This window comes from Actinomycetota bacterium (assembly GCA_040905475.1).
GTDB lineage: Bacteria > Actinomycetota > AC-67 > AC-67 > AC-67 > DATFGK01.
In genome coordinates this window covers 1-55029 of record JBBDRM010000155.1, presented here as the reverse complement: position 1 = coordinate 55029, position 55029 = coordinate 1, and the positions used below count along the sequence as shown (strand labels likewise).

62 protein-coding genes (1 of these 62 only partly in view) are annotated in these 55029 nt (G+C 67.8%); 27 read left to right on the top strand and 35 right to left on the bottom strand.

Annotation, left to right across the window (positions count from 1 at the left end; translation table 11 throughout):
• The 11 genes from WEB06_19185 to WEB06_19135 all read right to left on the bottom strand — a co-directional run.
• Positions 1-363, bottom strand: the start of a protein-coding gene (locus tag WEB06_19185; protein MEX2557742.1) for a Ni/Fe hydrogenase subunit alpha. Its footprint begins 936 nt before the window's first position; 363 of the gene's 1299 nt are visible here — the first part of the coding sequence; it begins with the start codon at positions 361-363; the stop codon falls past the left edge of the window.
• Entirely contained in the window at positions 347-1126 is a 780-nt protein-coding gene (locus tag WEB06_19180) for an oxidoreductase (GenBank protein ID MEX2557741.1), read from the bottom strand. Before WEB06_19180 ends, WEB06_19185 begins: the two co-directional genes overlap by 17 nt.
• Positions 1126-1992, bottom strand: coding sequence for an FAD/NAD(P)-binding protein (locus tag WEB06_19175; protein MEX2557740.1), 867 nt, complete (start codon positions 1990-1992; stop codon positions 1126-1128). Before WEB06_19175 ends, WEB06_19180 begins: the two co-directional genes overlap by 1 nt.
• A complete protein-coding gene (locus WEB06_19170) occupies positions 1875-2387 on the bottom strand; it encodes a cyclic nucleotide-binding domain-containing protein (protein ID MEX2557739.1) in 513 nt (170 codons plus the stop codon). Before WEB06_19170 ends, WEB06_19175 begins: the two co-directional genes overlap by 118 nt.
• Complete coding sequence (locus tag WEB06_19165) at positions 2374-3507, bottom strand: 4Fe-4S dicluster domain-containing protein (protein MEX2557738.1); 1134 nt, start codon at positions 3505-3507, stop codon at positions 2374-2376. The genes WEB06_19170 and WEB06_19165 overlap by 14 nt, the downstream gene beginning before the upstream one ends.
• 195 nt (positions 3508-3702) lie before the next feature.
• Positions 3703-4020 (bottom strand): hypothetical protein, encoded by a 318-nt coding sequence (locus WEB06_19160; protein MEX2557737.1) that lies wholly within the window; start codon positions 4018-4020, stop codon positions 3703-3705.
• On the bottom strand, positions 4017-5390 hold the full coding sequence (locus WEB06_19155; protein ID MEX2557736.1) for a choice-of-anchor P family protein: 1374 nt from the start codon (positions 5388-5390) through the stop codon (positions 4017-4019). Before WEB06_19155 ends, WEB06_19160 begins: the two co-directional genes overlap by 4 nt.
• Entirely contained in the window at positions 5387-6133 is a 747-nt protein-coding gene (locus tag WEB06_19150; GenBank protein MEX2557735.1) for an ABC transporter ATP-binding protein, read from the bottom strand. The genes WEB06_19155 and WEB06_19150 overlap by 4 nt, the downstream gene beginning before the upstream one ends.
• Positions 6126-7982, bottom strand: coding sequence for a branched-chain amino acid ABC transporter ATP-binding protein/permease (locus WEB06_19145; protein ID MEX2557734.1), 1857 nt, complete (start codon positions 7980-7982; stop codon positions 6126-6128). Before WEB06_19145 ends, WEB06_19150 begins: the two co-directional genes overlap by 8 nt.
• A complete protein-coding gene (locus WEB06_19140; protein MEX2557733.1) occupies positions 7966-8820 on the bottom strand; it encodes a branched-chain amino acid ABC transporter permease in 855 nt (284 codons plus the stop codon). Before WEB06_19140 ends, WEB06_19145 begins: the two co-directional genes overlap by 17 nt.
• Positions 8821-8829: 9 nt before the next feature.
• Complete coding sequence (locus WEB06_19135) at positions 8830-10203, bottom strand: ABC transporter substrate-binding protein (GenBank protein MEX2557732.1); 1374 nt, start codon at positions 10201-10203, stop codon at positions 8830-8832.
• Between the two features lie 275 nt (positions 10204-10478).
• Here WEB06_19135 and WEB06_19130 point away from each other — a divergent pair, with 275 nt between their 5' ends.
• Both WEB06_19130 and WEB06_19125 read left to right on the top strand, forming a co-directional pair.
• Positions 10479-11660, top strand: a complete 1182-nt coding sequence (locus WEB06_19130) for a hypothetical protein (GenBank protein MEX2557731.1) — start codon at positions 10479-10481, stop codon at positions 11658-11660.
• A gap of 83 nt (positions 11661-11743) precedes the next feature.
• The gene (locus WEB06_19125; protein MEX2557730.1) at positions 11744-12103 is read left to right on the top strand and encodes a hypothetical protein; all 360 of its coding nucleotides are present in this window, start codon (positions 11744-11746) and stop codon (positions 12101-12103) included.
• A gap of 54 nt (positions 12104-12157) precedes the next feature.
• On the opposite strand, the gene WEB06_19120 is transcribed toward WEB06_19125, so the two are convergent.
• On the bottom strand, positions 12158-12601 hold the full coding sequence (locus WEB06_19120) for a universal stress protein (GenBank protein ID MEX2557729.1): 444 nt from the start codon (positions 12599-12601) through the stop codon (positions 12158-12160).
• A 135-nt stretch (positions 12602-12736) separates the two neighbouring features.
• Positions 12737-13426, bottom strand: coding sequence for a GNAT family N-acetyltransferase (locus tag WEB06_19115; GenBank protein MEX2557728.1), 690 nt, complete (start codon positions 13424-13426; stop codon positions 12737-12739).
• Between the two features lie 173 nt (positions 13427-13599).
• Between WEB06_19115 and WEB06_19110 the strand changes: the two genes are divergently transcribed.
• The gene (locus WEB06_19110) at positions 13600-14085 is read left to right on the top strand and encodes a hypothetical protein (protein ID MEX2557727.1); all 486 of its coding nucleotides are present in this window, start codon (positions 13600-13602) and stop codon (positions 14083-14085) included.
• A 16-nt stretch (positions 14086-14101) separates the two neighbouring features.
• Here WEB06_19110 and WEB06_19105 read toward each other — a convergent pair whose 3' ends face one another.
• Both WEB06_19105 and WEB06_19100 read right to left on the bottom strand, forming a co-directional pair.
• Positions 14102-14473 (bottom strand): cupin domain-containing protein, encoded by a 372-nt coding sequence (locus tag WEB06_19105; protein MEX2557726.1) that lies wholly within the window; start codon positions 14471-14473, stop codon positions 14102-14104.
• Between the two features lie 67 nt (positions 14474-14540).
• Positions 14541-16355, bottom strand: a complete 1815-nt coding sequence (locus WEB06_19100) for a long-chain fatty acid--CoA ligase (protein ID MEX2557725.1) — start codon at positions 16353-16355, stop codon at positions 14541-14543.
• 204 nt (positions 16356-16559) lie between these two features.
• Here WEB06_19100 and WEB06_19095 point away from each other — a divergent pair, with 204 nt between their 5' ends.
• Positions 16560-17048, top strand: coding sequence for a YbaK/EbsC family protein (locus tag WEB06_19095; protein ID MEX2557724.1), 489 nt, complete (start codon positions 16560-16562; stop codon positions 17046-17048).
• 34 nt (positions 17049-17082) lie between these two features.
• Positions 17083-17436: a VOC family protein gene (locus WEB06_19090; protein MEX2557723.1), complete on the top strand. Its 354-nt coding sequence runs from the start codon at positions 17083-17085 to the stop codon at positions 17434-17436.
• A 42-nt stretch (positions 17437-17478) separates the two neighbouring features.
• Here the strand turns inward: WEB06_19090 and WEB06_19085 are convergent, their stop codons facing one another.
• Genes WEB06_19085 through acsA form a run of 4 tightly spaced genes read right to left on the bottom strand, consistent with a single transcriptional unit; the run spans position 17479 to position 22418 of the window.
• Positions 17479-18645, bottom strand: coding sequence for a dihydrolipoamide acetyltransferase family protein (locus WEB06_19085; GenBank protein ID MEX2557722.1), 1167 nt, complete (start codon positions 18643-18645; stop codon positions 17479-17481).
• Positions 18638-19615: an alpha-ketoacid dehydrogenase subunit beta gene (locus tag WEB06_19080; GenBank protein ID MEX2557721.1), complete on the bottom strand. Its 978-nt coding sequence runs from the start codon at positions 19613-19615 to the stop codon at positions 18638-18640. Before WEB06_19080 ends, WEB06_19085 begins: the two co-directional genes overlap by 8 nt.
• Positions 19616-19638: 23 nt before the next feature.
• Positions 19639-20634: a pyruvate dehydrogenase (acetyl-transferring) E1 component subunit alpha gene (gene pdhA, locus WEB06_19075; GenBank protein MEX2557720.1), complete on the bottom strand. Its 996-nt coding sequence runs from the start codon at positions 20632-20634 to the stop codon at positions 19639-19641.
• Positions 20634-22418 (bottom strand): acetate--CoA ligase, encoded by a 1785-nt coding sequence (gene acsA, locus WEB06_19070; protein MEX2557719.1) that lies wholly within the window; start codon positions 22416-22418, stop codon positions 20634-20636. The genes pdhA and acsA overlap by 1 nt, the downstream gene beginning before the upstream one ends.
• Before the next feature lie 231 nt (positions 22419-22649).
• On the opposite strand from acsA, the gene WEB06_19065 reads away from it, so the two are divergent.
• Entirely contained in the window at positions 22650-24389 is a 1740-nt protein-coding gene (locus WEB06_19065; GenBank protein MEX2557718.1) for an NAD-dependent malic enzyme, read from the top strand.
• 80 nt (positions 24390-24469) lie between these two features.
• Here the strand turns inward: WEB06_19065 and WEB06_19060 are convergent, their stop codons facing one another.
• Positions 24470-24796: a DUF4193 family protein gene (locus WEB06_19060; GenBank protein MEX2557717.1), complete on the bottom strand. Its 327-nt coding sequence runs from the start codon at positions 24794-24796 to the stop codon at positions 24470-24472.
• Positions 24797-25070: 274 nt separating this feature from the next.
• Here WEB06_19060 and WEB06_19055 point away from each other — a divergent pair, with 274 nt between their 5' ends.
• Both WEB06_19055 and WEB06_19050 read left to right on the top strand, forming a co-directional pair.
• On the top strand, positions 25071-25532 hold the full coding sequence (locus tag WEB06_19055) for a hypothetical protein (GenBank protein MEX2557716.1): 462 nt from the start codon (positions 25071-25073) through the stop codon (positions 25530-25532).
• Between the two features lie 91 nt (positions 25533-25623).
• Positions 25624-26397, top strand: coding sequence for a DUF3152 domain-containing protein (locus WEB06_19050; protein ID MEX2557715.1), 774 nt, complete (start codon positions 25624-25626; stop codon positions 26395-26397).
• Here WEB06_19050 and WEB06_19045 read toward each other — a convergent pair.
• Entirely contained in the window at positions 26381-26644 is a 264-nt protein-coding gene (locus WEB06_19045) for a hypothetical protein (GenBank protein ID MEX2557714.1), read from the bottom strand. The two genes, WEB06_19050 and WEB06_19045, sit on opposite strands and share 17 nt — an antisense overlap.
• A gap of 103 nt (positions 26645-26747) precedes the next feature.
• Entirely contained in the window at positions 26748-27023 is a 276-nt protein-coding gene (locus WEB06_19040; protein MEX2557713.1) for a DUF6457 domain-containing protein, read from the bottom strand.
• Positions 27024-27248: 225 nt separating this feature from the next.
• On the opposite strand from WEB06_19040, the gene WEB06_19035 reads away from it, so the two are divergent.
• From WEB06_19035 to WEB06_19020, 4 genes are all read left to right on the top strand, one after another.
• A complete protein-coding gene (locus WEB06_19035; protein MEX2557712.1) occupies positions 27249-27593 on the top strand; it encodes a heavy-metal-associated domain-containing protein in 345 nt (114 codons plus the stop codon).
• 276 nt (positions 27594-27869) lie between these two features.
• Entirely contained in the window at positions 27870-28109 is a 240-nt protein-coding gene (locus WEB06_19030; GenBank protein ID MEX2557711.1) for a hypothetical protein, read from the top strand.
• Positions 28110-28223: 114 nt separating this feature from the next.
• Positions 28224-29522, top strand: a complete 1299-nt coding sequence (locus WEB06_19025; protein ID MEX2557710.1) for an acyl-CoA dehydrogenase family protein — start codon at positions 28224-28226, stop codon at positions 29520-29522.
• Complete coding sequence (locus WEB06_19020) at positions 29516-30310, top strand: acetoacetate decarboxylase family protein (GenBank protein MEX2557709.1); 795 nt, start codon at positions 29516-29518, stop codon at positions 30308-30310. The genes WEB06_19025 and WEB06_19020 overlap by 7 nt, the downstream gene beginning before the upstream one ends.
• Positions 30311-30346: 36 nt before the next feature.
• On the opposite strand, the gene WEB06_19015 is transcribed toward WEB06_19020, so the two are convergent.
• The 6 genes from WEB06_19015 to WEB06_18990 all read right to left on the bottom strand — a co-directional run bounded on the left by WEB06_19015 (position 30347) and on the right by WEB06_18990 (position 34506).
• A complete protein-coding gene (locus WEB06_19015; protein MEX2557708.1) occupies positions 30347-30616 on the bottom strand; it encodes a hypothetical protein in 270 nt (89 codons plus the stop codon).
• 180 nt (positions 30617-30796) lie between these two features.
• Positions 30797-31096, bottom strand: a complete 300-nt coding sequence (locus tag WEB06_19010) for a PxKF domain-containing protein (protein MEX2557707.1) — start codon at positions 31094-31096, stop codon at positions 30797-30799.
• Positions 30999-31604: a hypothetical protein gene (locus tag WEB06_19005; protein ID MEX2557706.1), complete on the bottom strand. Its 606-nt coding sequence runs from the start codon at positions 31602-31604 to the stop codon at positions 30999-31001. Before WEB06_19005 ends, WEB06_19010 begins: the two co-directional genes overlap by 98 nt.
• Positions 31605-31691: 87 nt before the next feature.
• Complete coding sequence (locus WEB06_19000) at positions 31692-32627, bottom strand: LLM class F420-dependent oxidoreductase (GenBank protein MEX2557705.1); 936 nt, start codon at positions 32625-32627, stop codon at positions 31692-31694.
• Positions 32628-32629: 2 nt separating this feature from the next.
• Positions 32630-33643 (bottom strand): alpha/beta fold hydrolase, encoded by a 1014-nt coding sequence (locus WEB06_18995; GenBank protein ID MEX2557704.1) that lies wholly within the window; start codon positions 33641-33643, stop codon positions 32630-32632.
• Positions 33640-34506, bottom strand: a complete 867-nt coding sequence (locus WEB06_18990) for a lysophospholipid acyltransferase family protein (GenBank protein ID MEX2557703.1) — start codon at positions 34504-34506, stop codon at positions 33640-33642. The genes WEB06_18995 and WEB06_18990 overlap by 4 nt, the downstream gene beginning before the upstream one ends.
• 425 nt (positions 34507-34931) lie before the next feature.
• Between WEB06_18990 and WEB06_18985 the strand changes: the two genes are divergently transcribed.
• The 3 genes from WEB06_18985 (at position 34932) to WEB06_18975 (ending at position 36355) form a co-directional block, all read left to right on the top strand.
• Entirely contained in the window at positions 34932-35276 is a 345-nt protein-coding gene (locus WEB06_18985) for a hypothetical protein (GenBank protein MEX2557702.1), read from the top strand.
• A 150-nt stretch (positions 35277-35426) separates the two neighbouring features.
• Complete coding sequence (locus WEB06_18980; protein MEX2557701.1) at positions 35427-35888, top strand: hypothetical protein; 462 nt, start codon at positions 35427-35429, stop codon at positions 35886-35888.
• Positions 35889-35929: 41 nt separating this feature from the next.
• Positions 35930-36355: a hypothetical protein gene (locus tag WEB06_18975; protein ID MEX2557700.1), complete on the top strand. Its 426-nt coding sequence runs from the start codon at positions 35930-35932 to the stop codon at positions 36353-36355.
• A gap of 70 nt (positions 36356-36425) precedes the next feature.
• Here WEB06_18975 and WEB06_18970 read toward each other — a convergent pair whose 3' ends face one another.
• Entirely contained in the window at positions 36426-36671 is a 246-nt protein-coding gene (locus WEB06_18970) for a hypothetical protein (GenBank protein MEX2557699.1), read from the bottom strand.
• A gap of 174 nt (positions 36672-36845) precedes the next feature.
• Between WEB06_18970 and WEB06_18965 the strand changes: the two genes are divergently transcribed.
• The gene (locus WEB06_18965) at positions 36846-38237 is read left to right on the top strand and encodes a wax ester/triacylglycerol synthase family O-acyltransferase (protein MEX2557698.1); all 1392 of its coding nucleotides are present in this window, start codon (positions 36846-36848) and stop codon (positions 38235-38237) included.
• A gap of 90 nt (positions 38238-38327) precedes the next feature.
• Here the strand turns inward: WEB06_18965 and WEB06_18960 are convergent, their stop codons facing one another.
• The gene (locus WEB06_18960; GenBank protein MEX2557697.1) at positions 38328-40193 is read right to left on the bottom strand and encodes a hypothetical protein; all 1866 of its coding nucleotides are present in this window, start codon (positions 40191-40193) and stop codon (positions 38328-38330) included.
• Positions 40186-40725 (bottom strand): RNA polymerase sigma factor, encoded by a 540-nt coding sequence (locus WEB06_18955; GenBank protein ID MEX2557696.1) that lies wholly within the window; start codon positions 40723-40725, stop codon positions 40186-40188. The genes WEB06_18960 and WEB06_18955 overlap by 8 nt, the downstream gene beginning before the upstream one ends.
• Positions 40726-40938: 213 nt before the next feature.
• Here WEB06_18955 and WEB06_18950 point away from each other — a divergent pair, with 213 nt between their 5' ends.
• The 9 genes from WEB06_18950 (at position 40939) to WEB06_18910 (ending at position 50404) form a co-directional block, all read left to right on the top strand.
• Positions 40939-41424, top strand: a complete 486-nt coding sequence (locus tag WEB06_18950; GenBank protein ID MEX2557695.1) for a hypothetical protein — start codon at positions 40939-40941, stop codon at positions 41422-41424.
• Between the two features lie 29 nt (positions 41425-41453).
• Entirely contained in the window at positions 41454-42386 is a 933-nt protein-coding gene (locus WEB06_18945; protein MEX2557694.1) for a hypothetical protein, read from the top strand.
• Positions 42387-42903: 517 nt separating this feature from the next.
• The gene (locus WEB06_18940; GenBank protein ID MEX2557693.1) at positions 42904-45465 is read left to right on the top strand and encodes a molybdopterin-dependent oxidoreductase; all 2562 of its coding nucleotides are present in this window, start codon (positions 42904-42906) and stop codon (positions 45463-45465) included.
• Positions 45466-45478: 13 nt separating this feature from the next.
• Positions 45479-46219 (top strand): 4Fe-4S dicluster domain-containing protein, encoded by a 741-nt coding sequence (locus WEB06_18935; GenBank protein MEX2557692.1) that lies wholly within the window; start codon positions 45479-45481, stop codon positions 46217-46219.
• A 3-nt stretch (positions 46220-46222) separates the two neighbouring features.
• Entirely contained in the window at positions 46223-47512 is a 1290-nt protein-coding gene (gene nrfD / locus WEB06_18930) for an NrfD/PsrC family molybdoenzyme membrane anchor subunit (protein MEX2557691.1), read from the top strand.
• Complete coding sequence (locus tag WEB06_18925) at positions 47509-47730, top strand: hypothetical protein (GenBank protein ID MEX2557690.1); 222 nt, start codon at positions 47509-47511, stop codon at positions 47728-47730. The genes nrfD and WEB06_18925 overlap by 4 nt, the downstream gene beginning before the upstream one ends.
• Positions 47727-48488 (top strand): molecular chaperone TorD family protein, encoded by a 762-nt coding sequence (locus WEB06_18920; GenBank protein MEX2557689.1) that lies wholly within the window; start codon positions 47727-47729, stop codon positions 48486-48488. The genes WEB06_18925 and WEB06_18920 overlap by 4 nt, the downstream gene beginning before the upstream one ends.
• Complete coding sequence (locus WEB06_18915; GenBank protein MEX2557688.1) at positions 48485-50035, top strand: 4Fe-4S binding protein; 1551 nt, start codon at positions 48485-48487, stop codon at positions 50033-50035. Before WEB06_18920 ends, WEB06_18915 begins: the two co-directional genes overlap by 4 nt.
• A 48-nt stretch (positions 50036-50083) precedes the next feature.
• Positions 50084-50404 carry a carboxymuconolactone decarboxylase family protein gene (locus WEB06_18910; protein ID MEX2557687.1) on the top strand — a complete coding sequence of 107 codons (321 nt, stop codon included), beginning with the start codon at positions 50084-50086 and terminating at the stop codon, positions 50402-50404.
• Positions 50405-50438: 34 nt separating this feature from the next.
• Here WEB06_18910 and WEB06_18905 read toward each other — a convergent pair whose 3' ends face one another.
• Genes WEB06_18905 through WEB06_18890 form a run of 4 tightly spaced genes read right to left on the bottom strand, consistent with a single transcriptional unit; the run spans position 50439 to position 53348 of the window.
• Positions 50439-51383 (bottom strand): thiamine pyrophosphate-dependent enzyme, encoded by a 945-nt coding sequence (locus tag WEB06_18905; protein ID MEX2557686.1) that lies wholly within the window; start codon positions 51381-51383, stop codon positions 50439-50441.
• On the bottom strand, positions 51380-52534 hold the full coding sequence (locus tag WEB06_18900; protein MEX2557685.1) for a transketolase C-terminal domain-containing protein: 1155 nt from the start codon (positions 52532-52534) through the stop codon (positions 51380-51382). Before WEB06_18900 ends, WEB06_18905 begins: the two co-directional genes overlap by 4 nt.
• Positions 52531-52794: a 4Fe-4S binding protein gene (locus WEB06_18895; GenBank protein ID MEX2557684.1), complete on the bottom strand. Its 264-nt coding sequence runs from the start codon at positions 52792-52794 to the stop codon at positions 52531-52533. The genes WEB06_18900 and WEB06_18895 overlap by 4 nt, the downstream gene beginning before the upstream one ends.
• Complete coding sequence (locus tag WEB06_18890; protein ID MEX2557683.1) at positions 52791-53348, bottom strand: 2-oxoacid:acceptor oxidoreductase family protein; 558 nt, start codon at positions 53346-53348, stop codon at positions 52791-52793. The genes WEB06_18895 and WEB06_18890 overlap by 4 nt, the downstream gene beginning before the upstream one ends.
• Before the next feature lie 251 nt (positions 53349-53599).
• Between WEB06_18890 and WEB06_18885 the strand changes: the two genes are divergently transcribed.
• Both WEB06_18885 and WEB06_18880 read left to right on the top strand, forming a co-directional pair.
• Positions 53600-54598: a hypothetical protein gene (locus WEB06_18885; protein MEX2557682.1), complete on the top strand. Its 999-nt coding sequence runs from the start codon at positions 53600-53602 to the stop codon at positions 54596-54598.
• Positions 54599-54799: 201 nt separating this feature from the next.
• Complete coding sequence (locus WEB06_18880) at positions 54800-55000, top strand: hypothetical protein (GenBank protein ID MEX2557681.1); 201 nt, start codon at positions 54800-54802, stop codon at positions 54998-55000.
• The last annotated feature ends 29 nt before the right edge of the window (positions 55001-55029 follow it).

The window sequence follows — 55029 nt, the reverse complement described above, 5'->3', positions numbered from 1 at the left end:
GAAGTCGGGCGCGTGCAGCAAGAAGATATGGAGCGCGTGACTCTCGATCCATTCGCCGCAATAGAGCAGGCGTCTCAGGTCGCGGATCTGGGGGCTCACCGCGACGCCGCACGCGTCCTCCATCGCGTTGCAGGCGCTCATCTGGTATGCGACCGGGCAGATCCCGCAGATGCGCGCCGTGATGTCCGGCGCCTCGGTGAACCCTCTGCCGCGGAGGAATGCTTCGAAGAATCGGGGCGGCTCGTAGATCTGCAGCTCGACGCGTTCGACGCGGCCGCCCCGGGCGCGGACCAGCATCGCTCCTTCGCCCTCGACGCGGGCGAGCGCGCCGACGCGCAGGGTGTGGTTACGCGCGTGCGTCATTCGCGTCGCTCTCCTCCCGGAACGCCGCCGCGTCGGCGTTGAAGGTTCGGAAGACACGAGCGATGTTCTTCCGCGTGACCCCGAGCTGGATGAGCCGGCCCGAGAGCGAAGCGGTGTTCGGCGACTCCATCGGCCCGAAGCAGCCGTAACACCCGCGCGCGTACGAAGGACACAGGGCGCCGCAACCGGCCTGCGTCACCGGACCGAGGCACGGCTCTCCGCGCGCGACCATCACGCACACGGTGCCCCGGCGCTTGCATTCGACGCACACGCTGTGCGGTCTCACGGTGGGCTTACGGCCGGCGAGATAGGCGGTGATCACCTCGACGAGCTGCCCTTTGTCGATCGGGCAGCCGCGCAGCTCGAAATCGACCTTGACGTTGTCGGCGATCGCCGTCGAGTGTTCGAGCGTGTCGATGTACTCCGGCTTCGCGTACACGATGCGGGTGAACTCCTCGACGTCGCGGAAGTTGCGCAGGGCTTGGATCCCGCCGGAGGTCGCGCAGGCGCCGATCGTGATGAGCATGCGCGACGCCTTCCGGACCTCCTTGATCCGCTCCGCGTCGTGCGGGGTCGTGATCGAGCCTTCCACCAAGGACACGTCGTATGGTCCGCGCACGGCCGCGCTCGACGCCTCCAGAAAATGCGCTATCTGCACCGTGCCGGCGAGTGCGAGGAGGTCGTCCTCGAGGTTGAGTACGGTCAGCTGGCAGCCGTCGCACGAGGCGAACTTCCAGACGGCAAGCTTCGGGGCCTTGGGCATCAGATCTCCCGGATGGCCATCAGTCTCGCCACGATCTCGTATGGGTACACGGGTCCTTCCTTGCAGACGAACGTCGGTCCGAACTGACAGTGCCCGCAGTGTCCGATCGCGCACCGCATGTTGCGTTCCATCGATACGTGGATCGACGACGGGTTCAGACCGCGATCACCGAGCGCCGCGGCGACGAAACGCATCATCACCTCGGGACCGCAGAGCATCGCGACGGCGGAGCCCGGGTCGAACCGCGCTCGCGGGATCAGATCCGTGATGAGTCCGACGTTACCGCGCCAGTCCGGCGTCGCGCCGTCGACGGAGATCGCGACGTCCATGTCGAAGCGTCCACGCCACCGTTCCAGCTCTCGCCGGAACAGGAGCAGGTCCGGCGAGCGGGCGCCCACCAGGACGGCGACGCGGCCGTATCGCTTGCGGCGCGCGATGATCGCCTCGACGACCGGCTTGAGCGGCGCGAGGCCGATGCCGCCGCCGGCGATGACCAGGTCGGCGCCCTCGGCCGACTCGAGGTCCCAGCCGGTCCCGAACGGGCCGCGAAGTCCGAGGACGGCGCCTCGTCGCGCGGCACACAGCGCGCGCGTCACGGCACCGACCGCTCGGATCGTGTGCTCGACGCGTGCGCCACGCGCTCCGCTGAAGGAGATGGGGGCTTCGCCGACACCGAACGCGTAGAGCATGTCGAACTGTCCGGGTCGGAAACGTAACGGCTCTCCGTCGATCGGCTCGAGGCCGAGCGTCACGGTGTCCGCAGTCTGCCGGCGCTTCGCCGCGACCCGGAAGCGCCGGGGCAGCATCGGCGCCGGGGCGATCTCAGCTCGATCGAGCATGTCCGTATAGATCGAGTAGCCGGACACGAGCGGACTGCATCCGGGCGCTCATCACGTGCGCGAGCTTCTGCGTGAGCTGGTATCCGAGGCGAGGATCTTCGTCGCACTTGGCCCGGCTCCACCGCACGCGCGTCGAACTGCCAGCGGTACGGTGGGAAAAGCCAGGAAACACCCAGGATCTCCGCTTCGCCGACGGTATCGACGACGAGCGGGCCGCGGTCGGGCGAGGAGATCTCGAGCGCGACGAGTCCTGATCGGACGACGTAGAAGAGACCCGCGGGATCGCCCTCGCGCGCTATATAGCGCCCCTCGGCGAAGTGCACGTTCGAGCCGCAGCCGGCGATGAACTCGATCGCTTCCCGATCGAGGCCTTCGAAGAACGGGTGATCCTTCAGCAGATCGTGGATCTCACGGGTCGTCATCGGTCGCCACCTCCCCGGGTGAGGCAGGGTGCTCGCGGATCGCGCGCACTTCCTCGGTGATGTCGATCCCTACGGGACACCAGGTGATGCAGCGGCCGCAGCCAACGCACCCCGACGTCCCGAACTGGTCGATCCACGTCGCGAGCTTGTGCGTCATCCATTGCCGGTACCGCGAGCGGGTCGAGCCGCGCACCGCCGAGCCGCCGAGCTCCGAGAAGTCCATCGTGAAGCACGAATCCCACGATCGCCACCGCTCGGCGTGGTCGCCGGTGAGGTCGGTGGTGTCCTCGACCGAGCTGCAGAAGCAGGTCGGACACACCAGCGTGCAGTTCGTGCACGCGAGGCACCGGGACGCGACGTCGTCCCACCGCGGATGGTCGTAGTTTCCGTAGAGCAGCTCCTTGATGTCGTCGGTGCGCATCTCACGGCCCATCGATGCGGCGGTGCGTTCGACGACCGCCGCTCCTTCACTCTCGTCCGACTCCAGCGCCGGCCGGTTCGCGATCTCATCGATCAGCTCGGCGCCCCGATCGGTTCCCACCTCGACGAGGAACCGATGCTCACCTCCGTCGAGCAGCTCGGTCAGCCCGAGGTCGTAGCCTGGTCCGGCCTTCGGGCCCGTCCCCATCGACACGCAGAAGCAGGTCCCGCTCGACGTACCGCAGTTGAGCGCCACGATGAAGGCCTGCTCCCGCCTGACGGAGTAGGTGGGGTCGCGGTACGGCCCCATGAAGACCCGGTCTTGCACGCGGATCGCAGCGAGATCGCATCCCCGCACCCCGAGGAATGCGAACGCCGGATCCTCCCGCGCGTTCTCTTCGACGACGAAACCATCTCCGTCGCGCCGCGCGCGCATCAGCAAGGTGCTCGGCGGGAACAGGAACTTCTTCCACGAGTGCGGCCCGACGGCGTAGCCGAACAGCGCGTCGTCGTCGCGGCGACGGAGCCGGTAGGTCCCGGCTTCCTGCTCGTCGGTCCAGCCGGCGGGAAGGTCGGCGATCGAGCGGACCTCGTCGTAGACGATCGCCTCTTCGCGGAGGGTGGGCCCGACCACCGTGTACCCGCGGTCCCGGAGCGCGGCGATCAACGCGTCTAGACCGGGGCGGTCGATCACGCGCACAGGATCCACTTCGCCTCCGCGCCGGGTATCGGTTGAAGCGAACGGCGTCAGTCTCTCCTCGGCCCGAGGCCGGGCGCAAGCGGCGGACGGCCCTGGGCGGGGAGGACAAGTGCCTGAACTGCGCGTGTCGTCCGATCCCGGCCAAGCTGGCGAGCGAGTTCCAACGTCGCGGCGTGCCGGTCCGATCCCGTCGCGTCAGGCGGAACGTCGCTCGCGACGACCACGCGTCGGCGTGAGGTCGTCGCTCAGCCGGCCGATCTCATCGGCGAGGGTTCGCACCGCATCCTCGAGTTCGTCGAGACGCTCGCGGTCCGTATCGAGCTGCGCGGAGAGCAGCATGGTCGCGCCCGCGCCGAAGAGCAGCAACGCGCCGATGCCGGCGCTCGCGAAATACGGGAGTTGGAAGGGCACTTCGGTCTCGGCGCTGACGCCCAGATAGCCGAGGAACGCGACGACGGCCCCGGCCCCCATGAGGGCCAAGGCGACAAGCAGTCGGTACCGACGCTGGATCATGGGATCCCTCCTGAGGTCCGTGGACGTCTCCGCCCCGTCGCGGAAGGCGAGCGGCGCGAAGTCGGACGTCCGATCATCGGCAAGGCCAGCGCCCCGAGCAGGGCGCCGACGATAAGCAGCAGATACGTGGTGCGCAGAGCGCGTGCGTCGGCTCGCGACGGACGCCAAGTAACCGGCCCGGCATAGGGCTCGGCGAGCGTCGACGGCGCGAGCGAGGGGATCGTGGCCGCGCGGCCCGGAGCGATCGGCGGCGTGGTGACGGGCACGAGCGGTGCCGGCGGCTGCGCCGGCGACGTGGCCGGCCCCGTGGTCGGGGCATCGCCGGGCGGAATGAAGACCGGCGCCGCGGACTCGGCGTGCGCGATGGAGATGGAGAACAAACCCTCCGGCGAAGCGATCTCGAGTTCGAGTGCCGAGGCTTCGCGCAGCGTCCCGGCCGAGCGCGTCTCGGCGACACGCAGCGTGACGCCTGTTCGAGCCATCGTGGAGACGAGCAGATCGATCGCCGGCTGGAGGACGGTGCGTGCGACGATGTCGCTGCGGGCGACGCGGAAGCCGTCGGTGTCGGCGACGACCTCGACTCCAGCGATCCGGAGGCTTCCGAGGGTCGCCGTCGCCCTTCGCGTCTCCGCTCCGTCGACCGCCTCCGAAACAGCGGTCGCTTTCACCTCTTGAACCTCGATGAAGCCCGCCAGCAGCCGCACCGCCGCGAGAGCGGTCTCCGCGCGAGCCGACGCGATCCCCGGCGCCGATGAGACGTCGACCGCGGTCGAGACCTGATTGACGAGCGCGACATCGAGGAAGCCTTCCGACGGCGGTGGATCGAGATGCGGCACCACCAGCCCGGCGAGTGCGAGGGCAGGACCGAGTCTCTCGAGCGCGGCGTTGATCGGGGCGAAGACGGCCGCCATCGTGTCCGCCCACGTCGTCAGCAGCTGGGTCTGCTGCTCCTCGCTGAGAAGCTGGTTCGCCATCGCGAAGCCGGACCCGCTCGCCGTGCTCAGACCCGCCCTGGCGGAAGCGGTGTCGCTGGACGCATGTGCCTCGGCGAAACCGCCCCGGATGGTCATGCTCTCGGTCGGGTCCGCCCAATCGAGGGGCGCCACGACCTGATCGGTTTCTGCCGGCGTCGCGTCGGCCCGTTGTGGACTCGTGCCTCCGACGCCGACCGGAGCGCCACCGGCGTGCGCGGCCGATCCCGTCTCCGCGGACGCGGCCGCGAGCCGGATCACGTCGCTCGCCGGCGTCGTGATCCAGACCGCCCACGCGGCGGCGTACGTGTCCGCCCGCTGCGGAGATGTCGTCGGGGCTGCCGCGACCAGCGTCACGAGCGCAAACGCTCCGAACGCGCGAGCGCCTCGGCGTCTCATGGCCGGCCCCCTCCCACGGTGGCGGCGGAGCGGCCCAAGTACGCGCCGGCCACCTCGTCCCGCGTCCGTTCGAGATCCGCGCCTTGGGCCTCGTGCACGACGCGCCCCTTCTCCATGACGTAAGCACGGTCGGCGATGGACAGCGCGGAGATGTTCTGCTCGACCATGCAGATCGTGATCCCGCGCGACCGAAGTCCTGCGAGGAGGCGGAACACGTTCGACACCATCTGTGGGGATAGGCCCATCGAAACCTCGTCCACGAGCAGCATCCGCGGCGCGGCCATCAACGCCCGCCCGAGGGCCAGCATCCGCTGTTCGCCGCCGGACAGCCGTCCGGCCAGTTGGTCGCGGCGCTCGGCGACGATCGGGAAGGTGGCGAAGACATCTTCGACGCGCCGCTCGAACGTTCGGCGATCGGAACCCAGCCGGTACGCACCGACACGAAGATTGTCGAAGGCGGTCAGATCGCGGAAGATCGCGGGTGGCTCGGGGACGAGCCCGACGCCGAGCCCGACGATCTTCTCGGGGCTCATCCGATCGAGGCGATGCCCGTCGAATTCCACGGTGCCCTTCCACGGTCGGAGCAACCCGGACACGGTCCGGAGCGTGGTCGTCTTCCCGACGCCGTTCGCTCCGAGGATGACCGCCACCTCTCCCTCGGACACGTCGAACTCCACCCCGTGCAGAACCGTCGCGGAGCCGTAGCCGGCGATGACGTGAGAGAGGCGCAGAAGGCTAGACACCGGCGGCCACCTCCACCGGCGACCCGAGCGGAGCTTGGTGCTCTTCCTCGCCGAGATACGTTGCGACGACGACCGGGTCGCGCTGAACCTCCTCGGGGCTCCCCTCCGCCATCGCGCGTCCTTCGGTGAGCGCGTAGACGTAGTCGCAGAGTCGTGCGATCAACGGCATGTGGTGCTCGATCACGAAGATCGTCAGGCCCAGATCGGCGTGCAGCGCCGCCAGGCGCTCGGCGAGCTCGGCCGACTCGTCGGGACCCATACCGGCGCCCGGCTCGTCCAGCACGAGAAGCTCCGGTCCGGCCGCCACCGCGGCGGCGATCTCGGTGAGCCGTTGCCGGCCGTGCGCCAGACTGCCGACCCGGTACGACGCGACGTCGCGCAACCCGAGCAGGGAGAGCGCCGCATCCGCGCGGCTCGCGAGATCGCTCTCGATGCGCGCAACCCCCGGTGTACGGAGGAGCCCGGCTGCGGCGCCGTACGCGGCTCGAGCGTGCTGCGCCGAAAGCACGTTCTCCCAGACCGTCTGATGCGGCGACAAGCCCACCTGCTGGAACGTCCGCACGATCCCGAGAGCCGGGCGACCGTGGCTCGGGATCGCGAGCAGGTCGCTGCCCCGATACGTGAGTCGCCCGGCCTCGGGGCGGAGGAACCCGGAGACACAGTTGAAGAACGTCGTCTTGCCGGCGCCGTTCGGACCGATGAGCCCCACGATCTCGCCGCGCCGGACCTCCAGCGACAGACCCCGGAGCACGTGCAGCCCGCCGAACGAGATGTGCACATCGTCCGCAGCCAGGAGGGTGCGGGCGGGCATCGCGCGCGCGAGGGGACGACGCCGATCCTCCGCCAGAACACGTGCGAGCGAACCGTCTCGGAGAGGCTCGCCGTCGGGGGCGGGTACGGGTCTGCCGCCGAAGCGTATGCCGAGCAGCCAGGCTAGGCCTTCGGGGCGCAACACCGGGATCACCATGAGAAGCACCGCACCGGCGAGCGGGGTCCACGTCACGAGATCGCCGCGCCCAAGTTCCGGCAGCGCGGTCAGGACGGCGCCTGCCACGACGGCGCCCTTCCAGGAGCCGAGTCCGCCGATGACCACCGCGGCGACGTAGAACAGTGAGGTGAAGAGTGAGAACGGCGTCGCGGAGACGCTCTCGAGCAGGTAGGCGTAGAAGCCTCCGGCGATGCCTGCGTAGAGCCCGCTGAGCGCGTACGCCGCCAGCTTTACCTGCCCGACGGGGATGCCGCGCGCAGCTGCGGTGTCCTCGCGGTCCCGGACGGCGAGGAACGCGCGGCCGAGCCGCGACCGGCGGACCCGGCGGTCCAGCAGAAGCACAAGCACCAATGCGCTCAGGACCGCGAGCGCGAACGGCCGGTCGAGGGCGATGATCGAGGGCCGCGGGATCGCGACTCCCGCCGTTGAGGTGGGGTCCCATGGGCGCGCGAACAGAAGGAGCTCGGCGGTGACTCCGAACGCGAGGGTCGTCGCCGCGAGCTGGAGTCCCCGGATGCGCAAGCTCGGAAGGCCGACGATCGCGGCCGCCCCGGCGGTGGTCGCAGCCGCGGCGGCGATGGTGAGCGGGAAGGGGATGCCCCATGCGGCGAACTGGGCGGCGCCGAAGGCCCCCATCCCGACGAAAGCGGCTTGGCCGAGTGAAACCTGTCCGGCGTATCCCATGAGCAGGTTGAGGCTGAGGACCGCGATCACCTGGGTCCCGATCAGCGCGACGACGAAGAGGTGGTAGGCGCCCATGCGGGGCAGGGAAAGGGCGAGGGCAACGGCGCTCAGCGTTAGCAGCACCGCGCCGATGTCGACGTGGCCGCCGCGGCCGGCTTGGTCATGCCTCGCGCGCACTCCACATCCCTCCCGGCCGGATGAGCAAGGTGCCGAGGATCAGCGCGAATATCGCCGCGTCGGGGACACCCGAGATCGACGTTTGTGACTTCACGAGGCTCTCCACGACACCGACGGCGAGCCCGCCGACGAAGGCGCCGGGGAGGCTCGTCAGACCGCCGAGCAGCGCACCTGCCATTGCCCGGACGAGGACGAGCGTGTTCGAAAGCGGGTGGAACGTCAGCACCGATGCGAGCAGGATGGCCGACACGCCGGCGAGTGCACCGCCGAGCGTCCAAACGAACGCGCGCGTTCGCCCGACGGGAACCCCGGACACTCTCGCGAGGCTCTGATCGGAGGTAGCCGCGCGGACGGCGAGCCCGAAGCGCGTCCTGCGGAGGAACACGCCGAGGCCGATGGCGACGCCGCCGGCCGTGATCAGGGCGGCGAGCCGCGGCGCGGTGATCGTCGCCGAGCCGAGATGGAAGGATGAGGTTCCGACCGGCGATGGGAACGTCTGGACGTTCGCGCCCCAGATCAACACCTCGATGTAGGCGAGCGTCAGCGCCAGCCCCAGTGTGGAGGCGAGCGCCGCGAGCGGCGCGCCGCCGACGAGCCGGCGGACGATCGTTCGCTCCACGACGAGTGCCGTAACTGCCGAAACGACGATACCCACCGCGGCTGCCACCGCGACGGGCACACGGCCGAGGAGTGACCAGGCGACGTACAAGCCGACGGCTCCGATCTCTCCCTGGGCGAGATTGAAGATCCGCGTCCCCTTGTAGACGAGCACGAACCCGACCGCGAGGAGCGCGTAGGCGGCTCCGGTGAGGATCCCGATGACGAGGTAGTCGATCACGGGAGCCCCTCAGAACGACGACGCGAAGCCGGATACCTGCCGCCACCGCTTCGACTGACCGTCGGCTCGGAAAACGGCGACCGATGTGGCGCCGTTGTGGTTCGACTCGGTGTAGGTGACCGACTGCCAGTACGTCTCGTTGAAGCTGAACCGATTCAAGGCGTCGAAGAGCGTCGCTCGCGACAGCTGTGGGCCGGCGGCCAGCATGGCGTTGCGCGCGAGGTTCGCCCAACCCCAGATGATCAGACCGAGATCCTCCGGTTCCGAGTTCGGCCGGTAGCGCCGCCACATATCCGTGAAGGAGTTGGCGGCCGCGGAATCGATCGTCGGCCAGGGCGAGAAGGCGATCGCGCCGTCGAGGGCCATCCCCGCCGACTGGACGGAGAGATTGTAGTTCCAATAGGTGGCGCCGCTCAGCCAGGTCGGATGGTAGCCGTCGCCTTGCGACTGCACGGAGATCTTGATGGCATCCACGGGCGGCATCGAGAGGAAGACGATGTCGGCGCCGGCCTGGCGCAGCTTCTGAACCGTGGCGGCGTAGTCGGACTGGCGCGGCGCGCTCTGCTCGGCGACCACGATCTTGCCCCCCCTCGCCTTCACTTCCGACGAGAACGCACCGTAGGCGGCCGTCTGATCGTTCTGATAGACGACTGCGATCTTGTGGTTCTTCCCGTCGAGCCGGTTCATCACGTACTGAGCCAGCAGCCGTCCCTGACGGTCGTCGGAGATCGTCCCGAAGAACGCCAGGGGCCGGTTCTTCAGCACCTCCTCGTAGGTTCCGCGCATCAGGTAGGGGATACGGCGCGAGTTGAAGAGCCCCGCGCACGTGTCCTGCACGGCCGGCATCGTGTGGCCGATCACGAATAGAGGGTTCGCTTCGGCGAGCTTGCGGCAGGCAGCGGCGCCTTTGGCAGGATCGTAGCCGTCGTCCTCGATGATGAACCGGACGGTTCGGCCGTTGATCTTCGCTTCGGCGTTGAAGTACTCCTCGACGGCATCGACCACGTCGGAGAAGTTCGTCGGCAGCGGCGCCGCACCGGTGAGCGGGATGTGCATGCCGATCGAGATGACGTTACCGGCGACCGCCGTCGAGAGTTTGAGCTTCTCCGCGTCCGAACCGCTGGAGCCGGATGAACCGCCGGTCGAACCGGTCCCGCCTTTGCCGGTGTTCGTCGCCGATCCGCCGGTCGTCGCGGTCGCCGCCGGGCCGCCGGGCCGAGTCGGGCCGCCCGTGGCGGCGGGGCCGCCGCCTTGCTGAGCTCCGGCCTGGAGCTGCCGGCGCAGCGCCGCAAGATAGGCCTCCTTGTCGACGCGCGTTCCGCACGCGGCCAGGACTAGTGCGAGGAGGGTCACTGCGATCGGGAATCGGATGCGCTTGCCCATATCCTCCCCCCTCCGGATCGTTCCCGAGTCGAACGTAGTCCCGACCGGCTAGGTAGCTGCAGGGCCGATGGTCCTGCCGCACTCGGGCCGCTTGCTCGCGCCGCGACCGGGGAAGGAAGCCGGACGAACATCACGCTCCCGCAGGCTCGTCGGTGCGGAGAGCATCTTGGGTCACGGGTGACCAAGAAGGAGCATGGGGGTCCCCCCGGTTGTAGGCCGCTCGCCTCTGCCGCGATTCCGGTCCTCGGCGGAGGATGCCGGAGAGGGAGTCGCCGATGCTGACGCAGGAGACGGTCGACCGTATCCGCCGATTCCGGGGAAACTCGCTCCCCGTTCTCTCCGTGTATCTGAATCTCGGTCCGGACATCCGAGAGCCGCGATCCGTCGGAGCGCGCCTCAGAGACATGCTCAAGCCGATCCGGGATGCCTCGAGGTCGCTCGACCGACGAGCGTCCATGTCTTTGCGCAAGGACATCGACGCGGTGATGGATCTCGAGAAGCGCGTCACAACCGAGATCGGTCATGGGGTAGCGATCTTCTCGTGCGCCCAGGTGGGCTTCCTCGAGTACCTGAGTTTGCCGCGAAAGCTATGGGACGTGGCCGTGGCGGATGCGAAGCCCTACATGCGTCCGCTCGATGCGCTTCTCGACGAGTTCCACCGCTACTGCGCGGTCGTCGTCGACCGGCGCCGAGCGCGGATCCTCGAGTTCTACATGGGCGAGCTCGAGGCCTGGCACGAAACGGTTCAAGAAGGACGCCTTATCAGCAACTTCGGTGGCTGGTACGGGTTGGCCGAATACGGCGCCTACCGCCATTCTGAAGAGGTCGCGCACCGCCACTACCGCGAGACGGCGGCCCTCATCGCCGAGCTGTTCGAAGAGCGGGGGTTCGACATGCTCCTGCTGGGGGGTCACCGGGGGAGCGTTGAGGAGTTCGTCCCGTTCCTCCCTTCCTGGCTCGCCGATCTCGTGGCCGGGACTTTCCACGTCGATCCGCACACCGCCACCACGGCCGTCATCAAGGAACGGTGCACCAAGCTCGAGGAGGCGTTCGAGCGATCCCTCGAGTGTCGCATCGTCGATGAGCTGTTCGACCGGGAGCGGCGCGGCGGCCTCGGGGTGGTTGGTGTCCGTGCCACTCTGGACGCGGCGAACGCCCGGGCCATCGACGTTCTCCTGGCCGACGACGGCGCCACCGTTGCCGGCGTCGTGTGCGATGCGTGCGCGTGGCTCGGCCTCTCAGAGAACCCCTGTCCGCGATGCGGAGCAAGTACTCGCACGAGCGCGGACGTCGTCGACCATGTCGCGCGAGCAGTTATCGAGGGCGGCAGCGCTGTCGAGCATGTCTTCGCCGACACGCCGCTGCGAGGGCACACCGTTGGAGCGTTGTTGCGCTTCCGTCTGCCCGCAATCGCAAACCAGGGCCGAGAAGGACGGTTTGCCGTCGATCGTGCATAGCAGGATGGAGGTGACACGCTCGTTCCGGCCGCTCCGAGGAGGTGAACGGCGAGTGGCCGGCGATGGTGGGGAAGGAGGAAGCCATGGAGACAGCGATCCGCTTCACATGGGGCAAGTTGGTGCCGGGGCGAGAGGCGCAGGCCCTCGACCTCTTCGCAGATGTCACGACGTACTTCGGCAAGAAGATGGCCGACGCGAAGGTGACGTACTTCGAACCGTTCCTTCTCAAGACGGGCGACTTCAACCAGGAGCAGGGCTTCATGATCGTCAAGGGCCCCGCAGAAGAGATCGCTCGTATCGAGCAGGACGAGGAGTATGACTCCAACCTCGGGAAGGCCCACTACCTCCTGGAGCACTTCAAGGTCGACTACCTGGTTGTCGGCGAGGGCATCGGAGAGGAGCTCGAGCGCGGGGCGAAGGTGCGCACGCTGCTCAAGATCTGAGCCCGGCACAGCGGATGGGGGACGATCGAACGATCCGTCCCCCATCCTTCGTGTCTAGGTGCGTTCGGGTGGTACGATCACCACCGGACGTTTCGAGTGGTGGGCCAGCTGGTGGCTCGTGCTTCCGAGGAGCAGCTCGCCGAATCCACCCCGCCCCCGGCTGCCGACGACGATCATGTCGGCGTCCTCACGGTCGGCGACATCGGTCAACATCCAAGGAGCGCTCCCGTCGACGAGCAGAGCGTCGTACTTGACACCGGCTTCTCGAAGTGGCGCGCACCATTCATCGCGAACGGTTGCCAGCATCTTGTCCCGGAACTCCTTGTCCTCGGTCGGCCAGGATGCGAACGGGACGGCTTCCGTGTAGACGGGCAGCGCGAGCGCGTGCACGGCAACGATCTCGAAGCCGAGGCGCCCGCCGTAATCGGCGCACCATCGGATGGCGCCGGCAGATCCCTCGGATCCATCAACGCCCACGACTATCCGGCCGCTCGCCATCATCGACCCTCCTTCTCACTACCACGCAACCGCTCAGCCATACCCCAGTCTTGCGGACGCCGACGGCTCGAAGAAGGGGCGACCTGCCCCCTCCGCGAGGGTCGGACGGCGAGGCGCCTGCTCGACGTGCGTGACTCAACGGGTGTCGTCTCCGGGGATCAGCCGTCCCAGCGGCCACGCCCGCGTTCGGGGTGGCGGCTCCCCGCGCGCGACGGCTCGAAGCACTTCATACAGCGTCGTCGATCTCAGAAGCTCAACCTCGTCCGGCAGGTTGAGATCGACGCGCAGAACCCCCGGTGAATCCGGTTCCAGACGCGCTTCCGCCCTCGTGAGGATGCCGATCATCGGCGCGTTCTCGACCAGGACGTACGACCGAAAGCGGCGGATGCCGTGCTCCAGTGCCGTCAGCGCGATCATCTCGAGTAGCAAGGTGCCGAGGCCGCGGCCCTGATAATCGTCGGCCACGGTCACGGCGGCCTCCGCCGCCCCAGGATCCTCGGCGAGTCGTACGTAGCGCGCGATGCCGATGCCCGGTTCGCTCGGCTCGTCCACGGCGAGCGCCGCCCAGGCGAAATGGTTGTCGTAGTCGACCTCGGTGAGATACCGGAGAAGCGCGGGCGTCAAACGCGATACGCCGCCGTGGAAGCGGCGATACCGCGATTCAGGCGAAAGCCGTCTGAAGCCTTCGACCAGCTTAGCCTTGTCCCCGGGAAGCACCGGCCGAAGGCGGACGCGCGTGCCGTCCCGGAGTGCGACCTCGGTCGTGTGGCTCTGGATGAAGTCGCGGTCTACGGGCGGGACCGTGTTCGTTCGGGCTTTCGCCACGCCGCCATGTCACCAGACACATTGAACTCGAGGGCAGGGTCTTCAGGCCCGGCTCGCGCGGGCCGTGGGACCGTCCCGGCGGCTGAGGGTCGTTCGGCCCTCTCACCCCGCCCGGCGATGCGAAAGCCTGAGTAGAGATGGCGCCCTTCCGGGGGCATGGAGAGGGGGGCGAAATGGCCTGGCACGCGGTGGTTACCGGGACACAACGCACGCCTGAAGGAAGCATCGGGCTGCTCGAAGCCTCGAGGTCTTACCGGCGAGATTGCCGTCAGGCGATCACTGATCTCGAATCTTCGCTCGAGGCTCCCGTCGCGAAACGGACTATCGACTGGCGCCTGAAGGTCATCGCCTCGCTATCCGCGCTCCGCGGATCGTTCTACGACGACGTCTCGTTCAGCGAAGGCCCAGGCGGTCTGCTTGAAGACGTGATGATCCGAGCAACCCACCTCGCGCATGATGTCGAGAAGCTTCGGATCGAGCAACGGAAGCTGGTCCTCGCCTTGGACGCCGAACTGGGCCGCGCGATGTTAGTGACCGAGACGCCGGACGTGACGCGGGCGCGCCTCCGAGCGCTGATCCAGCGCCTGTTCCGTCACCGCCAGCACGCCGCCGACCTCGTACACGATGCGTACGAGGTAGATATCGGGGGCACCGACTGAAAGGTCGAGGTCAGCTTCACGCTCGCAGCATCAAGCAGAAGAGCGTGCAACCCTCGGGTCCTGCTCGGTCGATCCCGTGCTCGGCGCCCGCCGGAACGTACTCATACGATCCGGCACGCAGATAGTGGTCTCCTGCGACGCAGCCGCCCTCGACGACCCAAGCGTGATGCTCGAAGGTGCGGTGGACGTGCACCGGAAGCTCGGCGCCGGGCTGCAGCCTGAATAGGCCTGTGTAGCCCTTCCCGCCGCCGACCATGAAGACGGTCTTCTGCTGCACGCCGTCTTGCTCGCGGCCTTCGCGATCGCGATACGGCTCCCAGGGGATCGAGTCGATCGCGAGCCGCTCGAAGACGCTACGCGTTGCTGTTGCCATCGGCGATGCGGCCATGTCCTTCACCATCCTTTCCCGTGATCCATGGAAACCGTTGGTTCATCAGGTTCTCAACCGATCGCTTTCATGGCTCCGGCTTCCTTTCGTAGAGCTTCTCGATCTCCTCGGAGTAGCGCTGGAGGATGATGACCCGCCGGGCCTTCATGGTCGGAGTGATCTCTCCGTCCTCTTGAGCGAACTCGCGACCGAGGAGCGTCCAACGCTTCACCTGTTCGACGTTGGACAGGCGTGCATTCACCTGATCAACGGCCTTCGAGATCTCGGCCAGGACGCGTTCGTCCTTCACGAGCTCCTCGAGGTTGGTCGTCCCGATACCGTTTCGGTCGGCCCATTTCGTGAGCGCTTCGGCGTCGGGCGTGAGCAGCGCGGCGACGTACGGCCGCCCATCGCCGATCACCACGGCCTGAGAGATCAGCGGCGAGAACTTCAGCTGCTCCTCGATCACCTGGGGAGCGATGTTCTTGCCGCCTGCGGTGATGATCAGATCCTTCTTGCGGTCGGTGATCATCAGGTAGCCGGCGTCGTCGAGACGCCCAACATCACCCGTGCGGAGGTAGCCGTCTTCCGTGAAGCTCTCCTTCGTGGCCTTCTCGTCCTTCAGGTATCCCTTGAACACGTTGCCGCCGCGAACCAGGATCTCTCCGTCGTCGGCGATCTTGACCTCGACGCCCGGGATCGGCGGCCCCACCGTGCCGATCCGCGAGCCGTCCGGCGGAGTCATCGACGTCGGCGCGGTGACCTCGGTCTGACCGTAGCCCTCGACGAGGTTGATGCCGAGCGAACGGATGAACCAGATGATCTCGGGATTGATCGGCGCGGCGCCGCTCACGACGAGATGCGCTTGGTCGAGGCCCATCTGGTGGCGCAACTTGCTCAGCACCAGCCTGTCCAGGAGCGCGTGACTCATTCGGAGACCGAGAGGTACGAACCGTCCGGCCTGCTGCAGCTCGACCACCTTCCGGCCGTTCGCGATCGCCCGCTCGATGAGGCGGCGCTTCGGGTGGGTCACGATCGACTCGTTGACGCGAGCGTAGACCTTCTCGAACACGCGCGGCACGCCGATCATGAAGGTGGGACGGATCTCGCGCAGGTTGTCGGCGAGCTTGTCGATCGATTCGGCGAACCACACGTCGGTTCCGTAGTAGATGCTTCCCCAGTCCGAAACGAGGCGCTCGAATATGTGCGCGAGGGGCAAGTAGGAGACGGTGCGTTCCCGTCCCTCTGCCAGATGCACCGCCCCGTCGACGGATCGCAGCGTCCAGGTCGCGTTGGCGTGTGTGATCATGGACCCCTTGGGGGGTCCGGTCGTCCCGGACGTATAGACGATGGTCGCGAGATCCTCGGGAGCCAGCGACCGCATCCGAACGTCGACCGTGCCGGGGTTCGCCGCCTCGAACGTCCGGCCGGCGCCCATGAGCTCCTCCCAGGTCAGGATCCGAGGATCGATCTCGTCCGGCCTTCCGGTCATGAGGATGATCCGTTCCAGGTGCGGCAGCTGATCGAGGACCTTGATGAACTTGCGCAGCTGATCGGCGTTCTCGACGAACGCGGCTTTCGCCTCGGAATGCGCGGCGACGTAGGCGACCTGCTCGGGCGAATTGGTCGTGTAGATCGGGACGGGCAGCGCGCCCGCCAACATGGTTCCCCAGTCGGCGTAGTGCCACTCCGGACGGTTCGCGGAAAGGATGTTGACCGTCTGACCCTTCTCGACGCCGAGCGCCGCGAGTCCGGCGGCAACCTCCTGAGCGCCGCGCAGCGCCTGCGCCCAGGTGATCGTCTGCCAGGCCTCGTCCTGCTTGAACCTCATCGCCGGCCGTTCGGGGGTGAGCCGAACGCGATCGGCGAGCATCTCCGGAATCGTGTCTCCTCGTGCAGGCATGACGATCAACCCTCCTAAGCCGGAATCCCGTACATAGCCTGGCCCACTCGAGCTTCGAGTCCCAGAGGCGGTCGGACTCACATAGACGGGTCCATCGGGCCCGCCGGACCCGGCGCAGGAGAGACCCAGGCTTGAGAGGTCGGACGGCCCTGTCCCTCCACGGTTGGTCGGACAAGGATGTTCGTACGAAGGAAGGGAGGCGTCATGTCTACCGTGACGCAGTACTTGGCCGATCGCGAGCTCGAGTTCTTGGCCTTCGACCATCCGCCAACCCAGACGGCCGTCGACGAGGCACGGACACTCGGCGTCGCCCCGGGAACGGTGGCGAAGGCGATCGTGCTCGACACGCCGAACGGTCACGTCGTTGCCGTCATCCCCGGCTCCCGCCGACTCGACATGAAGCGAGTCGCCGAAGCGGTCGGCACCGGGCACGTGAGTCTCGCCGACGAGGCAGAGATCAGCAAGGACTTCCCGGACTACGAGCTCGGTGCGATCCCTCCGCTCTCCGGGTTGCTCGGGATCCCGTTGTACGTCGACGAAGAGCTCGCCGGCCACGAGCGCATCGTGTTCGCATCGGGCAGGCAGACGGAGTCCGTGAAGATGCGGACCGCCGACCTCCTCGCCGGTCCGAAGGTGACGATCGCGCCGCTCTGCCGGCAGCAGAAGACCTTCGACGAGGACTGGATGGAGTAGCCGGGCGACGATCCACCCGAGGAGAAGAGCGACGATGTCTCACCCCGTCATCCATTGCGAGATCGGAGGCCACGAAGCCGAGAAGCTGAAGGGCTTCTACGCCGATCTGTTCGGCTGGGAATCGATCCCGGCCGGACCCGGGTACTGGCTCGTTGCCCCCCAGGACGGCGGCATCGGCGGCGGCATCATGCAGGCCACCGCCGACATGCCGCGATACGTGACCGTGTACGTCCGGGTGGACGGTCTGGAGGCGACGCTGCGAAGGGTCGCGGAGCTCGGTGGCCGCGTCCTCGTCCCGCCGACGGACATCCCCGGCGTCGGTGCGTTCGCGTTGTTCCAGGACATCGAGGAAAACATCATCGGCCTGATGCAGATGACGACCAAATAGTCCCGACGGGGCCGAGCGTCGTTCGACCGGGGGCGCCGGAGCCTAGAGGTGGTCCGGTTCCTGGAGGAAATGGTCGACGGCAGCCAGGAATAGGCCACCGCGATGCCCGTCGCTCGCGCGGTGATCTGCAGCGAGCGTGGCTTTCACGAGTGGGCGCGATCCGACGAGACCTCCCGACGCCCATGGTCGATCGCCGATCTTGCCGAAGCCGACGAGCGCCACTTGAGGTGGATAGATCACGCCGAAGACGGTCTCCACCCCTTGGTCGCCCAGGTTCGTCACCGTGATCGTGGGTTCGGACATCTCCGAGGCGCGAAGCACGCCCGAACGTGCGCGCTGCACGAGGTCGCGGAGCGACGTCATCAGCTCGTCGAGGCTCTTCTCATCCACGTCGCGGATGGCCGGTGCGATGAGGCCGCCCTGTCGGAGCGAGATCGCCACTCCGACATGGACCCCGTCGCCCGGCCGGAACGCACCTTCCATCCAGAAGCCGTTCATCTCCGGCACGTCGTGCGTCGCCAGCGCCACGGCTTTGAGCAGGAGCGCGGCCGGCAGCAGCCGTTCGGTGGCCGGGCGCTCTGCGTTGTGTTCCTCGAGCCAAGCGAGGGCCGGCTTCATGTCGATATCCGTCGCCAAGTAGTAGTGCGGGATCTCCCGTTTCGAGCGTGCCATGAGCGCCCCGATCGCCTGCCGCATCGCAGCCTTTCGGTCCTGGGTGGACGGCTCGGGCGTTGCCTGAGCGCGGACCGTCTCGGCCTGCGGCGTCTCCGCGTCACGCGCGGCGGCGGCGCGCTCGATGTCCGCTCGCGTGATCGCGCCGCCGGGACCAGTCCCGGCCACCCGCGAGAGATCGACGCCGAGCTCGTGCGCGGCTCGGCGAGCCAGCGGGGAAGCGAGCCGGCGAGCGGGCGGCGGGGCTTCTGGGCGAGCCGGCTCCGACGGCGCCCGGGATGGGACCGCCGCGGCTTCGGTGCCGTCCGCGGCGATGAGCGCCAGCGGCGTCCCGACCGGCACCTTCGTCCCTTCGGCGACGAGAAGCTCTTGGACGGTCCCGGTTTCGAAGATCTCGATCTCGATCGCGGCCTTGTCCGTGTCTACGACCGCGACGATGTCGCCGCGGCTCACGTGGTCACCGGGCTTGACCTTCCATTCGATGAGCTTGCCGGCTTCCATGTCGGCGCCGAGCGAGGGCATGCGGAATTCACTCACCGCGGAAGAGCTCCCGCGTCGCTCGCACGATCGTTTCGACCTGGGGGATGGCCGCTTCTTCGAGGTGCTTCGCGAACGGCATCGGGACCTCGGCCGAGCAGACCCGCGTGACCGGCGCGTCCAGCTCGAAGAAGGCGTTTTCCATGATCCGCGCGCTGACCTCGGCCGAGATGCTCCCGCTCCGCCATCCCTCGTCCACGATCACCGCACGGTGGGTCTTCCGAACCGACCGGAGGATGGTCGCCTCGTCGAGCGGCCGGAGCACCCGGAGATCGACGACTTCCACGTCGATGCCCTCCGGCGCGAGCTTCTCGGCGGCCTCGACCGTCTTCGCAAGGGTGCCTCCGTAAGTGATCAACGACACATCCTTGCCCGGCCGCCGCACGGCCGCGCGTTCGATATCGACGGCACCCGCGTCGGCCGCCAGCTCGTCCTCCATGTTGTACAGCGATCCATGCTCGAAGATCACAACCAGGTTGGGGTCGGCGAGGGCGCTGGCCATCATGCCACGCGCGTCCTCCAGCGTCGCCGGCGTCAACACCTTGATACCGGGGATGTGGGCGTACCAGCCGTCCAGGCTGTGCGAGTGCTGAGCGCCGAGCTGGCGGCCGGCGCCGGTGGTCATGCGGATGACCAGCGGGATCGCGAACTGCCCCCCCGACATGTGCGAGATCGTCGCCGCGTTGTTCACGATCTGATCGAGCGCCAGCAGGCTGAAGTTCACCGTCATGATCTCGACGATGGGACGCATGCCGCCGAGTGCCGCGCCGATGCCTGCTCCGACGAACGCGGATTCCGACAACGGGGTGTCGCGTATCCGGTCGGGACCGAATTCCTCCAGGAGTCCTTTGCTCACGCCGAAGCATCCGCCGTATCGGCCGACGTCCTCCCCCATGAGGAACACGCGCTCGTCCTGCAGCATCGCGTCGCGGATCCCGGCCCGAAGGGCCTCGCGATAGGTCATTCGCAACCGTTCCGAACCTTCGCCCGAGCTCATGGCGCTCGCTCCGCGTAGACGTACTTCGTCAGGTCCTCGACCGGTTCCGGCGTTCCGGCCTCTGCGAACGCGATCGCTTCGGCGATTTCCCTCGCGATCTCTTCCTCCATCCGGCGGAGCGACTCGTCGTCGACGGCGCCGTGCAATTGCAGCCACCCGGTGAAGAGTTCGATCGGATCACGTTGCTTCCACATCCGGACCTCTTCCTTGGCGCGGTACAACTCCGGGTCGTACATGGAGTGCGCTCGGAACCGATACGTCCGGCATTCGAGGAAGTACGGACCGGTTCCCGCGCGTACCGCGACGGCCGCACGGCGGGCGGCTTCTTCAACCGCGACAACATCCATCCCGTCGACGGACCAGGCGGGCATCTCGTAGCTCGATGCCTTCAATGCGATGTTCGTCTCGGCTTCGGAGCGCTCGATGTGGGTTCCCATCGCGTAGAGGTTGTTCTCGCAGACGAACAACACGGGGAGACCCCAGAGCGCTGCGAGGTTCATCGACTCGTGGAATTCGCCTTCCGCGACCGCTCCTTCACCGAAGAAGCAGCACGTCACACGGGCTCGTCCTCGCATCTTGTCGGCGAGGGCGAGGCCGACCGCGATCGGCAGCCCTCCGCCGACGATCGCGTTTCCGCCGAAGAAGCGGGTAGTTGCGTCGAAGATGTGCATCGAGCCGCCGCGTCCGCGGCTCGCACCTTCCACCTTCCCGAACATCTCGGCCATGATGGAGGCAGCCGAGACGCCGCGCGCCAGCGCGTGGCCGTGCTCGCGGTAGGTGGCGACCACGGCATCCTCGCGCTCGAGCGACTCCATGACGCCGACGGCGACGGCCTCTTCGCCGATGTAGAGGTGCATGAATCCACGTATCTTCTGGGCGCTGTAGAGCTCCACGCACTTCTCTTCGAAGCGGCGGATGCGAAGCATCTCATGGAGCAGGTGGCGGCCGTGCTCGGGGTCGGGCGCAGGGCCGGTGACCGGGTCGAGGTCCATCACTGGTCCTCCAGCGTCGAAAGGTCGCCCTCCGGCAAGCCCAGCTCACGTGCCTTGAGCAGCCGGCGCATGATCTTGCCGCTCCGCGTCCTCGGAAGGCTCGTACGGAAATCGATCTGTCGCGGCGCGACGGCCGCGCCGAGCCGCTTCCGCCCGAATCCGAGCAACTCCCTGCGCAGCTGCTCGTCGGGCGATCGCCCTGCTTTGAGGGTGACGTAGGCCTTCACGATCTCGCCGGCGAGCGGGTCCGGGATCCCGATGACACCCGCTTCCGCGACGGCAGGGTGCTCCATCAGGGCGCTTTCGACCTCGAACGGCCCGATGAGGTGCCCGGCCGACTTGATCACGTCGTCCGCGCGTCCCACGAACCAGAAGTAGCCGTCGGCGTCGCGCTTCGCGAGGTCGCCGGTGAGGTACCAGTCGCCGGCGAAGCACGAGCGGTAACGCTCCTGTTCGTGCAGGTATCCGCGGAACATCGACGGCCATCCCGACCGCAGCGCCAGCTCGCCTTCGACGCCCGGCTCGGCGACGACCTCGGCGATCCCGTCCGTCGTGATGATCTTGCCGTTGGCGCCCCGGCGCACGATGGCCGCCTCGATGCCGGGGAGCGGACGCCCCATCGAGCCGGGGCGGATGTCCATCGAGGCGTAATTGGCGATCATGATCCCGCCGGTCTCGGTCTGCCACCAGTTGTCGTGGATGGGAAGACCGAACGCCTCGGCGCCCCAGACCACGGCCTCGGGATTGAGCGGTTCCCCGACGCTCGCGATGAAGCGAAGCCGCGAAAGGTCGTAGTCCTGCACCGGCGTGACTCCGGCCTTCATGAACATCCGAACGGCCGTCGGCGCCGTGTACCAGACGGTGACGCGCTCGTCCTGAAGGGTGTGGCACCAGCGTTCGACTGAGAAGTCGGCCTCGTCGACGATGCTCGTGATGCCGTTCGTGAGCGGCGAGATGATCCCGTAAGACGTCCCCGTGACCCAGCCGGGGTCGGCCGTGCACCAGAAGACGTCGTCCGGATGGAAGTCGAGCGCGAGCTTCCCGGTGATGTGGTGCGCCACGACGGCCTGGTGCACATGGACCGCACCTTTCGGAGTTCCGGTCGTGCCGCTGGTGAAGTGGAGGAGCGCCATGTCTTCGGGGTCGGTCGGCGGGATCTCGAAGCGGTCGTCCGCCTCGCTCATCCATTTGTTGAAGTCGAGCGTTCCCGGAACGTTCGTGACCTCACCCTCCGCGCCGACGAGCAGCACGTGCTCGAGCGACGGCAAGGAGTCTCTGATGGCGGCGACCTTCTTCTCGTAGAGCGCCTCGGTCGTGACGAGCACGCGTCCGTCGCCGATCGTCATCCGCTGACGGATGGGCTCCGGACCGAAGGCCGAGAACAGCGGGGCGAAGACGCTGGCGTTCTTGAGCGTCCCCAGGGCGGCGATGTACAGCTCGGGGATCCGCCCCGCGAGGACGAAGACGCGATCGCCTTTGCCGATGCCGAGCCCGGCCAGCACGTTCGCGAAGCGATTCGTCAGGACGCGCAGATCTCCGTACGTGAGATCGCGAACGTCGCCGCTTCGGCCGAGCCATCGAAGCGCGAGTTTGCGCGCGCGCGCGCCGCCGGCATGACGATCGACGGCTTCGTGCGCGACGTTCAGGCCGCGTCCGTCGGGGAGGCCGTCGAGCTCGCGGCGAGCCTGCGCCCAAGAGAAGGAGGCGTAGACGCGCTCGTAGTCGCCGAGATTGGGCTCGGGGAGCCGATGGCCCGCCGTCTTGCCGATCGTCTCCCACGTCATGCCGATTCGCGAACCCGCATGAGGATCGCCTCCCGACACCGACGGAGCGGCATGCGGTACGCGCGCCGTTCGATGTTCTGTTCCGATCGTCACCGAACAAGCGTGAGGTCGCTAGGGCCGGACGGTCCGCCGCGGCGGGCCCTTCGGACCTTTTGCCTTGCGTTGCGCGAGTTATCGCTGAGTGCTCGCCGGTCGTCCTGTCCCCTCACAGGAGGGTCGGTCGGCCCTGGCATGCCGGACGCCGCCGGGGACACGCTTCGAGCGGGCGAGGAACCTCTCGTCCTGCGTGCGAGGAGAGGATCGATCACGGCCACCGAGGTGCAGGAAACCAACGTGCTCCTCACAACGGCTCGCGGGCGCGCCTTGCTCGCCGATCCTTTGCTGAACAAGGACTCCGCTTTCGTCGAGGAGGAGCGCGACGCCTTCGGTCTTCACGGCCTGCTGCCGGCTCGCGTCCTGACGATGGAGGAGCAGGCCGAGTTGGAGCTCGAGCACGTGCGGCGTAAAGAGGACGATCTCGAGCGCTACATCGGTCTCGCAGCCTTGCAGGATCGCAACGAAACCCTCTTCTATCGTGTGCTCGCCGAGAACCTCGAGGAGTTACTCCCGATCGTCTACACGCCGACCGTAGGGCTTGCCTGCCAGCGATTCAGCCACATCCTGCGGCGGACGCGCGGTCTGTGGCTCACCCCCGAGGACGAGGATCGAGTGCCGATCCTGCTTCGGAACGCGGCGCGGGGCGAGGTGCGGCTCATCGTTGCGACGGACAACGAGCGGATCCTGGGCCTCGGCGATCAAGGCTGCGGCGGCATGGGGATCCCGATCGGCAAGCTCTCCCTCTACACGGCGTGCGCCGGGGTCCCTCCGGCGCTGACGCTGCCGGTCTCACTCGACGTCGGGACCGACAACGAGACGCTGCTGTCCGATCCGCTGTACCTCGGATACCGGCGACCGCGGCTGCGCGGCCGCGCTTACGATCGGTTCCTCGACGCCTTCGTGGAAGGTGTGCGCGAGACGTTCCCCCGCGCGTTGCTGCAATGGGAGGATCTCAAGAAACACAACGCGGTAGCCGTTCTGGACCGGTATCGCCACCGGTTTCCGAGCTTCAACGACGATGTTCAAGGCACCGGTGCCGTGGTGCTCGCCGGCGTCCTGGCGGCGTTGCGAAGGATCGGCGGCAGGCTCGAGGAGCACCGGTTCGTCATCGTTGGCGCCGGAGCAGCGGGTATCGGTATCGCGCGCACGTTGTCGGCGGCGATGCGCCGGGACGGCGTCGACGAACGCATCATCCGCCGAGCGATCGTCATGACGGATCTTGGGGGGCTGCTGTATCTCGGTCGTCCCGATGTGTCCGACGAGCAGGAACCGTTCGCGCTGGGCCCGGCCGAGACATCGCTGTACGGGATCTCCGCGGTCCACGACCTCGTGACGATCGTCGGCCGCATCCGCCCCACGTTCCTGATCGGCGCCACCGCAGAACCCGGCGTCTTCACGGAGGCCGTGATCCGCGAGATGGGGGGCCACGCAACGACCCCCGTCGTCTTCCCGCTCTCAAACCCGACGTCCAGTGCGGAAGCCATCCCGGCCGACGTCGTCGCGTGGACCGGCGGGCGCGCGCTCGTCGCGACGGGCAGCCCGTTCCCCCCCGTCCTCTGGGGCCGGCAAACGCGGGTGGTCGGACAATCGAACAACGCGTTCATCTTCCCGGGAGTCGGGCTGGGTGCGATCGCTGCGGGGGTGATGGAGATCAGCGACGAGATGTTCCTGACGGCGGCGCGCGAGCTTGCCGGCCACGTAACCGCAGATCGCCTCGCGACCGGCGCTTTGTACCCCCCGGTTTCCGCACTGCGGGAGGTCTCGCGCTCCATCGCCGTCGCGGTCGCAGCCGCAGGAACCGGCGAAGATCGGGAGCAGATGAGCGCGGTCATCGATGCGTTCATGTGGCGACCGGAGTACGCCGTCCTCCACTAGTTTTCGGCCGGCCGGCGGAAGCGCAGATGCGGGCTGTTCACGGGTTCAGCGACGCGTGATCCGCGCACACTCGCGGCACGTCAGCCGTCGCGGGTCGGCGAGCTTCCGGCGCAGTCGCGGCACAGCATCTTCTGCGGATCGGCGAGGCGCGCGCGGCTCATAACGAGGAAGCACGAGGTGCACGTGAACTCGAGACGGCCCCGACCAACCGGGGGTTGCGGAGTCTCCGAGTCGACCTTCTCGTCGCGATGCATAGCACTCTCGAGCTCCTCCAACGCCAGCTCCCCGTCGTCGGCTCGTTCGTGCAGCGCCTCGAGCTCCGTCTCAACCTGCTCCTCGAGCGGCAAGGGGATCATTTCGATGGTCCCCAGGTCCTTTCCCCGGCGATGTCCGTTCTTTCTGGTCACGGCCAACCTCCTAAAGGAGCGCTTCTCCAGCTTCACCGCTTCGGAAGTTGCAAGGCAGGGCTGATGGTCCCAGAAGTCGACGGTCGAACGGATACGGCGACGGCTGGTTAGGACCGTCGGGCGAGGCCTGCGAGGCCAAACACCCAACCGGCCATCGTCGAAGCCCTAGAGGCTTTCGTCCCGGTTGTCTAGGGACGGATGCGCCTACGCGGGCGGGCGGACCTGGGGCTCACTGGACGGTGCAGAAACGGGCTGCCTTTGGAGGTGAGCACGGATGGTGCGGAGATCCAAGACGCGGCAGGTTCCCTATGTGCCGAACGAATGGCCTGAGCCCAGGCTCGAGCCCAGGGTGCTGGTGGAGGAAACCGACGAAGTTGGCCGATGGGCGACGGTTCGTCTCCTCGAGCGTTCGGGCTTCGAGGTGGGCGAATGTCCGGGGCCCGATGCCACGCGAGGCTGGGAGTGTCCGATCCCACGTGGTGTCACCTGTCCGCTCGTGGAAGGCGCAGACGCCATCGTCTTCTCCCTGAGCCTCGGGTCGGAAGAGAATCGAGCGATCCTCGGTACGCATAGACAGACGATTCTCGAGCGTCCCGTGTGTGTAGAGGCGACGGGGCCCGAGGCGTTTGCCAACCGTCATCTGCTCGACGGCTGCAGGGTCCTTAGCCCCGGCGGACTCGGTGATCTCGTCCCCGAGGTCGTGTCCGCGCTCAAGGGCCGGCCGATGGACGATTGACCGGCCGGCGATCCACTCCTGACGGAAGGTGCGCTCGGACTCACCTGGGACGCGTCCCGAACGCGCGGGAGCGCTATGGTGTCTCCGGCTTATGAGGCGGCGGACGCTCATCCTGGTCGCTACGATGGCCGGGCTGCTCGCTCTGCTCGGAGCCGGTGCCGCGGCGTTCCGGCTGAACCGGTCCGGTCGGCCCCAGGAACGAGCGATCGCGCTGGTGTCGCCCTCGCCTTCTCCCTCGCCATCGGTTGCTCCGACTGTTTCTCCGTCGCCGTCGCCGTCGCCGTCACCTAAGCCGAAACCATCGCCGAGCCGCCGGCCGACCGTCTACGCCGCTCCGTGGACGGGCCCCGCCCAACCCAGCGCAACCTGCGGCACGAAGGGCGCACGGGTCGTTCGCTTCCGCATCCAGGTCGACCGCGGACTGCCTACCACGCCGGAACGCTTCACCCAGGACGTGCTGTCGATCCTGTGCGACCGGCGATCGTGGATCGCCAGCGGGCAGGTGCGGTTCCGTTACGATCCGAAGGGCTCGCTGCTCATCGGGCTCCGCACCCAGGAGCACAAGAACAGCATCTGCTACCCCTACACCGGGTACGGGTCGTGTCAGGTGCCGGGCCAGGTCGTGATCAACGCGGAGCGGTGGTTCGGTGGGTCGAAGTTCGTCAACCTGACCGTGAGCGACTATCGGCGGCTCGTCATCAATCACGAGGTCGGACACACGATCGGGCAGCGTCACCGCGGGTGTCCGAAGGAGGGGGCACCGGCCCCGGTGATGATGCAACAGTCCCTGGGCCTGACGACCGAGGGGCGTACCTGTCGCGCGAACCCGTGGCCGTTGTCCTACGAGCTCAGCTCCGTACCCTGAGGTCGCGGCCTTCGGCCCTCCGAGCGGCCATCACCGCAGAGTGCCGCCACGTCATCCTCAACGGCGGCGGCCAGCGGAGACCGACCCGGCGAGGCACAGGACGGCCGGGCCGATCGGAGGAAGCTTCCGCAGTGTCTGCGGAGACGATCGCATAGCCGTCCATCGCGGAGTTGGCGAAGCGCGGCACGTCGATCGCCGCGACGACACGCTCGGCCAGCACGAGCCCACACGCGTCGCGAAGGACCACGGTCTCGGGGGGAGCGGAGTGAGGTAGCGAAGGGCGCGAGCGACTGCCTCCTCGTATCTGATGAGCGCGTGTTCAAGTTCTTCCGCAGTGACGGTGCGGACGCTCATTCTTTCGCCTGCGCCGGTGCCACCGCCCCCCGGTCCGCTGCCTCGCGAACCGCAGCCGAGAGCGTGTCGAGCGATGCGCCGCCACGGTGCGCGATCCCGAGCACGTAACACAGGAGCGGGGCGTTGGTGCGGTCACCGCTGGTATGCGCGGCGATCCGTGCGAGGTCGAGCAACGTCCGTACGTCCTTGGGAGACAGGGTCAGCGTGTCGGGGGCCTGACCCACGGTCGACGCGACGGCTCGGGTGATTTCCTGGAGCCAGTTCGCCGTCATGATCTCCTCCTCGCCTCTAGGCGGCTCCACGGAAGCAGGACCGTCGGCGCTGCTTTCCGTCGTCGGCGCGACGATCCCCGTGTGTAAGGCCCGGATCTCGGCGAAGACTGTCGCGGAGTGCCCCCTCGGGAGGCAGGGCCCATGGTCCCTCGAGCTGGAGGGCTATTGACCCTGTCCTCAGAGCCTGGCCGGCGGGGCTAATGGCACAGGAGCACGAGATACGCGATGAACATTCGAGCGAAGCACCTCCGGGTAAGAGCGCTCCGTCAGCGGGGCGGCGACCGGACGCCCGCACGGGCGACCTCGACATGCCGCTTCGAGATCTTCGATCTCCACTGTCGGCTGTGTGCCGTGGTGCTGAGGCAATCCCTGGCCGTGCTTCCCGGCGTGGTCGCCGTATCGGTGAACGAGGCGATGGGTTGCGCCAACGTCGATTACGAAAGGACTCGCCTGGGGTGGGAGGACCTGAGGGTCACCATCGCGAAGGCGGGCTTCAACGTCCATGACGAGCGGGTCCGTCTCCGGCCCATGGTGGCATCTCTTTCACCGGTCGGCTCGCCGCTCGCATGACCCGGCTCGCCGCTCGCATGACCGAGCTCGTTATCCCACGATAGGCGAGCGGAGGAAGGCCTCGGCCCGAAATACGTCTCCACCCAGACCGGACCCCGATTTCCTCCTATGGCCGATGGCCCCAGAACGAGAGGGCCAGTCGCGCCTTTTGTTACTCACGCCCGTAACGGATGCTCGCTCCATCAGCAGCGCTGTCATGGGGAGGGGCCACATCGCGTCCACGTCGGCGCGCGCATCACGCCGGGCGGGGCGCGGTTCGGCACCTACGTCGCCAAAGTGCCCGCCCGGGCGGCACCCGAGGCGCTCGCGCGCCTGGTCGCCGCGTACACGAGCGAGCGACGAGAGGGCGAAGCGTTTGCCGATTGGGTCGACCGGATCGGCGTCGCCGGTATCGAGCAGCGCGTCGCCGACCTCGAGCATCTCCCCGCGAAGGAGGAAGCGCCCGAGTTGTTCGAAGCTTGGGGATCGTCCGAGCCGTTCCGCGTGATCCTCGGGCGTGGCGAATGCGCCTCGTGAACCAGCCCAAGCGACCCGGCCCAGACGGGCCACACGGCCCTAGGCGCCCGAACGCGCTCGAGAGGTAATTGGCCTGCGATCTTCGACCGCACGGTCGTGCGAAAGGAGGCTCCGTTGACCTTTCTTGAGCTGGACGAGCTGACCGCGGAAGAGCGCACGCTGCGTGACGAGCTGCATCGGGTCGCACTCGAGGTTCTGCGCCCGGCGGCTCGGGCCCTGGACCGGATGGATCCGGAGGAGCGTGTCGCACCCGGCTCTCCGTATCACGAGGCAATGCGGACTCTCCGACGGCTCGGATACCACCGGATCTTCCTCCCGCCGGAGTACGGCGGACCCGACCCGCCGCTCGGCCCTCTGGGTCGCGCGATCGTCTTCGAGGAATTGGCGTGGGGGAGTCTCGGCCTGGCGACGGCGTTCGGCGTCGACATGCTGCCGTTCGTGCTGATCTCGAATTTCGGCGGTGACGAGCTTCGCCGGGAGCTGCTCGCTCCCTGGGCCGAAGATCGCGAACTGGCCTACCACGGCTGCTGGGGCGTCACGGAGCCGGCGCACGGGAGCGACGCGATCTCCTTCCTTCGCGACGAGGGGGCCGCGTCGTTCGGGCCCGGGCAGGTCATCGCCGAGGCCGACGGAGACGGGTGGGTGATCCGAGGGCAAAAGGCGGCGTGGGTCAGCTCGGCGCCGGTGGCGACACACTGCGCGGTTCACGCGCAGGTCCGGGACGGCGGCGACTTTCTGCACGGGCTGCTGGCCGTCGTGCCCCTCGATTCGCCCGGCGTCCGTCGCGGCCGCCCCGTCGACATGCTCGGCACGCGCGACGACCCGCAGGGCGAGATCTTCTTCGATGGGGTGAGGATCCCGGAGCGGTACGTCGTCGTCGCGCCCACACCGTTCTACGGGGTGTTCGTCGACCAGCTTCTGTGCCTCACGAGCGTAGGCATCGGCGCGATGGCCGTCGGCGTCGCCCGAGCAGCGTTCGAGGAGGCGCTGACCTACGCGAGGGAGCGCGTGCAGGGCGGCGGGCCGATCACGCGCCACAAGAACATCCAGCTGACGCTGTACTCGATGTTCGAGAAGGTCGAGACCGCCCGCGCGTACACACGTGGGGCGATGCGTCACGTATACCGTCGCGCCCTGGAGGAGGCCACCTATGACGCATCGCCCCGCCACGCGCGGGCGGCGCAGATCTACGCCAAACGAGTGGCGTTCGAGGTCGCGCACGACGCCGTGCAGGTCCACGGCGCGATGGGCCTCAGCAAGGAGTCCCTCGTCGAGAAGCTCTTCCGCGATGCGCGGTCGTTGCTGATCGAGGATGGGACGCTCGAGGTGCTCTCGCTCGACGCGGCGCACGACGTGATCGCGAGCTACGAGAGCGAACGGTACGAGCTGTCGGAGGTGATGGCGAAATGGTGACGGTCAAAGGGATCCCGCTCGACGCGCCGCTCTACGAGATCGACGCCGAACGCGGAGTCGAGTACTGGGGGTGCAAGGCTCTCGCTGCGTTCTTCACCATCGACGGAGACGTCAGCGATCTGCTTCCCGCCGGGCTCCGCCTGGCCGGGGACCCGGCGCTGGGCGCCGTCCTCATCGCCGACTACGGCGGCAGCACCCTGGGGCACTACAACGAGTTCGTGTCGTTGATCCAGGTCGTCGGTCTGGACGGCAAGCAGGGGATGTACGTCCCGTACATCTACGTGACGAACGATGCCGCGATGGCGGCCGGGCGGGAGCTGCTCGGCGCGCCGAAGAAGCTCGCCCACATCGAGATCACCCAGGAGTACGACCTGATCCAGGGAACGTTCGAACGGCCCCGCGGCAAGCGGTTGGTGACGTTCACGATGAAGCCGAGCACCCGCCTGAGCCGGGAAGCGATGGAGGCCGTGCTGCCGAACGGCACCCCGCTGTACTCATTGCGGCAGTCCCCGCCGGTCGACGGCCGCGGAGGAACGTCGGAACTCGTGCAGTGGTTCAGCGACCTGTTCACGCACGTCGACGCGAGCGGAAAGGAGATCCTCTTCGCCGGGCCGGCTTCGATCACCTACGACTCCCCGTCGGTGATCGACCCCGTGCATCGATTGGGCATCGGAACGATGCTGGCCGCGGCGTACACCGAGTTCGACATGGCGCTGCGGCCGGGGGCCATCGTGGAGCGGCCCGCCGAGCAGCGGAAGGAGGAAGTGAGCACCCGTTCGTCGGGTTGATAACGCCGGTTCTGAATGTGTTCCGGTGTTGCCGGGTTACTGCGCGCACCCCACCGGTGCTGATCGCCCGCCGTCGCCGGCCGTGAGTGGGGCCTCGCCCACGTCTCTCGGGATCAACCCAGCGATCGGGTCGCCCTGGGCGCGGTTGGCGCCGGTGTTGGATAGCGTGGTGACGCCGCACACGTTCGCGAGCGTCGACAGCGGCGTGATGCCGTGAACGTGCGCCGAAGCGGGCGCCGCCGACAGCACTCCGAGGGTGCCGATCATCAGGACGAGCAACAGCACGGCCGGCACCTTCCTACTCACGCGGGCCTCCTCTCCATCTCGTGTACACCCGTCCATACGGGGACCGAGTCGAAAGGGTTCACCGGCGTCGAAATCTCGTTGCCGTTGCGGGGTCGCGGTGCGATTCGAATACGCGAAGTCAAGACATGCGATATCGGGAGGGACCGATCGCCCCATGCCGGTCCCTCCCGAAACGTAGCGCTATCTCGTGAACTTGAAGTAGGCGAAGTGGTGCGTGCCGTCCTTCAGCTCCAGATCGAAGAGCCGGCACTTCGACGCCGAACTCGACCATGCCTTGGCGGTTTTCCAGACGTAGGTGTAGGTGTTGGTCGTGGCGTCGTAGGACAGACTGCTGTTGCCTGCCGCCACCATCGCTTCGACGCCGTCCCAACCCGAGAAGGACTCACACTGAACCTGATCGCGTGTGACGCTCGTGATCACGTCGAGGCCTCGATCTCCGCCGAGGCTGAACTTCACCGGGACGGCAGCGCCCGCCTTCATCACGTTGTAGACCGGGTTGGCACCGGTCCCAGGGGTTATCGACCGGGGCGAAGAAGCCGCTCCAGTCGTAGGAAACGACGGGGTCGCCGATGTAGCGCGCCACCGCGAAGTCCCAGTTCGAACCGCTCCAGGACGCCCCGGCGGCAACGATCTTGGCATCAGGCCCGATGGCGAGCGCACGCGCTTCGTCGTCCCCCGTTCCGATCGGCGTCGTGACGATCCCGTCGCCGTCGAACGTCGCGTCGGGGGTCCCGTCGGGGTTGTAGCGGACGAGCGCGAAGTCCCTGTTCGAACCGTTGTTGAAGTAATCGCCGGCCACGATCTTGCCGTTCGCCTGGATGGCAACGGAATTCGCGGCGGACTCCGACCCGATCGCGGTCGTGAGCTTGCCGTCGCCGTCAAATGCGGAGTCGAGGCTGCCGTCGACGTTGTAGCGGGCCAGTGCCATCTGAGGGGCCGACCAAGCGAGCCAGGTAGATTCCCGGGCATGCGCTCTCCTTCTTCGCATTTCGAGCGCGGGCCCCGCCGCACACCGGCCGGGTCGGACCCGTGCCGGACGGGCCGGTTGATCCGTTGACGCCTCGCCCAAACACGATCACCGGTACCGGGGCATGACCTCCTCCGCGAAGCGTTCCAGCGCCTCGATGTTGAAGGGTGTGATCAGAAGGATGATGTGGCCGACGCCTGCATCGAGATAGGCGTCCACCTGGCGGCATACCTCATCGGGAGGCCCGGCGAGCATCCACCGCTTCCCTTCGGCCTCCTCGACGCCCTGATACGCGGCCCACCCCTGCACCATGAACGCGTACGGCTCCATGTCCTCGGCGATGACGGCCGGCAGCAGGACCGCCTTCTCGATCGCTGCCGCATCCCGGCCCTCCGCTTCGCACATCTCGCTCAGCAGCTCCCCGCGGCGACGGAAGATCTCCGGTGAGCCGAACGAGGTCCAGGCGTCGGCGTGTCTGGCGACGATGGGCAGCATCCGCTTCTCTCCCACGGCCGCGATCGTGATCGGCGGGTGCGGGACCTGCACGGGTTTGGGCTCCGCCACCGCTTCGCTCAGCGCGTAATGCGTGCCTTCGAAGGTCGTGTGCTGCTCCCGCCACAAGCTCCGGATCACGGTCAGCGCTTCGTCGAGCCGCTCCGCCCGTTCACCGACCGACCCGAAGGGCAGCCCGAACATCGCGTGCTCCGGCTCGTACCATCCTGCGCCGATGCCGAACTCGAGCCGGCCGTTCGAGATGACGTCGACGGTGGTGGCGATCTTCGCGAGCACGGCCGGGTGGCGGTAGGTATTGCCGGTCACCATCGCTCCGAGCCGGATGCGCTCGGTGTGGACGGCGAGGGCCGCGAGGCAACTCCAGGCCTCGAGGCACGGCGTCATCGGATCCATCATCACGGCCGTGAAGTGATCGTAGGTCCAGGCGGTGTCGTAGCCGAGGTCCTCTGCCCGGCGCCACATCTTGACGATCTCGTCCCAGGTCGCGAACTGCGTTCCGGTGTGGATCCCGAACCGCGCCTGCTCGCTCACGTTCATCCCTCCTTCGGCAGCGCTTCCAGCCAGGATGCGACGGCCGCGAAGACCTCGTCCGGTGCGCGCTTGCCGAAGACGAGGTCGATGTGCCCGTAGTCGGCGGCGTCGCCGTTGGCGAGCGAGAACTCGCGGTAGCTCTTGTGTTCAGACGCGATCGCGTCGTACGCGGGACGAACGGAATCCGGTGGCGCCAGCCGGTCGCCGGCCCCAGCTGCGATCAGCGCGGGCACCGTGATCCTCCCCATCGCCGACCGATAGTCGATCCTCCCGTCCGCCGATCCGAACGATCCCGTCCGCGACCACCGGACGAACTGGCGGAGCTTCGCGGCCGGCACGTCGCAGATGAACCGGCGCAACGCGCGGCCGAACGCGCGGCGATCGACGTTGGACGTGTTCATGCCCACCTCGAGCATCCGGGGGGAGGAGCGTGCGAGCAGCCAGAGCGTCGTCAGAGCCCGGCGCTGCGGCAAGTGCCGGGACGACGTGGCGAGCAGCCCCTCCCCCACGAGCTTCACGAGATGCGATCCGGCCGGCACTTGCACGGTGGGCGAGGCCATCGTCACCAGCCCGGCGATGTCGCCGCACCGCGACGGATCCGAGCCGAGCGCCGCATAGCCGAGCAAGCCGCCCATGCTGTGGCCCACCCACGCGGGACGCCGCCCCGTCCGCGCCGCGACGTGCCGTACCGCGGCCGGGAAGTCCAACGAGGCGAGATCGTCGAACGTCCACGTCCGGCGCGCCGAGGCGCGGGCCGGCAGGCTGGCGCCTCGCCCGCGCAACTCGAGCGCCCACGCGTCGAACCCCCGGCGCGCCAGGTAGCGCGCGAGCGAGTACCGGTCGTCGAAGTCGAAGAAATGATGCGTGCACGCGAACCCGCTGCAGAGGATGACCGGTGGCACGTCAGTCCTGCCGCCCTCGTACCGGTAGAGCGCCAAGTCCCAGCCGTCGTCGGTCGGCGCGTGCTCGAGCCGCCATTCCACCCGTGGCGGCGTCAGAGGCCTGGGGGCGGTCACCGGCGCGTCCCGCCCCGGTCCCCCGATCCGGCGACGCCGCCACGCTCGTAGCGGCTAAAGATGATGCCCCGGCGGTGTCGAAGGGTGGCATCGATGAGCCGCTGCACGCGTTTGCGCACGATCTCGTTCAGTCGGTCGACCGTATGCTGGTCGTCGGCGTCCCGTGGCGTTCCCGGCAGGTGGATCGTCTTGCCGAACCGGATGAAGATCTTCGTCGGTAACGGCATCGGGAAAAGCACGACCGGGAAGAACGGCATCGAGACGAGACGCGCGACCTGGGGGATGTTGCCGAGCATAATGTGCGCTTCCTCGGCGCCGACCACCGCGAGCGGCACGATCGGCGAGCCGGTTCGCAACGCGATCTTGATGTAACCGCCGTTGCCCGGCGCATAGCCGCGGTGCGGCAGGACGCGGTAACGCTGCGTCAGATACGGCCGCGTCATGTCGGGTGCCCCGCCGGGGAACAGGACCACGGGTTGGTTTTCTTCGAGCAGGGACTCCACCACGTCCGGCGTCCCGACGATAGCCCCCTGACGGGCGAGGAACCGCCCGATCGGGTCGACGCGGCCGAACATCCGGTCGGCGATGAAGCGCGGGTACCGTCCGGTCGCCTCGTGCACCCCGACGAAGAGGCAGGCCGCGTCGTAGGGCATGACACCCGAGTGGCATCCGACGATCAGGGCGCGGCCGTCGGGGATGTTCCCGCCGCCGATCACCGTGGGGTGGAAGTAACGCCACACCGTGGCACGCAGAAGCCCGATCGACCGCTCCGCCGACCGTTCGTCGAACGGGTCGGCGTACCGCTTCGCCCGGGTCGGTTGTCTGGATAGAGTCGTCGCCCCCGGCCTCACCGCAACGGCCATCACCGCCACCTCCCTCCGCGCTCCCCTCCTTAAAACACCCCGAGGGTGGCCGGCGATAGGGGCAAATGCCCTAGGTGCCTGGGGGCGAACGGCCCTCAGGGTCGGCGACGACGTCCTGGTTCGGCCCCCTCCGCGGCTCAGGTGGCCACGTCGGCGGATTCACCGATTGTTTCTTCGCCGGTCAGGTAGCAGCCGGAGTCGGCCGGACGCCGCCGTCCGGGAGCGGGAGGAACCCGCTCGGGCACACCTCCCCGATGTGAGAGATGTAGAGGTAGCTTCTCCCGTCGCCGTTAGGCGGGAGCCTCCGTCACTTCACGTCGAAGGGCGCCGCCGCGCCACGCTCGCCCGGCCCAGGAGCGAAGGACCCCCAGGATCCGGGTCGAACGGTCCTCGGCATCAGGACGGGCGGGGATATCGTCGGTACCGTGGCCACGATCGGGGAGGCCCGGCAAGGGCTGACGGTTGGCGACGTGATGGTGTCCGTGCATCCGAGCGTGCTGTCGGTGCTCATCATGGCGCCCTGGCCCGACTCGGTGCGGGGAATCTGCGTGTCCGACGGTGCGGCGACGAGCGAGGCCGCCCGAGTGATGCTGCGAACGGGCTCTCAATTCGTGCTCGCGGTCGACGACGACGGACATCTGGTCGGAATGGTGTTACGCGACCGGCTCTCCTCGGGGCGACCTCGGCGCCGCCGGGTGCGCGCGGGGCCCGAGGCAAAGGATCTCGGCCCGTCGAGTCGAACACCGGCCCGGACCGCTCCTACGAGCTGAGCGGAGCATCACCCAGAGATCCCGACATCCCTCCAGGGCCTTTCGGCCCCGTGTGACGCGGGCCGGACGGGCCTGCGCTCGGCCGTCCCTATCGTCGTTCTATTGGTTGGATGGAAGGCTAGGGAACCATGGCCGGGAGGGTAAGCACGCATGGGATGGAGATCGAAGCCCCAGCAACCGCCGCACGTCCCGGACGAATGGCCCGAGCCGAGCCTCGAGCCGAGGGTCCTCGTCGAGAACGCCGACGACTTCGCTCGGTGGGCGACACGCCGCCTGCTGGAGCGCTCGGGTTTCGAGGTCGCCGATTGTTCCGGTCCCGACGCAGGTCACGGATGGCAGTGCCCGGTCACGCAGGGCGAACCGTGCACTCAGGTGGAGGGCGCGGACGCGATCGTCTTCTCCCTCGACTTGCGCAGCGATGAGGGGAGAGAGATCCTCGCGTCTCATCGGCAGGAACTGTCTGAGCGGCCGGTGGTCGCCGAGGTAACGGCACCCGAAGCCGGGCGCCACCGTGATCTTCTCGACGACTGCGCCGTCGTGAACCCTTCCGGGCTCGGCGATCTCGTGGGGGCGGTTGTGTCCGCGCTGAAAGACCGATCCTTCGACCATTGATCATCCGCCCGTCTCGGGCGCAGATACGGAGGGACACCGTCATGAAGCGAAGGAGATCGCGCGCGAGTATCGGCGCCGGCGTGGCCGTGGCTTTGCTGGCGGGTGCACTCGTCGCCTTGGTCGCTCGATCCGGCGGATCGCCCGGCGAGAGAGCCGGGGTCCTGTCTCACGGCCAGCAGATAGCGCAGCAGCGCACGGTGCTCGTTGCGAGCACCGGCTCCGATCAGATCTCGAGGCCCGGGCAGCCGCTGCATACGGTCCTCGTTTCCGGCTCCGTTCCCATGACGGCGACGATTGCGACGGTACTCTCGGATGAGAACTGTTCGCCGGACGCCGCCGGAGTCTCACATTGCACGAATCGCCTGCGGATCGATGGCGGTGGCGAGGTGACCGTGATGCATCCACACCGGATGGCCGAGGTTGCTTGCCTGGCACCAGGGGAACGCGTCGAGGTCCAGGCTGCCTGAGAAGGCAACCTGCAGACTCGTTGCGATGTTGAACGGCCCGGCTTTCGCCGGGCCGTTCCGGACCCTTCGGTCACGAGGCTTTGCGAAGCGGCGGCCACTTGGCCGGAGCCTGTTCCGGGCTCTGTTTCGTCACCCCCATGAGTCGCGCCGTCAGCACGGCGACGACGAGGATGACGACGCCGGTGACCGCCAGCGCCGTTGGCACGCCGAGCGCGTCGCCGAAGTTGCGAACGACTGCGCCCGTCACGTACGCGAATAGCCCGACTGCCCCGATGGTCAGACCGGGGGTGACTCGGAGCCCGACGCTGGCCGCCATGACTGCGAGTACGAGGTGCCGGCGGGATCGCGACGCGGTCGACATCGTGCAGCTGAGAGCCCGGCGCTCGGGACTGCGTGCCGGCGTCTCGCGTCCCTGCCGTGACGGGCCATCCGGCCGTATCGCTCGTGGATCTCAGCCGAGACGATCGAAGGCGAAGAAGGGGGGCGAGCGGTGCCGGACCGATTGAGCGCGCTCGACGCGTCGTTCCTTTATCTGGAGACTCCTAAGGTGCACATGCACGTCGGGGGTCTGGCCATATTGGACCCATCCGGCGCCCCCCGGCCGCTGACGGTGGAGCGCCTCCGGGACCTGACGGCGTCGCGGCTCCACAGGGTGCCTCGGTTCCGTCAGCAGGTGCTGTTCCCTCCCTTCGGCAGCGGCCGCCCCGCATGGGTGGACGCCGCGGATCTCGCTCTCGACTTCCACGTTAGGCGTGCTGTTGTGCCGCCGCCGGGGGGACCGCGGGAGCTGGCCGACCTCACCGCCCGGATCCACTCGCAGCAGCTCGACCGGGGGCGGCCGCTTTGGGAGATGCACCTGATCGACGGACTCGAGGACGGATACCAGGCCACGTTGACGAAAGCGCATCACGCGATGCTCGACGGGATCGGCGGCATGGACGCCTGCGCGCTCCTCCTCGATCACGATCCGGATCCTCCGCTGCTCACCGTTCTTCCGTGGCAGCCCGAACCCCAACCAACGCCGATTCGCATGCTGCGAGACGCACTCCTCGACCGTGTCACCGAACCGGCCGGCGCGCTCGGGCGCACGATGATCAACGTGATACGCGATCCGCGCGCTGTGATGAAGGACGCCGGTGCAGTGGCGGAGGGCATGGTCGGACTCGTTCGCCGCGGCCTCGCGCCCCTCAGCCCCTTCAACACCGCGATCGGCGGGAGCCGACGGTTCGCGATGACGGAGATCTCACTGGACGAAGCGCGCGCGGTGAAACGGTCGCTCGGCGGAACCGTCAACGATGTGATCCTCACGACGTTGGCCGGCGCGCTCTGGAGGCTGCTCGAACACCGCGGGGAACCCGTCGAAGGCAGGGCCCTTCGGTCGTTGATGCCCGAGTCGCTGCGGACCGCCGCGGACCGGCCTGGTCAGGGCAACCAAGTGACGACCTTCTTCGTGGACCTTCCCGTCGGGCCGATGGAGGCAACCGAGCGCTTGCGACTCGTGAATGCGGAGACGCGGCGCTTGAAGGCGTCGCATCAGGATGATGCCGCGACGGGCCTCATCCACCTCGCGATGCTGGCTCCGCCGGGGTTGCACGCGGCGCTTGCGCGCTTCGGCAACGGTCACCAACGCGTGATCAACCTGGTTGCGTCGAACGTGCCAGGCCCGCAGATCCCTCTCTATCTCGACGGAACGCGGCTCGTCGCCTACTACCCGCTCATGCCGCTCGGCGCGACCGTGGCGCTCTCGGTCGGGATCGTCACGTTGGTCGGTGTGATGGGGTTCGGATTCACTGCGGACTGGGCGGCGTTCCCCGATCTCGAGCTGCTGGCCGCGTACACGCGTGACAGCTTCGACGAGCTCCGCAAGGCCGCGGCCGTCTGACGCGGGACGGCTGCGTGGTCCGTTCGAGCGAGTGCTCGAAACGTGGTTCCACTAGTTGGGCTCAACCCTCTTGGCATCGCCGACGCCCCGCTACGGCACGTCGATGCGGGCCAGGGTGCCGTCGATCCCGTTGGCGACCCACACCGAGCCGAAGCCGGCTGCGACCGAGCCCGGTCCGCGGCCTGTCCTGATACGCGCGACCACCTTCAGCGTAGCCGGATCGATCTTGACGACCTCGTCGTCGTCGGAGCTTGTCGCCCAGATGAAGCGCCCGTCGTAGGCGACCTCACCTCCACCGTTCCCTGTCGGTACCTTGGCGCGCGCGTTCGTCGCCGGGTCGATCCTCACCAGCGTCCAGGGCTCGCCCATGATCGTCCACATGAAGCCGGCGGCGGCGAGGAGGCCGCTCGGACCGTGCGGGACGGCGATCTCGGTCTGGACCTTCCGCATGGCCGGATCGACGCGCGCGATCGCATGGTCGTCGTCGAAGCGATCGGTGTCGTTGACCTTCCCTAGTGAGATCCATAGCGAACCCGCCTGGAAGGCGAGGTCCATGGGCGCGCCGTCCAGCGGATACCGCGAAACCTCGAACGTCTCCGGATCGACGCGCGATAGCGAACCATAGCGAAGCTGCGCCCGCCCGGAGGTAACGTCTCTCCCGACACCGGCCGCCGTCCACAGCACGCCGTCGGCGAGAGTCATGCCGCCGAACCCCTCGCCAAGGTCGAGGCGGGGATCCACGAAGACATTCGTCGAGACGTCGAGGCGCTGCAGCATCCGCGACGCTCGCGATCCCTCCTCCCGGTCGAACGCGACCCACAGGAACCCGCTTCGCTCGAGGACACTTACGATCTGAAGGTCACTCTCCGGCGCCGGGATCCTGGCAACGATGCGCCCGGACGCCGGGTCGATCCGGATGATCTCGGTGGCATACGGCGCCGGCGGCGTGGTGGGGATCCAGTTGACAAGCCATAGCGCGCTCTCCCCGGCCGCGACCGTGAAACCGTCGGTCTCACCGATCGGGATACGCGCGGCGATCTCGGTCCCGAGGACGATCTCGTATCCGGGCGCCGGAGGTCCCTCGCCGACCCAGCGCTTGCGCGCGCCGGCCGGTGGGACGACTTCGAAGAGACCCTCCGCGAAGTTCGGATCGAACTCGATGCTCCGGATCTCGTGCACGACCTCGAATGTGACCACCTTCACCAGCATGCCCGTCTCGTCGTCGACCCACAGCTCGATGTCGCGAGGCTGCGTCGGGCGAACCGGGCAGATGAGCTTGCGAGCGCCGCGCCCGAGGAATCGCACCGAGGTCGCATGACAGTTCTCCTCGAAGAACGCGTCGGAGGGCTTCCCCTCGTCACCGGTCGCCTCGGGCCACCACTGCAGGGCCGGATCGAACGGCGCGGCCGGGCTCGACCGCACTGCACTTCCGACCTCTGCGAGCGGCCGCACCGAGAAGATGTTCGAGCGCGGGTTGTAGCGGCCGACGAGCGCTCCGTCGGAGACGTCGAACGAACCGGTGACGCCGAATGGAGTCGAGTTGGTTCGCAGGATCTTCGACCGCCACGCGGCGTCGCTCCGGTACCAGTCCTCGCGGAGCACCTCGACCTCGTAATCCGGCGACGAGGCGCTTTCGTCGTAGAGGCTGAGGACGGTGGCGTGGAACGGCGGGAGCGCCGCGAACCGGTGCCTCGCCTCCTGCAGCACCGCGAGCGCGGACGGTGGACGGGGGAACACTACGAGCGCGCCGACGACGAGGCCGACGAGGACCGTGAACGCCGGCACAAGTCGCCGCGCTCCCCGCCACCGCCGGCGCGGTGTCGAGGACGGAATCGCGCGCGGATCCGGCCGCAGCTCGCCCTCTAGGCGATCGAGCAGGCGCTCGGCGAACTCCACGCGCGGCTCGATGGGATGGTCCATCCCGGCCAGGATCATGGCGAGGGGATCCTCACGCATGGGAGGCCTCCGTATAGGCGCGCTTGAACCCTTCGCGACCGCGCGCGAGCAGCGACTCGGTCGCGTGGACGCTCCGCGCGAGCGTTCCCGCAACCTCGGGGACGGAGAATCCGTCGACGTAGCGCAGGGTCAGGGCAGCGCTCTGGGACGCCGGCAAGGCGGCGAGGGCGGCGAGCGCGCGCTCGCGGCCGTGCTCCTCATCCCAGACCAGGCTGTCCTCCGGGACGGGATCCGGCTCATAGGCGCGACGCAACGTCCGGCGCTCCCTCTCCGCGCGCCGGTAGTTATCGATGAGCTTGTGCCTTGCGATCCCGAGGATCCAGGGGATCGGATCCTCAACCGCGATCCCCCGCTTGATCTGCGCGACGCCGGCCATGAACGTCTCCTGGGTCAGGTCCTCCGCCACCGCCGGCACGCAGCCGCACCGGTGGAACAGGTAACCGTAAACGCGAGGGAGCGCCTGCCGATAGAAGGACCGGAACCCGGCCCGATCCTTCAGGTCGATCACGATCCCGGCCTGCGATCCATCCATCCACGGCCATCCAGTGTGTCGCGCGGCTGCCCTGATTTCCGTCGCTCTAGATCCTCAGGCCCAAGTGTCTCTCGTTGCCCGGGTCATCCGGCCCGGCCGCGCCGGGCCGGGTGGGGATCCTCCTCGACCGACGGAACCGGGCTGCGGCAAGCGACTCCCAATGCGAAGACCGCTCTTCGAGCGATCTCAGGCTGATGGAAGGCGGTGGGGATCATGGCCAGGCGGCTCACGGGCTTGACGGTGTTGGTCCTGGGGTTCGTGTTCACGGGCGGCGTTCCGGCCGTTGCGGGGGCGGCCAGGTGCGGCGACATCGCTTCGCTCACGGCGGTCTCCTCCCTGGTTTCCGGACCCGGCCCTGATGGGCTGTCCGGCTACGCGTTCGAGGTCTCGATGGGGACGGGCGTGGCGAGGTGCGCGGGCATCGTCGAGTACGACCTCGTGATCTTGGATGGCGAATCGATGAGTACCGGCCTCGCGCAGGGGTCGACCGGGGTCGATCCGAGGACGCGTACCGTCACGTTCTCGTGGTCCCCGCTCCAGGATGACGACCCGGCTTTCTGCATCGTGACGTGGTCCCGTTCGATGCGACTTGAGGACTGGGCTCCGGATGCCGGCTGTCTCGCGGTGACCGCCGGAGCGCGACCGGTGACGATCGCCGATCCGCTCGGTGATCCCACGCCGATATCCACGGCACCGTGACGCGCCGAACCGAAAGGAGAAGATCCGTCATGAATCGGCGATCCATGCTCGTTGCAGCGGCGATGGTCACACTTGCGGCGATGGCGATTCCGTCCGCCGAGGCGTCGTTCCCGGGCCTCAACGGCAAGCTGCTGTTCATGTCGAGTCGAGACGGCAACAGCGAGATCTACGTCATGAGCGCCGACGGCTCGGGGGCGGCGAACCTGACGCGCAACACCGCCTACGACGGCGAGGCGGCGTGGTCGGCCGACGGAACCAAGATCGCGTTCAGCTCGTTCCGCGCCGGGAACTTCGAGATCTACGTGATGAACGCCGACGGCACGGGCGTCAAGCGGCTGACGCGAAACAGCTGGTCGGACAGAGATCCAGCTTGGTCGCCCGACGGCAAGAAGATCGTGTTCGCGTCCGCGCGCGGGAAGGATCCGGGCACCGATCTGTGGGTGATGAACGCCGACGGGAAGAAGCCGATCCAGCTCACCCAGACATTCGGGATGGAACACGAGCCCGTGTGGTCACCCGACGGAACGTGGATCGCCTTCCGTGGAACCGTCGGATGCTGCACTTCATCGGAGCCGCCGGACCTCTACGTCGTGCGGACCGACGGGTCGAGCCGCATCAACGTGACGAACACGCCATCGGTCTACGAGTCGTCGCCCGACTGGTACCCGGCTCCGGCGATCAGCCGCCTCGTCTTCGGCGCATGCGACGGCACGTGCGTCGGCTCGGGGCCCATCGACTGGGAGATCTACACGATGGATGTGCCGGGATCGCCGGTGAGGCTCACGTTCGACACGACGCCCGACGGCGCCCCGGTCTGGTCTCCCGATGGCACGAGGATCGTCTTCGGCTCCAGCCGCGACGGCGACGAGGAGGTCTACGTCATGAACGCCGACGGGACTTCGGTCGCGCCCCTCACCGTCAACGAGGTTATGGATCAGCGTCCTGACTGGCAGGCGATCTAACGAGAGGCGGCTGTGCCGGTTCGCCGGACGAGGCTCGGCGTCCCGGCTCAGCGCTCCCGGCCTCGATGAGCTCCACGCGCACGGGAGCCCCGGTGGGCAGGCCGCCGGTCGGCACGACCGCGAAATTCGGTGAACGAGGCGATGGGCTGCGCGAACGTCGAGTATGAGACGGCTCGCTTGCGGTGGGAGGATCTGAGGGTCACGATCGCGAACGCCGGCTTCGACGTCGGGGTCAGGTCCGTCTCCGGCTCTCGCTAGCGTGCTGCGCGGAAAGTTGCTGACGGGAAATCCGTAGGCGCCACACTTTCTCCCGCCCCACCGAGCAAGACGCCGATCCCGCTGTGACGCCCCTGGGCGTCCGTCGATCGCGGGGGCTCCCTCCGGAAGGAGAACCGCGGGCCCACTTGGTTCCCCAGGGCCGATGGCCCCCCGCCGAAGGGCCGGTCGCCCCTTATGTCGGACCAGCCAGCGGGTAATGCTTGCCCCATTCACCGTGCCGTCACGGGAGGGGACCAACATGAAGCTCAGCCGACGGACGTTCCTCAAAGGCGTGGGCGCTGGAGGCGGAGCGCTCGCAACGACCCGCTTCTTCACCGACGGTCCTCAGACGCTCGTTGCGAAGACGACGGCGGGCGCCGCGCTCAAAGAGGAGCTGGTTCCCACCGCCTGCTGGATCGGAAAGCAGGACTGCGGCATCGTCGCTCGGAAGATCGGCGGGCGCGTGGTCAAGCTCGAAGGGATGCCGGAGCATCCCCGCAACCTCGGCACGCTCTGCCCGAAGGGCGTCGGCCAGATCTCGGCCTTGTACGACCCCAACCGCGTAAAGACACCATTGATCCGAACCAACGAAAAAGGGGCTACGGGCCGGTGGCGGAAGGCTTCATGGGACGAGGCGCTGTCGCTCGTTGCCGCGAAGGTGCAGGAGGTCCGCGCGAAAGATCCCAAACTCGTTCTTTGGCAGAAGGGTCGGAGCAAGTCCGAGGAGCTCTACGACGAAGCCTTCGTCGATGCGATCGGCGCCTCGAAGCTCGGTCACGGCGCGTTCTGCTCCGACGCCGGATACCGCGCGTGCGAATACACGATCGGCATCAAGGGTGTCCTCCACCCCGACCTGCGGAACGCCCGCTACGTGCTGGCGTGGGGCTGGAACATCACCGGCGCCGGCGGAAACAAGCTGTGCTGGATCACCTGGCCTCGGGAGCTGGTCGCCGCCCGCGAACGCGGCCTCAAGGTAGTGGCCATCGACCCGCGCCGCCGTCCCAGCGGTCCACACGCCGACGAGTGGCTTCCGATCAAGCCCGCGACCGACCTGGCGCTGGCGCTGTCGCTTTCGAATGCACTGATCGCGCGGGGGTCGATCGATCGCGAGTACCTCACGCGCTACACGAACGCGCCGTACCTGGTGAAGGGCGACGGAGCGTTCCTGAGGATCGACGGTAAGGAGCAGGTCTGGGATGCGCGTGTCAAAGCCGCCAAGCCGCACGACGCCGCCGGCGTCGCGCCGGCGCTCGACGGTGCGTTCACGGTCGACGGAGAGAAAGTGCGCACGGCCTTTACGGTACTCAAGGAGCACATCGCTCCCTACACGCCAGAGTGGGCTGCGGAAATCTGCGGGGTCCCAGCCGAGGCCATACGGCGCATCGCCCGAGATCTCGCCGACAACGCGATGATCGGCGCCACCGTGCGGCGTGACGGGCTCGATCTCCCCCTCCGGCCGGTCGGCGTCATGTTCTACCACGCCGCGCAGCAGGAGCTCGGATTCCAGGCTACGCGAGCGATTCTTCTGGCGTTCATGTTGCTCGGCGCGGTCGGCGCGGTCGGCGGCGTCTTCTCGGACTTCAAGTGGAAGATCAATGAGAACTACGAGAAGCTCGACCACATCGAGATCAAAGACCCTCCGTACGACATCGCCCTCAAAGACAGCAAGTTCTTCCCGATCAATTCCAAGAGTCCGGCCGTCGCCGCGGTCGCGATGCTCGACCCCGAGAAGTTCGGCGTGGAGAAGATCCCCGAAGTGGTCATCGTCCACATGGCGAACCCGGTCGTCTCGTTCCCCAACACCGAGGTGATCAAAGCCGCGTACCACAAGTTCAAATTCGTCACGGTGATCAGCCCTTGGCTGTCCGAGACGGCGGACCTGTTCGCAGACGTGGTCCTACCGGCTGCCACGATGGAGAAGTACGAAGGGCCGATCAAGGCGGGCGACGCGTACACGGACGCGAGTACGCTTCGGCTCCCCATCATGGAGCCGCTGGGTGAATCGCGCGGCGAGATAGACATCTACCTGGACCTGACGGAGAGGCTCGGGGTCCTGTTCGGGGAGGGCGGTTACCTCTCGCACATAAACGAGACCCTCGAGCTGTCGGGCGCGCAGGCTCTTTCGCTCGACCGCAAGCCGGCGGTGCGAGAGATCTTCGACCACTGGGCGAAGGCGAACCACATCGACGAAGGCATCGCGTACTTCGAGGAGCACGGCGTCAAGGTGAAGGGGCCGCTGGCGGCCAAGGACGTCTACGGCTATGGGATGGAGCCGGCCTTCGGTGGCGCGCTGCATCGCCTCTACGGTGAGTCGCTCCTCGGCTACCAGCACGGCATGAAGGCGAAGGGCGCGGAGCAGATCTACTGGCAGGACTACACGCCGCTCCCGACGTGGCGCGCCCCGACGATGGAGGGTTCGCCGGCGCAGTACGACCTCTATCTCATCAGCTACAAGCTCGTCGAGAACAAGCAGTCGCGCTCGAGCTTCATGCCGCTGCTCGCCGAGCTGGCTCCCCGTCAGCACATCGACGTGAACCCGGCGACGGCCGCTCGTCACGGGATCCGCGACGGCGACGAGGCGTGGGTTGAGTCGCACAACGCGGTGACCGGCGAGACCGCGCGGGTGAAGGCTCGTGCGCACTACACCGAGGCGATCCGCCCCGACACCATCGGCATGCCGCATCACTTCGGCTTATGGGTGCACCCCGGTGCCAAGGGCCAGGGACCCACGCCGAACACGCTGTTCCCCACCGGGGCGGGGTACGTGACGAACACGGCCGATCAGTCCTTCCACGTAAAGGTCCGGATCTACAAGGCCTGAGAGGGGTGTAGGAATGCCGAAGTACGGAATGGTCGTCGATCTGGACAAGTGCATGGGCTGCCGTGCCTGCGTCGAGGCCTGCAAGGTCGAGAACAACACCCCCGAGGCCGCGTTGTGGATGTACGTGTTCCGCCTCGAGGAGGGCACGTATCCAGACGTCAACGTTTCGTTCCTGCCTCGTCCCTGCCAGCACTGCGACAACGCGCCGTGCGTCAAGGTCTGCCCGGTCGGCGCCCGGTACAAGCGTGACGACGGGATCGTCGCCACGGACTACGACCGCTGCATCGGGTGCCGCTACTGCGAGGTCGCGTGTCCGTACGGCGTCAACTTCTTCAACTGGAAGAATCCGGAGGACAACTACTACATGGACTGGGAGGACCCGCAGCTGGGATCGGTGACGGGCGGCGCCATCCCTCCGTACAAGAACCCCGATCTCGGCGGAAGGTTCGGTCCCGAGCAGCGCCGCATCGCCGGCGGCGGTCACGCCAAGGGCGTCGTGGAGAAGTGCACGTTCTGCGTCCAGCGCGTCGAGAAGGGCCTCGACCCCGCCTGCGTGGTCAGCTGTCCGGTGCGGGCGCTCGTCTTCGGGGACCTCGACGACCCGGCGAGCGCCGCCTCCGTCCTGAAACGCTCGAAGCCGAGTTTCCGGCTGAGAGAGGAAGTCGGGACGGAGCCCCGCGTCCACTACGTCGGCAAGGGGCATCAGCCGAGCGACGACTCACGTCAGATCGAGCCCCTGAAAGCGAGGGTATGAGCCATGGCCATCCGGGTCGAGAAACTGCCGTACGGCGTGGGTCGTCCCACCTCGCGGTGGTACGGACTCGCGGGTCTCCTCGCTGCCGTCGTCGGCGTGGGCGCCTACGCCTACAGCCGAGAGGTGATGGGAGGGCTGTCGGAGACGGGCATGCGGGACGTTGGAACCATGGGCGGCGCGACGTGGGGAATCTACATCGCCTTCGTCGTGTACTTCGTGGGTGTGAGCTTCGCCGGCATCACCGTCGCGGCGCTGATCCGGCTGGCCAACTTGAAAGCCTTGCGTTCGATCTCGCGCATGGCCGAGCTCCTGACGGTCGTGTCGCTGATGCTCGCGGGGCTCGCCATCCTCGCCGACCTCGGTCAGCCACTCCGCGGGATCGTCAACCTGTTCCGCTACGCGCGACCGCAATCGCCGTTCTTCGGCACGTTCACGTTGGTCATCTCCGGCTACCTCTTCGCGAGCGTCGTCTATCTGTACCTCGACAGTCGCCGTGACGCCGCTCTCTGCGCCGAGGTTCCCGGGCCGCTCCAGCGATTCCATCGCTGGTGGTCGGCCGGCTACCACGACACACCTGCCGAACGGCAGCGCCACGATCGGGCGAGCTTCTGGCTGGCCGTCGCGATCCTGCCGCTGCTCGTCACTGCGCACTCGACGCTCGGATTCGTGTTCGGGCTGCAGATCGGACGTCCGGGATGGTTCAGCGCACTGCAGGCCCCCGCGTTCGTCATCCTCGCAGGCGTGTCGGGCGTGGGCCTCCTGATCGTCGTGGCGGCCGGCGTCCGGCGCTGGCTCGGGGAACGCGAACAACTCGGCGAGCAGGTGTTCAAGTGGCTCGGCGGCCTGCTGTTCTTCCTCATCCTCGCGTATCTCTACTTCGTCGTCGTAGAGGTCCTCACGGCTGCCTACACGGGGATGGAGAACGAGCGCGACGTGATCCGCGCCTTGCTGGTCGGCGATTACGCGCCGATCTTCTGGGCCTCGGTGGGGATGCTCATCGTTCCGCTCGGCCTCCTCGTTACGCAGTTCCTCCGGCGCCGTGTGAGCATAGGCGCGATGGTCGCGAGCGGGATCCTCGTCAACCTCGCCGCCATCGGCAAGCGGTACTTGATCGTGGTTCCGTCGCAGACGCACGGCACCTTGCTCCCGTACGGGACGGGAACGTACACGCCGTCCGTGACCGAGATCGGCGTAGTGGCAGGTCTCCTGGCATTCGGGGCGCTCTCGTACGTCGTATTCGCAAAGGTCTTTCCCGTTATGGACATCCCGGAGACGGAAGGAGACCGTCCATGAGGCGACGCATCGTCACGGTTTCGATGGTGGTCACAGGGTTCGCGCTACAGGCGGTGGCATACCTCGGGTTGGGGGCGCCATTTGGGGCGCCGAGCGGATCGCGGATCAGCAACCCCCGCGTGCCGTTCTCGCCGCTGCTCTTCATCACCGGCGTGATGCTCGTATTCCTCGCGGCCGTTGTGTACGAACTGATGCCCGATCGAGAGCGCCGGCAGTGACGACCGTGAAGGAGGCGCGCTTCGAGGCGCGCACGTCTCCCTCGCCCCGCGCCGGGGGGCAAGCCCGCGCGCCCCGGCTACGGGATCTTGCCGAGGTGCGCGGACTCGCCTACCGGCTCGTGTCGGAACTGTTCCTCTATCCCGATCCGGAGCGGGTCGGGATCCTGGCGACCTCGGTACCGGAGCTGCGACGGCGTAGCCGGCCGTTCGACGACTTGGCCTCCGCGTACTCCTGGCACGCGATGCTGAACGCGGTCGACCGGATAACCGATGAGTCGCTCGGCGCGATGGCCGCGGACCATGCATCGCTCTTCCTCGTGGGCAGCGCGGAGGCCTCGTGCCCGCCGTGCGAGTCGGCCTACTCGCGGCGAGGTGGTGTGGAAGCAGGCTGGATCACCGCTCAGCTCGAGCTGACCTACTCGATGGCCGGGCTCACGGCACGGACGGGTGCCGAGCCGCCGGATCACATCGCCGTCGAACTCGGATTCGTTTCCGTCCTCTGCCGGGAGGAGGCGAACGCGTGGCAGACCGATCGACCCCGCGACGCGGGGGCGTGGCTCAAACGGCAGCGAGCATTCCTGGATGCGCGCCTCGTACGCTGGCTCCCAGCGTTCACAGCGCGGCTCTCACGCGTCGCGCCGTCCAGTTTCTACGCCGACCTCGCCGCGAACACGTTCGCGTACACATCTCACGATCGCGAGTTCATCGCGGCGCTTTCCGCGCACGTTTCCAGCCTCGCGAAGGAGGCGGAGCGATGACCGATGGAACGCCGCCGGTCGCCGTCGCGCTCTGCGACGGCACCCACGGAGACGCGAGGCTCGATCCGCTAACCGTCGTGGGCTTTCTCGCCGACACCGTCCCTGGAATCCCGGTCGAGATCGTGGACGATTTGTGCGGCCGGCCGGAGCAGATCCGGGACCTGGTGCGGGCGACCGGCGCGACCCGGCTCGTGCTCGGCTTCTGCGATCGGACGTTCCCCCGGGGCGAGGCGCAGGCCTGGTCGAGGAAGGCCGGACTAGATCCGTTCGCCGTGGAGCTCGTGTCGCTGGCGTTCGCAGCCGGTTCCGCCGTTGCGGCCGGCAAGATCCTGGCCGCGGCCGTCGCGGCGGCTCGGTCGTTCAACGGCAGCGAGCCCGAACATCTCCGCACGCGCTTCAGCGACGGACCGACGAGCCGGCGTGCGCTGTTCCGGCTGCCGCCGATCACCTATGAGCCTGCAGCGGCCGTCGACGCGAACCTCTGTCTGGGAGCGGATCGGTGCGGCTTGTGCGCGACGGCCTGTCCCGTAGGGGCGATCACCCTCGAAGACCGGACGATCGTCGACAATCGCGCGTGCGTGGCATGCGGTCTGTGCGTCTCGGCCTGCCCGGCGCGCGCGATCACCCTCCCCAACGCTTCGCTCGACCGCTACGAGGCGCAGGTCGCCTCCCTACTCTCGCCGACGGCCGACGGCCGTCCTCGGGGGCTCGTCCTTGCCTGCGAGCGGACCGCTTCTGCGCTCGACGGACTGGGGGCGGCGGAGTCCTGGCTAACGCTCGAACTCCCCTGCATCGGGATGATCACTCCCGGGTGGGTCCTCCAGGCTCTCGCGGCGGGCGCCCCTGCCGTCGCCTTGCTGCCGTGCCGGCAGGAATGCCATCCGGAACGGACCGACCCCTTGGACGAACGCGTCGGGTATTGCCGAGAGGTGTTGGAGCTTGCCGGCATCGAAGAGGCGGCGTCACTCGTCCGCGTACTCGACCCCGCCGATCCGGGGCCGTTGCTCGAAGCGGTTCTTGCGGCACGCGTGCGGGGTGCCGCCGACTCGACGGTCGTCATACTCTCCGAGCCGGCCGCCACGGCCGACGCGCTTCTGAAGCTCGCCGGCGCGCGAGCGCATCGCACTCCCTCCCTGGAGCGCCCCGGCTCGCCGCTCGGGGTGGTCCGTATCGATCATCTGGCATGCACCGCCTGCGGTGCGTGCGCGACGACGTGCCCGACCGGCGCGCTCACGGTCGCCGCGGACGAGCACGAGACTGCCCTCAACCTGGATCCCGGGGCATGCCTCGCCTGCGAGCGCTGCGTGCCTGCGTGCCCGGAACGCGCCGTGACCGTGCGGCGTGAGACCGACATCGCCGCCCTGGCGCGCGGGCCCGTCGTCGTGAAGATGGACCACGTGCACGGGTGCGTCCGATGCGGCCGGCCGGTCGCTCCCGCCGCGATGCTGCGGCGCATCCGCGGCCTATTGGCCGATGAGCCGGATGCGTTGATACGGGATCTCACGGAACTGTGCGGCGACTGCCGCGCGGTGTCCACACATGCCTAGAAAGATCGGGCCCGTTCGCCTACGATGCTCCCGTCTAGGAGGTCATGCATGGCTGAGTACCTGCCGGAGGTGTACAAGCGGTTCGAGAAGGACTTCCCCGATGTGATGGAGGCGTACGGGGCGCTCGCCGACCGGTTGCACGCGGCCGGACCCCTGTCGCAACGGGAACGGCGACTGGCGAAGCTGGGCGTGGCCGTCGGCGGAGAATCCGAAGGCGCCGTGCGCTCGCATGCTCGCAAGGCGATCGCCGAGGGGATCGAACCTGAGGCCATCCGGCAGGTGGCCGTCCTGGGGATCTCGACGGCCGGCTACCCGGCCGCGATCGCCGCGTACCAGTGGATCAACGAGGTCCTGGATCGCGAAGCCTGAGCCGAGAACGAGCGGCGCGACACTCCGTCCACGGCTAACCGTTAGAGCTAGCCGCACCGGCGTGACCTGCGGGGCTTTCGACCCCCACGACGTCGCCGTACGCGCGGATCCCGAATCGCCGAGCCGTTTCGTCGGCCATGTTCTGGATCGTTGCGCGGGCGTCGACACCGCGCTCGTCCCGGAAGAGATGGGAGAAGCGTCCCTGCGCCTTCAGGTACTCGTCGACGGAGACCGGGACGGCCGGGCCCTTGACCCTGCCCAGCACTCCGTCTCGCCACTCGGCCAGCGGGAACAGGTTCGACATGACCGCCAGACGCGACACGCCGATAGTCGAGCGCGGCTCGAACTTCCAACCGAGGGGGCACGGGACGAGGATGTGCAGGTAACGAGGACCTTTCGTGGCAAGTGCGCGCTGCATCTTTCGCTCGAGGTCTTTGTGGTAGGCGATGGTGGCCGTCGCGACGTAGGCGGGGGAGTGAGCGAGCACGATCGAGACGAGGTCTTTCTTGGGAAGCGGGTTCCCGAAAGACCACTCGCCGACCGGCGTCGTCGTGGTCGCGGCGTCGAAGGGGGTCAGGCCGCTGCGCTGGACGCCGGTGTTCATGTAGCCCTCGTTGTCGTAGCAGACGAACAACACGTCGTCGCGACGCTCGAGCATGCCCGACAGGGCTTGCAGCCCGATGTCGGCGGTTCCACCGTCGCCGGCCTGCGCGACGACCGGAACGTCTTTGCCCTGAACGCGCAGCCCCGCTCGGACCCCCGTGGCGACGGCCGCCGCGTTGCCGAACACCGAATGGATCCACGGTACCCGCCACGCCGACTGCGGATATGCGGTCGTGGTCACCTCGAGGCAACCGGTCGCATTGACGACCGCGATCTTCCCATCGGACGTGTCGGCCGCGAGCCTCGCTCCCACGAGCAGCCCGCAGCCCGCGCAGGCGCGGTGTCCCGGCTGGATGAGGTGCTCGGAGGCGCTCACGGAGCGATCTCCTCCAGGTCCGGCCGCAGGTCGATCCACCCGTCGCGTTCCGCTCGGAAAGCCTGCGTCAAGGTCTCGACGGAAACGTCCCGGCCGCCGAGCCCGGCGACGACGCCCACGATCTGGGGCAGGAGGCGGCCGTACAGCGCCGACCGCAGCTCGCCGGCGACGATCCCACCGCTCCCGAGCGAAACGGAGCGATCGAATACGACGATGCGGCTCGCGTTCCCGAGCGCGGCCACGAGTTCCGCGGCCGGGAAGGGTCGGAACCGACGGATCGCGACGAGCCCCGCCGCGACGCCTTCGTCCCGCATCTCGTCCACGGCGACCTGCGCGGTCTGCGCCGCCGTTCCCATCGCGACCATCACGACGTCGGCGTCGTCCAATCGATAGCGATCGAAGTCCGGCGAATATTCGCGTCCGGTCAGCGCCGCGAATTCGCCGAGCGCCTGGCTCAATACCTGAGCAGAGCGGCGCTGCGCGGCTTCGATCGCGAACCGTGCCTCCGTGTACACGGTCGGGTCCGCGTAGGCACCGAAGGTTGCCGGCCGAGCCGGGTCCAAGACGAAGGGCAGCGAGAGAGGAGGAAGGTAGCGGCTCACGGCCTCATCGGACACCGGCTCGACCGGCTCGAATGCGTGGGTCAGAACGAATCCATCGACACAGACCATCACCGGCAGCAGAACCCGAGGGTCTTCCGCTATCCGGTAGGCGACCAAGTGCAAGTCATGCGCCTCCTGCGCCGTCTGCGCGAAGAGCTGGATCCAGCCCGAGTCGCGCAAGGTCATCGAATCCTGGTGGTCGTTCCAGATCGATAGCGGCGATGAAAGCGCCCGATTGGCCACCGTCATGACGACCGGTAGGCGCATGCCCGCGATGTTGAGCACGACCTCGGCCATGTACAGCAGCCCTTGCGAGGACGTCGCGGTGAACGTCCTGACCCCGGTTGCCGCGGCGCCGAGCACCACGCTCGCCGCCGAGTGCTCGCTTTCGACCGTGATGAATTCGGCGTCCAGCCTTCCGTCGGCCACCGCTTGGGAGAGCGCCTCCACGATGTGCGTCTGCGGAGTGATCGGGTAGGCGCTCACGACCTTCGGGCCGGCGGCGCGCACCGCATCGGCGATCGCTTCGGCGCCCTCCATGACCTTCATCGGATCTCGGCCTCCATCACGATGTCGTCGACGGGGCACTCCTCGACGCAGATGCCGCAGCCTTTGCAGAAGTCGGGATCGAAGTCGTAGCGCTTGGGAGCGGCCTTGAAGACGACGCCCTCCGGGCAATAGACAGCGCAGAGGTCGCATCCGTTGCACGCCACGGAGAGGAAACGGGGGCGTTCCGTCCGCCATGCGCCGGTGTGGTTGTCCACGCTCGACCCGGCCTCCACGACCAGTCCCGGCGTGAGGGGTCTCATGCCGCCGCCCTCTCCGCTGCGGCGGAGAACGCCGCGCGCGCCAGCGCTTCGTTCTTGAAGGCTACCTCGCCGGTGAACCGCCGGGCGATCGCCCGGCAAACTGCGTCGATCGACACGACGCCGGTCGCACCGGCGAAGAAGCCGAGCATCGCCGTGCTGGTTTTCGCGGAGCCGATGTGAGTCAACGCGAGCTCGGTCACTTCGAGCGTCCGGACGCGCGACGCCGAGATGCGAGCAGGGATATGCGCCGCGTTGAGAAGGACGAGGCCGTCGGCCGTCATACCCTGAAGGACATCCACGGCACCCACGAGGGTCGGGTCCTGAACCAACACGACGCCCGGCGCTCGCACCTCACCGCGGTCGCGGATCGGGCTGCGGCTCAGGCGGACGAATGCGGCAACGGGTGCTCCCGTCCGTTCGGTCCCGAACGACGGGAACCCGAGCGCTTGCCACCCGTCGTCGGCCGCGGCCTCCACCAGAAGGGCCGCCAGGGTCACCGTTCCCTGACCGCCGCGTCCGTGGATCCGAACGTCGAGCCGATCCGGTGCTTCCACGAGAATCGTTCCTCCTCCGACCGCAGCGTGCCCTGTGCCGGAGGGCGCGGCCAGGGCGGAACGGCCCCCACAGCACGGGGCGGTGGACCCTCTTCCCGGGCGTACGAAAGGCGACCTGCCCTGCCGGAGCGGGGCCAAGGGCCCTACCGGCCTTCGCGGGACGTCGGCACGATGGCGGTGCTTCGCTCGATGCGACGCGAAGCGCGAAGCGTGAGGCCGCCGCCGGCGGCCTCCGAGCCGGGGAGGGCGAAATGACACGGAGGATAGGGGCTTCCATCGTGATGCTCGTCGGTCTGACGTTCGTCACGTTGACGTTCAGCAACAGGCTGTTCTCGGTGGGGCCGGCGTTCGAGGAGATGACCGATGGTTTCCGCCCGGTCATGCAGACCGCGAGCCTGGCAACGCTGAACGGCGACATCGACGGCTTGGCGGTCGCAGCGCAGGACTTCCAGACGACGATCCTTCCGCTGGCCGCGCAACAGGCCAAGGTCACGCCCGAGCAGCTGGCAGGCAGCTTGGCCACCGGATTCCCGGCGGTCATGAAGGGGATCTCCGAGACCCAGGCGATCACGACGCAGTTCCGCAGGGTCGTCGACGTGCTGAGCGCCGAGCAACAGCGGTTCGCGAAGGCGGATCAGATCCCCACGGCGTCTCTGCCGGCGACCACGGTTCCGTGGACCCTGCTGTCGATCGGGGTCGTCCTGATGGGGCTGGGCGCGGTCATGTTCCGGCCGGGAAAGAAGGCGATCGCGGCCGGTCTCGTGATCGGGATCGCGTTGGTCGCGGTGCCTTTCGTGCTGAGTTTGCCCGGTAAGGCTTCGGCAGCCGACAAGATGAACGCCGATCTCAAACCGGTGTACACCCAGCAGCTCGTGACGGGCGCCGCGGCATCGCTCGCGACGGTCCAAGCGATGGCGGTGGAGATGAACGCGAAGCTCCTTCCCGCCTTCGCGCAGCAAGCCGGCGTGTCGGTTCCGCTGTTCCAGCAGCAGCTTGGGCTCGCGGCGCCGGGTCTGGCGGCGGCGATTCAGAACATGCCCGCCGCCCTCGAGCGTTTCACGACGGCGGTCGACACGTTCCGCGCGAATCTGGACGAGTACGACTCGATCAAGTCGGTGTCGCTCGTCCCGATCGTGTGGACGTTGATCGCGGGCGGTGCGGTGACCTTCCTCGTCGCTGTGACGCTCGCGTTCGAACGTCGTCCGGCGGTACTCGACGTTCGCGCGGTCTCGAGCAGGAAAGCCGCGTAGAAGGCACACCCGAGGTCCGGGGTAATTCCCTTCCCCGGGACCTCTCATGTCGAGAGGGGATCGCGCGCGAAGGCCCTTCCGGCCCCTGGGTCGCAGGGCTTCCGGCCGTGGCTTCGCCTGGAGGGTTGGACGACGCTGAAGGGGACGGCGCAGCGGCGCCGGATGGTCCTGCTCGAACAGGACCCGGAAGGAGGGGTTGAGATGCCAGCCGCCGTGAAGAAGGCGACCGCGACTGTTCCCGCCCATCGCGCCGAGAAGACCGCGTATGCGGTGCTCGGTGTGCTCGAGAAAGCGGGGAAAGAGATCACGCTTCTCGCCCGTGAAGGCAAGAAGCGGGTTGCCGCACACGAGCGCAAGGCGGTCTCGGCCGCGCGCGCCCCCAAGAAGGCGCGCAAGGCGTGACCCCGGGACCCCCGGGGGGGGGGGGGGGG

Bases quoted from the DNA above. Each gene is read 5' to 3' on its own strand.
- WEB06_19180 (MEX2557741.1), bottom strand. From the start codon at position 1,126: ATGCCCAAGGCCCCGAAGCTTGCCGTCTGGAAGTTCGCCTCGTGCGAC.
- WEB06_19170 (MEX2557739.1), bottom strand. From the start codon at position 2,387: ATGACGACCCGTGAGATCCACGATCTGCTGAAGGATCACCCGTTCTTC.
- WEB06_19160 (MEX2557737.1), bottom strand. From the start codon at position 4,020: ATGATCCAGCGTCGGTACCGACTGCTTGTCGCCTTGGCCCTCATGGGG.
- WEB06_19155 (MEX2557736.1), bottom strand. From the start codon at position 5,390: ATGAGACGCCGAGGCGCTCGCGCGTTCGGAGCGTTTGCGCTCGTGACG.
- WEB06_19135 (MEX2557732.1), bottom strand. From the start codon at position 10,203: ATGGGCAAGCGCATCCGATTCCCGATCGCAGTGACCCTCCTCGCACTA.
- WEB06_19130 (MEX2557731.1), top strand. From the start codon at position 10,479: ATGCTGACGCAGGAGACGGTCGACCGTATCCGCCGATTCCGGGGAAAC.
- WEB06_19125 (MEX2557730.1), top strand. From the start codon at position 11,744: ATGGAGACAGCGATCCGCTTCACATGGGGCAAGTTGGTGCCGGGGCGA.
- WEB06_19120 (MEX2557729.1), bottom strand. From the start codon at position 12,601: ATGGCGAGCGGCCGGATAGTCGTGGGCGTTGATGGATCCGAGGGATCT.
- WEB06_19110 (MEX2557727.1), top strand. From the start codon at position 13,600: ATGGCCTGGCACGCGGTGGTTACCGGGACACAACGCACGCCTGAAGGA.
- WEB06_19105 (MEX2557726.1), bottom strand. From the start codon at position 14,473: ATGGCCGCATCGCCGATGGCAACAGCAACGCGTAGCGTCTTCGAGCGG.
- WEB06_19100 (MEX2557725.1), bottom strand. From the start codon at position 16,355: ATGCCTGCACGAGGAGACACGATTCCGGAGATGCTCGCCGATCGCGTT.
- WEB06_19095 (MEX2557724.1), top strand. From the start codon at position 16,560: ATGTCTACCGTGACGCAGTACTTGGCCGATCGCGAGCTCGAGTTCTTG.
- WEB06_19090 (MEX2557723.1), top strand. From the start codon at position 17,083: ATGTCTCACCCCGTCATCCATTGCGAGATCGGAGGCCACGAAGCCGAG.
- pdhA (MEX2557720.1), bottom strand. From the start codon at position 20,634: ATGGACCTCGACCCGGTCACCGGCCCTGCGCCCGACCCCGAGCACGGC.
- acsA (MEX2557719.1), bottom strand. From the start codon at position 22,418: ATGACGTGGGAGACGATCGGCAAGACGGCGGGCCATCGGCTCCCCGAG.
- WEB06_19065 (MEX2557718.1), top strand. From the start codon at position 22,650: ATGCCGGACGCCGCCGGGGACACGCTTCGAGCGGGCGAGGAACCTCTC.
- WEB06_19055 (MEX2557716.1), top strand. From the start codon at position 25,071: ATGGTGCGGAGATCCAAGACGCGGCAGGTTCCCTATGTGCCGAACGAA.
- WEB06_19050 (MEX2557715.1), top strand. From the start codon at position 25,624: ATGAGGCGGCGGACGCTCATCCTGGTCGCTACGATGGCCGGGCTGCTC.
- WEB06_19040 (MEX2557713.1), bottom strand. From the start codon at position 27,023: ATGACGGCGAACTGGCTCCAGGAAATCACCCGAGCCGTCGCGTCGACC.
- WEB06_19035 (MEX2557712.1), top strand. From the start codon at position 27,249: ATGAACATTCGAGCGAAGCACCTCCGGGTAAGAGCGCTCCGTCAGCGG.
- WEB06_19020 (MEX2557709.1), top strand. From the start codon at position 29,516: ATGGTGACGGTCAAAGGGATCCCGCTCGACGCGCCGCTCTACGAGATC.
- WEB06_19010 (MEX2557707.1), bottom strand. From the start codon at position 31,096: ATGAAGGCGGGCGCTGCCGTCCCGGTGAAGTTCAGCCTCGGCGGAGAT.
- WEB06_19005 (MEX2557706.1), bottom strand. From the start codon at position 31,604: ATGCGAAGAAGGAGAGCGCATGCCCGGGAATCTACCTGGCTCGCTTGG.
- WEB06_18990 (MEX2557703.1), bottom strand. From the start codon at position 34,506: ATGGCCGTTGCGGTGAGGCCGGGGGCGACGACTCTATCCAGACAACCG.
- WEB06_18980 (MEX2557701.1), top strand. From the start codon at position 35,427: ATGGGATGGAGATCGAAGCCCCAGCAACCGCCGCACGTCCCGGACGAA.
- WEB06_18975 (MEX2557700.1), top strand. From the start codon at position 35,930: ATGAAGCGAAGGAGATCGCGCGCGAGTATCGGCGCCGGCGTGGCCGTG.
- WEB06_18970 (MEX2557699.1), bottom strand. From the start codon at position 36,671: ATGGCGGCCAGCGTCGGGCTCCGAGTCACCCCCGGTCTGACCATCGGG.
- WEB06_18960 (MEX2557697.1), bottom strand. From the start codon at position 40,193: ATGCGTGAGGATCCCCTCGCCATGATCCTGGCCGGGATGGACCATCCC.
- WEB06_18955 (MEX2557696.1), bottom strand. From the start codon at position 40,725: ATGGATGGATCGCAGGCCGGGATCGTGATCGACCTGAAGGATCGGGCC.
- WEB06_18950 (MEX2557695.1), top strand. From the start codon at position 40,939: ATGGCCAGGCGGCTCACGGGCTTGACGGTGTTGGTCCTGGGGTTCGTG.
- WEB06_18945 (MEX2557694.1), top strand. From the start codon at position 41,454: ATGAATCGGCGATCCATGCTCGTTGCAGCGGCGATGGTCACACTTGCG.
- WEB06_18940 (MEX2557693.1), top strand. From the start codon at position 42,904: ATGAAGCTCAGCCGACGGACGTTCCTCAAAGGCGTGGGCGCTGGAGGC.
- WEB06_18935 (MEX2557692.1), top strand. From the start codon at position 45,479: ATGCCGAAGTACGGAATGGTCGTCGATCTGGACAAGTGCATGGGCTGC.
- nrfD (MEX2557691.1), top strand. From the start codon at position 46,223: ATGGCCATCCGGGTCGAGAAACTGCCGTACGGCGTGGGTCGTCCCACC.
- WEB06_18925 (MEX2557690.1), top strand. From the start codon at position 47,509: ATGAGGCGACGCATCGTCACGGTTTCGATGGTGGTCACAGGGTTCGCG.
- WEB06_18915 (MEX2557688.1), top strand. From the start codon at position 48,485: ATGACCGATGGAACGCCGCCGGTCGCCGTCGCGCTCTGCGACGGCACC.
- WEB06_18910 (MEX2557687.1), top strand. From the start codon at position 50,084: ATGGCTGAGTACCTGCCGGAGGTGTACAAGCGGTTCGAGAAGGACTTC.
- WEB06_18900 (MEX2557685.1), bottom strand. From the start codon at position 52,534: ATGAAGGTCATGGAGGGCGCCGAAGCGATCGCCGATGCGGTGCGCGCC.
- WEB06_18895 (MEX2557684.1), bottom strand. From the start codon at position 52,794: ATGAGACCCCTCACGCCGGGACTGGTCGTGGAGGCCGGGTCGAGCGTG.
- WEB06_18885 (MEX2557682.1), top strand. From the start codon at position 53,600: ATGACACGGAGGATAGGGGCTTCCATCGTGATGCTCGTCGGTCTGACG.
- WEB06_18880 (MEX2557681.1), top strand. From the start codon at position 54,800: ATGCCAGCCGCCGTGAAGAAGGCGACCGCGACTGTTCCCGCCCATCGC.